Source organism: Staphylococcus taiwanensis (genome assembly GCA_020544305.1).
Taxonomy (GTDB): domain Bacteria; phylum Bacillota; class Bacilli; order Staphylococcales; family Staphylococcaceae; genus Staphylococcus; species Staphylococcus taiwanensis.
This window is the reverse complement of the sequence record CP058667.1, coordinates 173,015-230,685: the sequence shown is the minus strand read 5'-3', so window position 1 is coordinate 230,685 and position 57,671 is coordinate 173,015. Positions and strand designations below refer to the sequence as shown.

Annotated in this window: 48 protein-coding genes and 1 pseudogene (2 of these 49 running past the window's edge); 18 read left to right on the top strand and 31 right to left on the bottom strand. The window is 33.3% G+C overall.

What is annotated here, in order from left to right; translation table 11 throughout:
- The 5 genes in view from HYI43_01055 to HYI43_01035 are tightly spaced (at most 22 nt apart) and all read left to right on the top strand, a layout consistent with a single transcriptional unit that may run on beyond the window.
- Positions 1-760 carry the 3' portion of an LLM class flavin-dependent oxidoreductase gene (locus HYI43_01055; GenBank protein UDI77208.1) on the top strand. The gene continues 242 nt to the left of window position 1, outside the view, so the window shows 760 of its 1,002 coding nt (coding positions 243-1,002); the start codon falls outside the window, past its left edge; its stop codon occupies positions 758-760.
- 22 nt (positions 761-782) lie between these two features.
- On the top strand, positions 783-1,124 hold the full coding sequence (locus tag HYI43_01050; GenBank protein UDI77207.1) for a glycine cleavage system protein H: 342 nt from the start codon (positions 783-785) through the stop codon (positions 1,122-1,124).
- Positions 1,125-1,922 (top strand): protein-ADP-ribose hydrolase, encoded by a 798-nt coding sequence (locus HYI43_01045; protein ID UDI77206.1) that lies wholly within the window; start codon positions 1,125-1,127, stop codon positions 1,920-1,922.
- Complete coding sequence (locus HYI43_01040; GenBank protein ID UDI77205.1) at positions 1,906-2,808, top strand: NAD-dependent deacetylase; 903 nt, start codon at positions 1,906-1,908, stop codon at positions 2,806-2,808. The genes HYI43_01045 and HYI43_01040 overlap by 17 nt, the downstream gene beginning before the upstream one ends.
- An 11-nt stretch (positions 2,809-2,819) precedes the next feature.
- Positions 2,820-3,842, top strand: coding sequence for a lipoate--protein ligase (locus HYI43_01035; GenBank protein UDI77204.1), 1,023 nt, complete (start codon positions 2,820-2,822; stop codon positions 3,840-3,842).
- Positions 3,843-4,083: 241 nt separating this feature from the next.
- Here the strand turns inward: HYI43_01035 and arcC are convergent, their stop codons facing one another.
- Both arcC and argF read right to left on the bottom strand, forming a co-directional pair.
- Complete coding sequence (gene arcC / locus HYI43_01030) at positions 4,084-5,013, bottom strand: carbamate kinase (protein ID UDI77203.1); 930 nt, start codon at positions 5,011-5,013, stop codon at positions 4,084-4,086.
- An 18-nt stretch (positions 5,014-5,031) separates the two neighbouring features.
- Positions 5,032-6,030, bottom strand: a complete 999-nt coding sequence (gene argF, locus HYI43_01025; protein UDI77202.1) for an ornithine carbamoyltransferase — start codon at positions 6,028-6,030, stop codon at positions 5,032-5,034.
- An 864-nt stretch (positions 6,031-6,894) separates the two neighbouring features.
- On the opposite strand from argF, the gene HYI43_01020 reads away from it, so the two are divergent.
- Positions 6,895-7,716: a CPBP family intramembrane metalloprotease gene (locus tag HYI43_01020; protein ID UDI77201.1), complete on the top strand. Its 822-nt coding sequence runs from the start codon at positions 6,895-6,897 to the stop codon at positions 7,714-7,716.
- Positions 7,717-8,126: 410 nt separating this feature from the next.
- On the opposite strand, the gene HYI43_01015 is transcribed toward HYI43_01020, so the two are convergent.
- The 4 genes from HYI43_01015 to HYI43_01000 all read right to left on the bottom strand — a co-directional run bounded on the left by HYI43_01015 (position 8,127) and on the right by HYI43_01000 (position 11,125).
- The gene (locus tag HYI43_01015) at positions 8,127-8,531 is read right to left on the bottom strand and encodes an NINE protein (protein UDI77200.1); all 405 of its coding nucleotides are present in this window, start codon (positions 8,529-8,531) and stop codon (positions 8,127-8,129) included.
- 160 nt (positions 8,532-8,691) lie between these two features.
- Complete coding sequence (locus tag HYI43_01010; protein UDI77199.1) at positions 8,692-9,546, bottom strand: CPBP family intramembrane metalloprotease; 855 nt, start codon at positions 9,544-9,546, stop codon at positions 8,692-8,694.
- A 15-nt stretch (positions 9,547-9,561) separates the two neighbouring features.
- Positions 9,562-10,416, bottom strand: a complete 855-nt coding sequence (locus HYI43_01005) for a CPBP family intramembrane metalloprotease (protein UDI77198.1) — start codon at positions 10,414-10,416, stop codon at positions 9,562-9,564.
- Positions 10,417-10,513: 97 nt separating this feature from the next.
- Positions 10,514-11,125, bottom strand: a complete 612-nt coding sequence (locus HYI43_01000) for a TetR/AcrR family transcriptional regulator (protein UDI77197.1) — start codon at positions 11,123-11,125, stop codon at positions 10,514-10,516.
- A 112-nt stretch (positions 11,126-11,237) separates the two neighbouring features.
- Between HYI43_01000 and HYI43_00995 the strand changes: the two genes are divergently transcribed.
- On the top strand, positions 11,238-12,092 hold the full coding sequence (locus HYI43_00995; protein ID UDI77196.1) for a hypothetical protein: 855 nt from the start codon (positions 11,238-11,240) through the stop codon (positions 12,090-12,092).
- A 64-nt stretch (positions 12,093-12,156) separates the two neighbouring features.
- Here HYI43_00995 and HYI43_00990 read toward each other — a convergent pair whose 3' ends face one another.
- From HYI43_00990 to HYI43_00970, 5 genes are all read right to left on the bottom strand, one after another.
- Complete coding sequence (locus tag HYI43_00990; protein ID UDI77195.1) at positions 12,157-12,975, bottom strand: CPBP family intramembrane metalloprotease; 819 nt, start codon at positions 12,973-12,975, stop codon at positions 12,157-12,159.
- Between the two features lie 37 nt (positions 12,976-13,012).
- Positions 13,013-13,351 carry a helix-turn-helix transcriptional regulator gene (locus tag HYI43_00985; GenBank protein ID UDI77194.1) on the bottom strand — a complete coding sequence of 113 codons (339 nt, stop codon included), beginning with the start codon at positions 13,349-13,351 and terminating at the stop codon, positions 13,013-13,015.
- Positions 13,352-13,557: 206 nt separating this feature from the next.
- Positions 13,558-16,683, bottom strand: a complete 3,126-nt coding sequence (locus HYI43_00980) for a choice-of-anchor I family protein (protein UDI77193.1) — start codon at positions 16,681-16,683, stop codon at positions 13,558-13,560.
- A 96-nt stretch (positions 16,684-16,779) separates the two neighbouring features.
- Entirely contained in the window at positions 16,780-18,621 is a 1,842-nt protein-coding gene (locus tag HYI43_00975) for an ATP-binding protein (protein ID UDI77192.1), read from the bottom strand.
- On the bottom strand, positions 18,621-19,745 hold the full coding sequence (locus HYI43_00970; GenBank protein ID UDI77191.1) for an SIR2 family protein: 1,125 nt from the start codon (positions 19,743-19,745) through the stop codon (positions 18,621-18,623). The genes HYI43_00975 and HYI43_00970 overlap by 1 nt, the downstream gene beginning before the upstream one ends.
- A 148-nt stretch (positions 19,746-19,893) precedes the next feature.
- Here HYI43_00970 and HYI43_00965 point away from each other — a divergent pair.
- The 3 genes and pseudogenes from HYI43_00965 to HYI43_00955 all read left to right on the top strand — a co-directional run bounded on the left by HYI43_00965 (position 19,894) and on the right by HYI43_00955 (position 25,485).
- Positions 19,894-22,678: pseudogene (locus tag HYI43_00965) on the top strand (type I restriction endonuclease subunit R).
- Positions 22,679-22,793: 115 nt separating this feature from the next.
- Positions 22,794-24,350 carry a type I restriction-modification system subunit M gene (locus HYI43_00960; protein UDI77190.1) on the top strand — a complete coding sequence of 519 codons (1,557 nt, stop codon included), beginning with the start codon at positions 22,794-22,796 and terminating at the stop codon, positions 24,348-24,350.
- The gene (locus HYI43_00955) at positions 24,343-25,485 is read left to right on the top strand and encodes a restriction endonuclease subunit S (protein UDI77189.1); all 1,143 of its coding nucleotides are present in this window, start codon (positions 24,343-24,345) and stop codon (positions 25,483-25,485) included. Before HYI43_00960 ends, HYI43_00955 begins: the two co-directional genes overlap by 8 nt.
- Positions 25,486-25,569: 84 nt before the next feature.
- Here HYI43_00955 and HYI43_00950 read toward each other — a convergent pair whose 3' ends face one another.
- The 4 genes from HYI43_00950 to HYI43_00935 form a co-directional block, all read right to left on the bottom strand.
- Positions 25,570-29,316, bottom strand: coding sequence for a restriction endonuclease subunit S (locus HYI43_00950; GenBank protein UDI77188.1), 3,747 nt, complete (start codon positions 29,314-29,316; stop codon positions 25,570-25,572).
- A 171-nt stretch (positions 29,317-29,487) separates the two neighbouring features.
- Positions 29,488-30,297 (bottom strand): ATP-binding protein, encoded by an 810-nt coding sequence (locus HYI43_00945; protein UDI77187.1) that lies wholly within the window; start codon positions 30,295-30,297, stop codon positions 29,488-29,490.
- Positions 30,298-30,960: 663 nt separating this feature from the next.
- Entirely contained in the window at positions 30,961-31,566 is a 606-nt protein-coding gene (locus tag HYI43_00940) for a stage II sporulation protein M (GenBank protein ID UDI77186.1), read from the bottom strand.
- A 232-nt stretch (positions 31,567-31,798) separates the two neighbouring features.
- Positions 31,799-35,002: a CDP-glycerol glycerophosphotransferase family protein gene (locus HYI43_00935; GenBank protein UDI77185.1), complete on the bottom strand. Its 3,204-nt coding sequence runs from the start codon at positions 35,000-35,002 to the stop codon at positions 31,799-31,801.
- A gap of 245 nt (positions 35,003-35,247) precedes the next feature.
- Here HYI43_00935 and HYI43_00930 point away from each other — a divergent pair, with 245 nt between their 5' ends.
- Positions 35,248-35,436, top strand: a complete 189-nt coding sequence (locus tag HYI43_00930; protein UDI77184.1) for a hypothetical protein — start codon at positions 35,248-35,250, stop codon at positions 35,434-35,436.
- 230 nt (positions 35,437-35,666) lie between these two features.
- Here the strand turns inward: HYI43_00930 and rarD are convergent, their stop codons facing one another.
- The 4 genes from rarD to HYI43_00910 all read right to left on the bottom strand — a co-directional run bounded on the left by rarD (position 35,667) and on the right by HYI43_00910 (position 38,229).
- Complete coding sequence (rarD, locus tag HYI43_00925) at positions 35,667-36,572, bottom strand: EamA family transporter RarD (protein UDI77183.1); 906 nt, start codon at positions 36,570-36,572, stop codon at positions 35,667-35,669.
- 246 nt (positions 36,573-36,818) lie between these two features.
- Positions 36,819-37,034: a hypothetical protein gene (locus HYI43_00920; protein ID UDI77182.1), complete on the bottom strand. Its 216-nt coding sequence runs from the start codon at positions 37,032-37,034 to the stop codon at positions 36,819-36,821.
- Between the two features lie 114 nt (positions 37,035-37,148).
- Complete coding sequence (locus tag HYI43_00915; protein ID UDI77181.1) at positions 37,149-37,943, bottom strand: DUF1828 domain-containing protein; 795 nt, start codon at positions 37,941-37,943, stop codon at positions 37,149-37,151.
- Between the two features lie 4 nt (positions 37,944-37,947).
- Positions 37,948-38,229: a hypothetical protein gene (locus HYI43_00910; GenBank protein ID UDI79242.1), complete on the bottom strand. Its 282-nt coding sequence runs from the start codon at positions 38,227-38,229 to the stop codon at positions 37,948-37,950.
- Positions 38,230-38,481: 252 nt separating this feature from the next.
- Here HYI43_00910 and HYI43_00905 point away from each other — a divergent pair, with 252 nt between their 5' ends.
- From HYI43_00905 to HYI43_00890, 4 genes are all read left to right on the top strand, one after another.
- Positions 38,482-40,050 (top strand): PTS mannitol transporter subunit IICB, encoded by a 1,569-nt coding sequence (locus HYI43_00905; protein UDI77180.1) that lies wholly within the window; start codon positions 38,482-38,484, stop codon positions 40,048-40,050.
- 66 nt (positions 40,051-40,116) lie between these two features.
- The gene (locus tag HYI43_00900; GenBank protein ID UDI77179.1) at positions 40,117-42,153 is read left to right on the top strand and encodes a BglG family transcription antiterminator; all 2,037 of its coding nucleotides are present in this window, start codon (positions 40,117-40,119) and stop codon (positions 42,151-42,153) included.
- 11 nt (positions 42,154-42,164) lie between these two features.
- Complete coding sequence (locus HYI43_00895; protein UDI77178.1) at positions 42,165-42,599, top strand: PTS sugar transporter subunit IIA; 435 nt, start codon at positions 42,165-42,167, stop codon at positions 42,597-42,599.
- The gene (locus HYI43_00890) at positions 42,599-43,702 is read left to right on the top strand and encodes a mannitol-1-phosphate 5-dehydrogenase (GenBank protein ID UDI77177.1); all 1,104 of its coding nucleotides are present in this window, start codon (positions 42,599-42,601) and stop codon (positions 43,700-43,702) included. Before HYI43_00895 ends, HYI43_00890 begins: the two co-directional genes overlap by 1 nt.
- A 335-nt stretch (positions 43,703-44,037) precedes the next feature.
- On the opposite strand, the gene HYI43_00885 is transcribed toward HYI43_00890, so the two are convergent.
- The 6 genes from HYI43_00885 to lpdA form a co-directional block, all read right to left on the bottom strand.
- A complete protein-coding gene (locus tag HYI43_00885; protein UDI77176.1) occupies positions 44,038-44,811 on the bottom strand; it encodes a hypothetical protein in 774 nt (257 codons plus the stop codon).
- On the bottom strand, positions 44,801-45,139 hold the full coding sequence (locus HYI43_00880) for a PadR family transcriptional regulator (protein UDI77175.1): 339 nt from the start codon (positions 45,137-45,139) through the stop codon (positions 44,801-44,803). The genes HYI43_00885 and HYI43_00880 overlap by 11 nt, the downstream gene beginning before the upstream one ends.
- Positions 45,140-45,664: 525 nt before the next feature.
- A complete protein-coding gene (locus HYI43_00875; GenBank protein UDI77174.1) occupies positions 45,665-46,963 on the bottom strand; it encodes a 2-oxo acid dehydrogenase subunit E2 in 1,299 nt (432 codons plus the stop codon).
- Between the two features lie 18 nt (positions 46,964-46,981).
- Positions 46,982-48,022, bottom strand: a complete 1,041-nt coding sequence (locus tag HYI43_00870; GenBank protein UDI77173.1) for an alpha-ketoacid dehydrogenase subunit beta — start codon at positions 48,020-48,022, stop codon at positions 46,982-46,984.
- 14 nt (positions 48,023-48,036) lie between these two features.
- Positions 48,037-48,984: a thiamine pyrophosphate-dependent dehydrogenase E1 component subunit alpha gene (locus HYI43_00865; protein ID UDI77172.1), complete on the bottom strand. Its 948-nt coding sequence runs from the start codon at positions 48,982-48,984 to the stop codon at positions 48,037-48,039.
- 36 nt (positions 48,985-49,020) lie between these two features.
- Complete coding sequence (gene lpdA / locus HYI43_00860) at positions 49,021-50,373, bottom strand: dihydrolipoyl dehydrogenase (protein UDI77171.1); 1,353 nt, start codon at positions 50,371-50,373, stop codon at positions 49,021-49,023.
- Between the two features lie 318 nt (positions 50,374-50,691).
- On the opposite strand from lpdA, the gene HYI43_00855 reads away from it, so the two are divergent.
- On the top strand, positions 50,692-51,315 hold the full coding sequence (locus tag HYI43_00855) for an LPXTG cell wall anchor domain-containing protein (protein ID UDI77170.1): 624 nt from the start codon (positions 50,692-50,694) through the stop codon (positions 51,313-51,315).
- Positions 51,316-51,492: 177 nt separating this feature from the next.
- On the opposite strand, the gene HYI43_00850 is transcribed toward HYI43_00855, so the two are convergent.
- The 3 genes from HYI43_00850 to HYI43_00840 all read right to left on the bottom strand — a co-directional run bounded on the left by HYI43_00850 (position 51,493) and on the right by HYI43_00840 (position 53,486).
- Positions 51,493-51,759 carry a zinc ribbon domain-containing protein gene (locus HYI43_00850; protein UDI77169.1) on the bottom strand — a complete coding sequence of 89 codons (267 nt, stop codon included), beginning with the start codon at positions 51,757-51,759 and terminating at the stop codon, positions 51,493-51,495.
- Entirely contained in the window at positions 51,759-52,952 is a 1,194-nt protein-coding gene (locus HYI43_00845) for an acetamidase/formamidase family protein (GenBank protein ID UDI77168.1), read from the bottom strand. The genes HYI43_00850 and HYI43_00845 overlap by 1 nt, the downstream gene beginning before the upstream one ends.
- A gap of 117 nt (positions 52,953-53,069) precedes the next feature.
- Positions 53,070-53,486, bottom strand: a complete 417-nt coding sequence (locus tag HYI43_00840; GenBank protein UDI77167.1) for a carboxymuconolactone decarboxylase family protein — start codon at positions 53,484-53,486, stop codon at positions 53,070-53,072.
- A gap of 106 nt (positions 53,487-53,592) precedes the next feature.
- Here HYI43_00840 and HYI43_00835 point away from each other — a divergent pair, with 106 nt between their 5' ends.
- Positions 53,593-54,003, top strand: coding sequence for an Lrp/AsnC family transcriptional regulator (locus HYI43_00835; GenBank protein UDI77166.1), 411 nt, complete (start codon positions 53,593-53,595; stop codon positions 54,001-54,003).
- A gap of 15 nt (positions 54,004-54,018) precedes the next feature.
- On the opposite strand, the gene HYI43_00830 is transcribed toward HYI43_00835, so the two are convergent.
- Together HYI43_00830 and HYI43_00825 are read right to left on the bottom strand one after the other, a co-directional pair.
- Entirely contained in the window at positions 54,019-55,215 is a 1,197-nt protein-coding gene (locus tag HYI43_00830) for an aminotransferase class I/II-fold pyridoxal phosphate-dependent enzyme (protein UDI77165.1), read from the bottom strand.
- A gap of 117 nt (positions 55,216-55,332) precedes the next feature.
- Entirely contained in the window at positions 55,333-55,845 is a 513-nt protein-coding gene (locus HYI43_00825; protein ID UDI77164.1) for a DUF308 domain-containing protein, read from the bottom strand.
- 190 nt (positions 55,846-56,035) lie between these two features.
- On the opposite strand from HYI43_00825, the gene HYI43_00820 reads away from it, so the two are divergent.
- The gene (locus HYI43_00820) at positions 56,036-56,716 is read left to right on the top strand and encodes a type 1 glutamine amidotransferase domain-containing protein (protein ID UDI77163.1); all 681 of its coding nucleotides are present in this window, start codon (positions 56,036-56,038) and stop codon (positions 56,714-56,716) included.
- Between the two features lie 208 nt (positions 56,717-56,924).
- On the opposite strand, the gene HYI43_00815 is transcribed toward HYI43_00820, so the two are convergent.
- Positions 56,925-57,671 carry the 3' portion of an ABC transporter substrate-binding protein gene (locus tag HYI43_00815; GenBank protein ID UDI77162.1) on the bottom strand. It continues 111 nt past the right edge of the window, so only the last 747 of its 858 coding nucleotides appear in the window; its start codon lies beyond the right edge, outside the window; the stop codon is at positions 56,925-56,927.

The following is a 57,671-nucleotide window of genomic DNA, read 5'->3' as shown; positions in this document are numbered from 1 at the left end:
TAGTCCATTTAATGTCGCTGAGCATTTCAAAATGTTAGAGGCACTTTATCCGGGTCGCGTTGATTTAGGTATTGGTAATAACCCAGGCACAGCCATAGTGAAACGTGCGATGGATGAAGATAAACGTGATTATCTAGACTACGCGCAAAGCATTGAAGATATCCGTCATTATTTAAGTAGTCCAATAGAGGAACAACGTGTTGGTAAGGTTATTGCGCAACCGCAACTCACTCGCCATCCGGAAATGTGGCTCTTAAGTACGAGTCAACGTTCAGCCAAGCTTGCCGCATCGCAAGGTATGGGGTACACGTTGGGTACGTTTTTACTACCTAGCCAGGATAAAATAGATGCTGCCAAGACGAGCGTTGCAGTATATCGCGAACATTTTCAAAGAACGGGATTAAATATGGCACCTAAAGTCATGTTAACCACGTTTGCGATTGTCACAGATACGGAAGAAGAGGCGCATCAATTGCTAGATGCGTTGGACGTGTGGTTGTTAGGTAAGCGTCAGTTTGCAGAGTTTGATCGTTTCCCATCCGGTGAGACGGCACAAGCCTATGCATTAACTGATCGTGATAAGCGCGTGATTGAACAGCATCGTGCACGTATCTTAGCTGGCACAATCGATCAAGTGAAACCACGTTTAGATGCAATGATTCAAGCTTTCGAGGCAGATGAAGTCTTAGTCGTACCATTGTTACCGGGCATTGACCAACGATGTCGTACAATTGAACGATTAGCACACGCGTATTTATAAATAGAGAAAGGAATGATAATTAATGGCTAAATTAGCTAATTATTTATATGTTGAAAAGGAAGGAAACCAATATATTTATCGCATGACACCTGAATTACAAGATGACGTAGGTACAGTTGGTTATGTAGAATTTATGGGCGGAGACGATGTCAATGTGAATGATGAAATCGTGAGTATCGAAGCTTCTAAGACCGTATTAGATGTCCAATCACCACTTGCAGGTAAAATTGTAGAACGTAATACGAAAGCCGAAGATACGCCTTCAATTTTAAATTCTGAAAAACCAGAAGAAAACTGGCTAGTTAAATTAGAAAATGTAGATGAAGATGCATACAACGCGTTACCAGAACCGGATGATGAATAGATGACAAATACGCAAGAAGAACGCCTCACTTATTTAATTCGAGCTATGTGGAATGAAGCACATAAACACAAACCATTAGACTACCCTGACACTGCCGAGGGAGAATGGGACCTTTATCGTGGCTTAGCAAATGTGCGTCCACCTAAACCTGTGAGTGCGGCATTTTTAGAAGTACAAAATGCATATTTATCTACATTGAATAGTCAACAAGACATCACACATATTGAGGATTTATCACCTGTCTTAGGTAACCAACTTTATCTATGGCAAGGCGATATTACTACACTAGCGGTAGATGGCATTGTCAACGCAGCCAATAGTCGTTTCTTAGGCTGTATGCAAGCAAATCATGATTGTATTGATAATATCATTCATACCAAAGCTGGCGTGCAATTACGCTTAGCTTGTGCCGATATCATTGAACAACAAGGTCGTAAAGAAGGTGTGGGGAAAGCCAAAATAACATCGGGTTATAACTTGCCTGCGAAATATGTCATTCATACAGTTGGTCCGCAAATTCGTAAACAACCTGTATCACAAATGAATAAAGACTTATTAGCACGTTGTTATCGTAGTTGTTTAGCGCTTGCCGATGCGCATGATTTACAACACATCGCTTTTTGTTGTATTTCAACCGGCGTCTTTGGCTTTCCACAAGATGAAGCCAGTCGTATCGCAATTGAGACTACGCTCGATTATATTCATGAAACTGGCTCCAACATTCAAGTCATTTTTAACGTCTTTACTGACCAAGATTTAGCATTATATAAGGAGGCCTTTGATGACTACAACAGATAATTCAACTTGGACTGCCCTTGCTTTAGCACATCAAGAGCATGTTGATCAAAGCGATATATTAGCACAAGCGATGGACGAAGCCGATGCGATTGTGGTGGGTATAGGTGCAGGCATGTCTGCCTCAGATGGCTTCACATATATTGGTGACCGCTTCACACAGAATTTTCCGGACTTTATCGAGAAATATAACTTCTTTGATATGTTGCAAGCGAGTTTGCATCCGTTTGAAAGTTGGCAAGAATATTGGGCTTTCGAAAGCCGCTTTGTAAAGTTAAATTATCTCGACCAACCTGTAGGTCCTTCGTATGTTGCACTTAAAAACATATTGAAAGATAAAGACTACCATATCATTACGACCAATGCTGACAATGCTTTTGCAGTCGCGGATTATGATATGAATAAAGTATTTCATATTCAAGGTGAATACATTCTTTGGCAATGCAGCCAACACTGTCATGCTCAAACCTATCGTGACGATGACGCTATTCGTGAAATGGTAGCTCGACAAGAAGATATGAAGATTCCATATGAGTTGATTCCGCATTGTCCAAAATGTGATGCCCCAATGGAAATTAATAAACGTAAGGCACAAGTTGGTATGGTTGAAGATGCAGATTTCCAGGCCCAATTAGCACGTTATAATGATTTTCTTGAATCACATAAAGATGGCAAAGTATTGTACTTAGAAATTGGTATTGGTTACACAACACCACAATTTGTGAAACATCCTTTCCAACGTATGACTCGCCACAATAAAGAAGCAATCTTTATGACATTAAATAAGAAAGCCTATCGCATACCGAAGTCTATTCAAGATAGAACCATTCATCTAACTGACGATATTGCATCATTAATGATTCATGCACAAAGACAATTAACAACTTAGGAGACGAGAACATGTACTTAATAGAACCTATCCGTAATGGTAAATATATCGATGATGGCGCCGTTAACTTAGCAATGCAAGTCTATATCAATAATCATATCTTTTTAGACGAAGATATCTTACTCCCATACTACTGCAAGCCTAAAGTAGAAATCGGTCGTTTTCAGAACACAGCAGTCGAAATCAATCAAGATTATGTAGACGACAATAATATTAAAGTGGTGCGTCGTGATACAGGCGGTGGTGCGGTATACGTAGATGACGGTGCCGTCAATGTATGTTGTATTCTAGAACAAGATACTTCTATTTATGGTGACTTCCAACGTTTCTATCGCCCTGCCATTCATGCGTTACACAATTTGGGCGCTACTGACGTTATTCAAAGTGGTCGTAATGACCTTGCTTTAAATGACAAGAAAATTTCAGGTGCTGCGATGACATTATTAAATAATCGTATTTATGGTGGTTATTCATTATTATTAGATGTCGATTACGATGCCATGGTCAACGTATTGAAACCCAACCGTAAGAAGATTGAATCTAAAGGTATTAAATCCGTACGCGCTCGCGTCGGTCAAATCCGTGATGCATTAGATCCTAAATACCAAGATATTACAATTGATCAATTTAAAGATTTAATTATTACTCAAATTATGGGAATCGATGACATTAAAGAGGCCAAACGCTATGAATTAACCGACGAAGATTGGGCTGGCATCGATCAATTAGTCGCTGAAAAGTATAATAACTGGGAATGGAACTATGGTCGTTCACCACGATATGAATATAACCGAAATGACCGTTTTAATTGTGGCACAATTGATATTTCCCTTTCTATTGAACATAACCGTATTGCCGCTTGTCGTATTTATGGCGATTTCTTTGGCCAAGGTGACATTCACGATGTGGAAGACCATTTGATTGGTACACGCGTGGTCAAAGCTGATTTAATTGAACGTCTGAACGACATTGATTTGACATATTACTTTAGCAATCTTAGCGTAGAAGAATTTGTAGCATTTATATTGAGTTGATTATAATGATAGACATATTTGAAAATGGATTTATAAAATGATATAAAATTTATTATTTTAAGCCTATGGTTGAGCCTTTTACAATCAATCATAGGCTTTTTTATATTTCTACATTTTCAAAAATTTAAAAAGCCTGAGCTTAAGTATGTAAATCACATACATCAAACTCAGGCACTACTTAATTTATTAAAATATAATGAGTGTTATTTAATAACCATGTCAAAAGTAAACCACATTAAAACTATTTTTTAATCAATGTACCAATCTTACCATCTAAAGCATCACCTAAATCTGCTAAAGATGTAATTAATACACTGCCTTCTGGATTTTTCTCGATGAATTGTAATGCTGCTTCAACTTTAGGTAACATACTACCTTTCGCAAATTGACCATCAGCAATATGTTTTTCCATGTCAGCAACTGTTACTTCTCCAAGACCTTCTTGATTATCTTTGCCATAATTAATATAGACATAGTCTACGGCCGTTAAAATAATCAATTGATCTGATTTTAAGTGAGCGGCTAATAATGCGCTTGTTTTATCTTTATCGATAACGGCATCGACGCCTTTATAGTTACCTTGTTCTTTAACAACTGGGATACCGCCACCACCAGCTGCGATAACTAATGTTTGATGTTTAATCAATGTTTCAATACTTTCTAATTCAACAATATTAATTGGCATTGGAGATGGAACTACACGACGATATCCACGTCCTGAATCCTCTACAAATTGATAACCTTTTTCTTGGATTGTTTTATCCGCTTGTTCTTTCGTGTAGAATAAGCCAATTGGTTTTGTTGGATTTTTGAATGCTGGGTCATCCCCAGCTACTTCTACTTGTGTTACGACTGTTACAACTTGTTTATCAATGCCTAATGAATGAAGTTCATTCAATAGACTTTCTTGTAGTTGATAACCAATATAAGCTTGGCTCATTGCACCACATTCAGGGAATGGGAATGCTGGGCCTTGACCATTTTCAGCAGCATAATTTAAACCTAAATTAATACTACCTACTTGTGGTCCGTTACCATGACTGATTACGACTTCGTAACCTTTATTGATTAAGCTAACTAATGATTTAGCTGTCCCTTTAACTAATTCTAATTGCTCTTCAGGTGATTGTCCTAAAGCGTTACCACCTAAAGCCACTACGATTTTAGACATAGGTTGGTCCCCCTTCGATTATTCTCCTAAAGTTGCAACCATCACAGCTTTAATAGTGTGTGCTCTGTTTTCTGCTTCTTGGAAGACAACAGATTGTTCACTTTCAAAGACTTCGTCAGCAACTTCCATTTCAGTTAAGCCATATTTTTCTTGAATTTCTTTACCAATTTTAGTTTCTGTATCATGGAATGATGGTAAGCAATGTTCGAAGATAGTACGTGGGTTACCAGTTTTTTCCATCATTTCTTTAGTTACACGATATGGTTCTAATAATTTAATACGTTTTTCCCAAACTTCATCAGGTTCACCCATTGATACCCATACGTCTGTGTAGATAACGTCTGAACCTTTAACACCTTCATCGATATCGTCAGTTACTAAGATTTCGCCACCGTTTTTAGCTGCGATGTCTTTGCAACGTTTTAATAAGTCGTCAGTTGGATTTAATTCTTTAGGACATACTAAGTGGAATGTCATTCCCATAATTGCAGCACCTTGCATTAATGCGTTTGCTACGTTGTTACGACCGTCGCCAACATATGTGAAATTGATTTCGTGGTAAGGTTTTTTCAAGACTTCTTTAGCTGTTAAAAAGTCAGCAAGTACTTGAGTAGGATGATCTTCATCTGTTAAGCCGTTCCACACAGGCACGCCTGAATATTTAGCTAATTCTTCAACAGTACGTTGTGAGAAGCCACGGTATTCGATTCCATCATACATACCACCTAATACGCGAGCTGTATCTTTAGCAGATTCTTTTTTACCCATTTGACTTCCAGTTGGTCCAAGATATGTCACGTGAGCGCCTTGATCGTATGCTGCTGTTTCAAATGCGCAACGTGTACGTGTAGAGTCTTTTTCAAAAATTAAAGCGATGTTTTTACCTTTAAGTTTTTGTTGTTCTATGCCAGCATATTTCGCTCGTTTTAAGTCCTCAGATAGATTTAGTAAAAACTCAACTTCTTTTTGTGAAAAGTCCAATAATGTTAAAAAACTTCTGTTTCTTAAATTTTGCATCTTGTACAACTCCTTTGTGATTTATTTCACATTTATTGTAAGCGATTGCAAAATATAATACAACACTTTTCAAATATCTTTATAAATTATTTATGTGTAATTGACAAAATATTTACAATTACACGATATTTGAATCTTTATATTTATTTTAGCGTTACAATAAAAATGACACCTTAGATTTCTATGGTTTTATTATTACACAAAAGATGAATTAACATAAACAATAAAGTAACTATTCTTTAAAATTATTTTTTAACCTTTATTTGTACTTTTTAGTCTTTTAACATGTAGTAATTATTTATTAGATACTGATTGATCGAATTATTTCGCATAAGCTACTTTGCGCTCCTGGGGTACTGTTTCTATAGTAGTTCTAAGATAGATAATCACTCACTTAAGTTGAGATGCTTGCCTAGGGGGCTGGGTCGAGCCTCGGTCTCGACACTCATCCTGTTCCCTCAGGCGTCACTCAACTACGTTTCGTTATCTATCTTAGAACTACTTACTTAAGTGTGTGAACACTTAAGTTCCTCAACCCCAGCTTGCTTTGCTTGTAGATTTTCATGTTGAAAATCTCTTTGCTGGGGCCCCACGCGCAACGTCATTTATTATCCATCTTTAGAGCTACTTACCTGAGTGTGTGAACGCTTAGTTTCATTAATCAATAAATTGTTTTAATTATAATGTCCACTTTTTATCCTCTATGTATTTATACTTCTACAAATTTTCATATATTTAAACTATCTAATTATCTATATAATGTTATATTTAAAACTTTTGTATTACCTTGGTATTAATATATCTGTGATATGATAAACGTTATGAATATGATTTGAGTTCATAGTTAACGTTATACATAGAAAGTTGGTTAATATTTTGGAACACACTGCTTCACATAATATGGAACAATCTCATGATGTAGCTCATGATGAAACTTTAAATGATCAAAACGACAAGGCGATTGATCCAAAAGGCAATCGCATTTTAAATGTTTTAATTTTTATATTTTTTATGATTTTTGTACAAACACCTGCCATTTTAGCTATGTCAACTTTAGGCATTGCGGTTACGCAAGAGAATTTAGGTTTAGTCATTGGTCTCGCTATTGGTTTTATCATATTGTCTGCGTTTGTCATTTGGGCTGTTAGAACTTATTATCGTCGTCATACCTATGAGGACTTTCATCAGAAATTGAAACCAAAAGATGTGGGAATAGATATTATTTGGTTTATTGTATTAAGAATAATTGCCATCGGATTATCTGTTTTAATGGGTGTGATATATGGTCAATCACAATCTGCGAATGACCAGGCAATCATGAAGAATTTGGAACGCATCCATACATTAACCCCTTCTATCATTATTGGTTTGATTGTGTTCTTTGTCGCAATTACTTTTGTGGCACCTTATGTGGAAGAACATACTTTTCGTGGTATTTTCAAAGAAACTATCTTTAAAAAGGGTTCTTTCATACTTCCGCTTATATTATCATCTGTTATCTTCTCAGCTAATCATAGTGCCGGAAACCTTATTGCGTTCTTAATGTATGTCTTGATGGGGGCAGGCATGTATATGGCCTACAAACGTCGTGGCAGTCTGAAAGATAGTATTCTCGTTCATACGCTTAATAATGCTTCTGCGAGTATCACAATGATTATGGGATTGATTTACATTATATTAAATTAAATATTATTTTTGAACTATCTTTAAAAAAGATAAATTTTTTAATTTTTCTGTCCGCGAAAAAGAGTTTTAATTAAATTTAAATGGGTAAAAAATAAATGGATACATTAATAGCGTATCCATTTTAGTATTAGGCATTAGAAAATCTAATGTAAAATATGCTCTTTTCTTTTCAAACAGATTTGTACGAATCACACTCCTTTAAATGATGAGTACACGTATCAATCACTAAATAACCCTAACAATACAATGTATTCGAACATTGTATCAACACTCATTATTAGTATTTCCCATGATACTAATATGGTCGTGAATACACTTATAGTCCTCCCAATACTATAAGTGTATTTTTTCATTAAAAAGAGGGCGATTGATATCAAAGTACATACTTCAATATCAATCGCCTATGTTTCTTAAATATTCCCTTGAGCATCTGCAGTTTTTATAAATGCAACGATACCTTCTACCATTCCTATTACACCAGGGATACCTGTCCAACAAAATAATAAATATAAGAGTGCCTTCCCATATTGTTTTCTATAAAATCGATGTGCACCTAGTCCACCTAGAAAAAATGCTAACGCTGCGTAGACATATTTATTCACTATCAACTCGTCTCCTTTAACCAAATGATTTAAAGAAACGCCAAAAAGTTCTGTCATCTCCAATAATGAATGCATATCTGGAGAACTCACTTCTCTTTCCCAATTTGAAATAGAATGTCGAGAAACATTGAGCTTTTCTGCTAACTTCTCTTGAGACATCTTTTTAGACTTCCTTAAGTTTCGTATACGTTCCCCAACATGGTTAGATTTCAAATTGATCCGCTCCTTTACGTTGCCATCTTATGGTTAAAATCTTGTTTATTCTAGCGAAAATTATGAACAAATACGTTATTTTTGCAGAAATTTTGCAACTTGACCCATATTTTCTAAATTTAAGACTATCCTCCCTATAGGGAAGTCTAAAAATTAATAACTATATTTCCCTTTCATGAATTCTCATTTTTTTAATACAAAATATAGCAATGATACTTAGAATGATTATTCCAATAATTCCAGTTGATCCGTAGATAAGTGGATTAAACTGTGATTCTTTTATAGAGAAAGTAGTAATCGTACTCGAAAATTGATTTAAAATGCCGTGCATTATCGCTGGGACAAAGATATTTCCAGATTTGATATATGAATAATAAAGAATAATACCAAGTGGAATGCACATTAATATCATCATTATATTTCCTAGAATTGGATGGTTAGGATAATTATGACCCATCAAAATAAGAGGTAAGTGCCATAATCCCCATATAGTACCACCTATGATTAAACCTTTTGTTAATCCTATTTTAATTAATTGAGGATACATAAATGCACGCCAACCTAATTCTTCACCAAGATAAGCGATGATACTAAAAACGATTCCTACTGTTAAATTAAGTGCTAATGGTATTAATAAACTAATGAATGCAGGTACGCCAGGTATTAAAATAAAAGTATCTTTCATTCTGTGTTGTAATTCTGAGCTATTTAAAAATTGATTAGGATATATGATATAAGAGATAAAATATATGATGATTAAAATCACTAACATCATCATCGGATATATAAACCAATATTTTATTTTGCCTAATCTAAGTCCGAAGAATTTCCAAAACTTATTATCACGATAATAAATCGCCCATACGATGATTGCTGAAATGGCGGGAAGTAGCATCGCTAAATTCGCAATTATTGAAAAAGCTTGAAGTCCACCTAATAAATATACAAACCCTTCAATGCTATATGTTAAGACGAAAACTAAAAGAATATATGTAAGTAATGAGCGGCGCATCATTGATATGGTACCTCCTTATTGTTGATTTAGTTTTTGGTACTTTCTTTTTCGTAGCCAAAGTAGAATAGCTAAAATAATCGCACTTCCTATGTATAATCCAAGCAGTAATCCTAATGTGCCAAAAACGCCTTGTTGTGTTTCATGGAATTTAATGATAGATTGGCTTGAACTCATAAAGATAAATCTACTCGTTTCTAAACAAACTAAATGAAACAACATATTTGCCCATAAGGAACCTGCAAATTCTCTATATAGTTGTAACGTGATACCAAATATATAAAACTGAATCATTAAACCTACAACTGACAATAATTCTGGATTACCTAAATGTATGAAATTTGTAATAATATGTACTGAACCGCCAATGATCGCAAATAATAATGGTTGGATAAATAGTGATGGCATAAATTTGAATTTTTTTTGTAACTCATTCAATATCAATCCACGTATTAACACTTCTTCTGGAAAAGCTTCATATAGTACTGCGAAAAGACAATTAAATAAAAACATTCCCCAAATATGTATATCTTTACTTACGCTCACATTTTGCATTAACCCTGTACTAATACCGATTACAAGTACGACACATGTAATTAAAAATGGTAACGCCAATGCTATGGTTAAATCTCGCTTATTACTATACCCTTTTAATTTAATTTCTTTTAAAATAACTGGATTCTTTGAATGAATGTACTTTAATGTTATCAATGTGCCAATAGTAAATATTATGCCACTGATTAGCTGGCCAATAGGTTTCGCTAGACCATGATTCATAACAAAGCCACCTATTTCTCCTGCAGCTTCTAATATAATAATTGCAAGAATCATATAAGTTAAAATCTTATAGATACTAAACTGCCTTAGCTTCATAAATCGTTATCTCCTTCAAGTTAAATTATGATACGTGCAATTTAAGGCTAACATAATAAAGCACAAAGCTTAATAACTGCTTTGCGCTTTAAATAAATTAGAATTTGTGTGATTGATGTCTATGATTTGGCACAACTATATCCTCTTTAAAAGTAATAAACATCGCACTTAGAAATTTCATTAAAGTTTTTGCAAAATTTTCTTTTGGTTCTGGATTAGCTTTGGTAACCCATATTGTTAATAATTCTACTAATAATGCACTCGTACCGGATGATAAATAATTTTTGGAATTTTCATCAATTTGAATTATTTGGTTTTGGTACCAAATTTGCTCAAATGTTTCTTTAAACTTTTGTTGGAATCCGGAGCGTAATTCTGGCGCTAAAAACAAACTAAATTTTCGACGCTTCTTTTCAATATAATTTAAAATTTCAAGAAGATAATTTTTCATTGTTTCTTCTTGAAAACCTCGTTGAAAAACGATACCTCTTACTTTTAAGCTATGCTCTTTAATGTCATCTAACAATCTATCTTGTAATTGCTCTAATAAATCATATTTATCAAGATAATAGTCGTAAAAAGTTGAACGATTGATTTGGCTTTTTCTAACAATTTCAGAAACTTTAATATGATAAAACCCTTGATCTTCAAGTAATTCTAAAAAAACTTTATCAATCTTGGCTTGAGCTTGATTTCTATGTTTTTCCAATAGTTATCCTCTCTCTTCATACTATCCTACAGTTTTGAAATTTTGCGGGGTGATTCATTATTCATAGCTTATTATACTAAACCTAACATAAAAAATATAAGGAGGAGCAAACATGATGAATTACAAAATTACGTTTAAAGTTAATGGTAAAGAAGTTTCTCAGGAAGAGATTCGTCATATGGAACTTAATCGCTATCAATTAGTCTTTGATGAGTTATTTTCAAAAGGTATTGTACCAACTTTTAAAGGCAAAGAAATTACAAAAGATCAAGTTTCTACTATGTCTCTACAAGATTTAACCCAAAGCCTAGCTGAAACACGTGAAAATTTAGGAAGAGAGAAAACACTAGAGCTTTACCGTGAAGAATTAGCACTAGGTGATGCTATGTGGCATGATTTCGCTAAGTATTCTCGTTCTCGAGAAAACTTAAAGCCTGGTGTAGTTGAAGTTGAAACAGAAGGTATTAGTTTAGAACAGTTTATGCTTCTTAACCAATCTATTGCAAAACAAAATAATCTTTTCTTACCTTCAACAATACATCCTGAACATTACTACTTCGAAGCAACTGATAATGGCGGACAAGTTATTGTTGAACGTTTTGGTCAATATAAATATCCTGTGCATCTTAACTTAATGCAACCTGCAAAAGATGATAAGTATACTCCTGTTCCAGTAGATAAAGATACTGATTTTGCCATGACGGGTTATACTCATTTAGCGTCTGATGATTCTGACACTAAAATTATCGGTATGCACCAATTTAAAAATAAGAAAAAAGGATTGGTCGTCAAACTAGGTGTTTATTTGCCAGAAGCTGTACCTGAAGAGCTTGTGACAGGACACCAATGGCATCTTATGGTTGAATTTAACAACTGTCTGCATAAAGCAGCTCAAATTAAACCTAATTTCTTCCAAAAAATCATTTTCAAATTAGCACTTAAACGTTTGAAAAATAAATATAATTAAATCTTTTAAGGTATGAAGAGCAAAGTTACATTATCGCTTTGCTCTTAAATTATATTGATTTAGTTTATATATGCTTTTTCATTGCTATTAAAATAATTGCTATTAAAAATAATACAATTGCTACGAGTGAAGAGGTATTACCGTATGCGCCACCTGTTAGGAGTACGTTATTCACTTTAATAATATATTGAATTACGCCGTATTCATCATTATGCGTTGTAATATGAATAAGGTCTGATAAATTCCAACACATATGCATAAAGATACTTGGCCAAATAGAATTAAATTTATACGTTGTTAGACCATATAATATACCAGCGATCGTGCCACTTATGACTAGTAATATTAGACTGACCCCAGACATACTGCCGTTAAACAAATGGACTAAAGCGAATAGTACTGATGTCACAATGATGGCGAAGGTCATATTTGTTTTCTTTTCAATGTAGCCCATTAATAAGCCTCGCACTGTTAATTCTTCAGCTATTGGCGCACACATACCACCTAAAACGACAATTTCAAATAACATGTCGAGATATTTTGTTACAGTATCAACTTTCGTTATTTCAAAGTGTCCAGGAATAAAGACGCAATAAATGATGATATTTATAATCGGAATGAGAAAGCCAATTAATAGATAACTGAGTTTAAATTTGTGTGAGTTAATCCGATAGTCACTTAATTTCGCTTTAAATCCTTTATTGATTAAAAGTTTGACGAATAAAAAGGTAAGTACCACATAAGTAATACCATGTAAGATTGTTTCAAAAGATTTCAGATCTAATAAATGCCATAATATCGCAATATTTTGCGCAATGACTGTTAGTATAAATGTTAAAATAATGACACCAATCATCTTTAAATACTTAATTATTAAGCTCATCATGTACCTCCTAAATTGAGTTAGGAGACCCACACTACTAACTTGTGAAGATTTGTGTTATTGTTCCACACACGATAACAACTATTATTAATACGAACCACCATTTTTGAGATAAGAAATCCCAAAAATTCAAATGTTCAGGATATGATTGTGTTTCTTCTCTTCTAGATGAATAAGACGGTTTGCCTGTTAATAATTCGTCCGTTGTAATATCAAAACGTTGCGCTAATTGCACAATCATTTGTGCATTCGGTTCAATCGTACCCTGTTCCCATTTGGAAACGGTTTGTCGCGTGGTATGTAATTCAGTAGCTAATTGATCCTGAGTAAGATTATTCTCTTTACGATGTTGCTTAATCTGTTCAGCAAGTTTCATAGTTATGGTCACCTCTCTTCTAACTTAGCAAGTTCACATGTCACTTTCCGCATACAAAATGGCGCATTCCCTTGAATTCCGCTAACATTTTGTTTCCAAAACTTAGCATATCATGTTAACTCAATGATTTGATGTTAAATTGACGTCTTAAACAAAAATAGCTCGCCAAATGTTATTTAACATCTAACGAGCCACTCTCTAAATCATTATTTCTTAGATTTTGATGTTTTGCGTTTTCTAATTAATGTAAGGCCTAGACCACCAAGTAATACTGACCATATGGTTGTATTTGATTCTTGCTGACCTGATTTTGGTAATGCTTTTGTTACGTTGTCACTCGAAGTATTTAAATGGTTTACCTTATCAGATACTTCACTTGCATGATGATTTATCACTTCATGATGACTTGAAGATTGAGTACTTATCACACTCAAGTTATGATTGTTAGATTTTGTTGTTTGTTGATCACGACTTTCTTCTTGATGATTGTTATGGACACTATGATTCATATTATGAGAGGTACCTTTATTCTCTACTTCTTTATGTGACTGTGCATTGTTATCATTGTTATCTTCTTGGCCTGAGATAACCTTGTCGCTATCATTTTTAAAAATGTCACCGTCCACTTCATAAGGTGGTTCTAAACCCTCATCATTTCCATTATTATCATCAGAAGCATGATTGTCTTCTTCATTACTTGAAGTATCGTTTCCATTATCAGATTGTTCACCATTATCTACGCCATGGTTTGTATTTGGTTCTTCATTGTCAGAGATGGGGTTATCTGAATCATCTTTAGACGCCCCGTTAGTATTTCCCGGGTTATCATTATCTTCTCCATCATCACTTTCTTGGTCACCTGTTAAATCTTCTAATTCCCAAGCGGATGTTGTACCAGATAACTCGAATGACGCAATCAACATTGGTTTACCATTTGGACTTTCTTCAGCACTTTCAAAAGTGATTCCTTCTGGTGAAATATCTTTATTATCTGGGTCGAATAAATATTTCACAAAATACGGTTCATTAGGGTTTGTAATATCATAAATCATAATGCCACCCACACGTTCTAAGCCAACAAAGGCATATGAATGGCTACCTACTTTACCAACAACCACATTCTCAGCTTCTGGACCTTTATCATCACTTCGGTCATCTACTTTAATGTCATCAGCTGCTTCATAATTGGCATTAAATCGTTCAGTCAATAAATCTAAAACGCGTTGCTCAATATCATTGCCACTGTCATAAATCATTTCCAAATCAGAGGCTCTTATGATAGAGAATGAACGACCGCCGTATGATACAAGTGCATTGTATTTACCATTCGCATCTTTAAATGCATGTGACGTCGTAACTTTCAAACGGCCCAATTGTTCGTCATCAAACAAGCCATTTTTCACCATATCATCTAGTTCTGCTTGTGTGTAACCTTGGTAATAGCGTGCATCCAATTGAATATCATCTTTCAATTTCTTCACACGCTTTTCCTCAGAATAACCCTCATAATCTTGAGAGTCTCCTTCATTTGCGATCAATAAATAGGTTTCACCATTATATTCATACGTATCGATACCATCTGGCTGCAATAATCCTAAAACCGGTACGCGTCGCAACTCTGATTTACCATCTTCATCAGACGTATCCATCGCATTTTGGGCAAGTGAATGGTCCTTATACGGTAACCTTTTCACTTGGACAATGTCTCCTTTTGCGATATCAATCTTCGCGATGGCACTCACTTCTTGTAACGTGACATAGGCATATTTACTTTGGCTATCTACCGCAATATATTCTGGTTCAATATTCAAATAGGCATCTTCCGCGTTTGGTCCTAAAGCTCGAATACCTTCTTGATGTTCTTTCGTAAACATTGCTGTACGTACATTCTTGGCAGTTACATTTTCAGGACCATTCGTCACATCAATCACTGACACAGAACCTGGTGGGTTAACGGTATAATCGTCACTTGGTTCTCCTTCATTGGCTACTAATAAATACTTACCATCTTTAGAGAAAGTGACCATGTCAGGTAGACTACCGACCGTCACGTTATTGATATATTCACCATTTGAACCATAGAATGCCACATGTCCAGGTTGTGTCTTGTCCTCTGCAGGTGCTGAAACTGCCACGTAATCTCCACTTGGATGCACCGTCACACTGGTCACATCACCCGCTTCAATACCATTATCTTGTAAATAAATACGTTTTACTAAATGAATTGTGCCATCCTTTCCAGGGTGTTTCACATCAATAATATCTAACGCTTCTTTATCACCATTTACTGAATATGCATAGCCATTCTTCGGATTGTACTTCACAATTTCTGTACCACCCTTACCAAAGTACGCACCACTTGTGTAACGGCCTGCATGTGTGATGTTCAATTGATTTTGACCAGTGCGAGACGCATTCTTTGTACGTTGTGCTGACGTCCATTCAGGCGTTGTAGAAAGGATTGCTTTCGGTTGTTGATCTTGCGTGTTCGCATCACGTTGTAACGCATTAAAGAGCACTTGCTTTTGTTGTGGAGACATATGCGTCAGTTGTGTTTGAGATACATCTGAAACTGCGACATCATTCTCTTCTGTAGCCGTTACTTTATTCATTTCTCTTTCTTTTGAAAAAGGTTGTGCGTTCATACGTGCTGCATTTAAGTTTCGTACTTTTTCAGCTGACGATACGGCATTTTGAGATACATCAGAATGTGAATTTTGGTTAGATTGTTGTGTCGTATTACGTTTTTCTGTTTGTCTGTTTTTAGTAGTTGGTTGTGTTGATTTTTTCGTTTCTTGTGTAGGTGCTTCTTGCGTGTTGTTTTGTGATGATGCTTTTTTAGTTTCGCGTTGCGGTTGTTCTTGGGTTTGTGATTGTTCTGTTTTAGGTTGTTCTTGTGTAGTTGGTGTTTGAGATGTTGTTACATCATTAGATGGTTTACTTTGTTGTGTCGTTTCTTTAGTTATTTGTTCTGTTTGATTACTATTTTGATTATTATTATGTATCGCTTTATCTTCCTCTGTATCCGCTTCTTGAGACGGTACTTGTTCAGTAGATGCTTCTTCCTTAGTTTGAATTTCTTGTGTTGCTATCGTCTTGTTTTGTGGTTGTTCCACACGTTGTGTTGAGGCTTCATGACTCGGTTGTTCTTCAGTTGATTGCGTTTGTTCCATTGAAACCTTTTCAGAAGTGTTAGACTCATTACTTTCGGCAGCAGACGCTTGACCCCCACCTAAGAATAATAAACTCCCAACAAGAATAGATGCTGTCCCAATTGAATATTTACGAATTGAATACGACTCTCGCTTATTCCCTAGCTGCTTCTTATCCATAAAAAATCCCCCTGTAAGATAAAAGTGTATACACCACTATCTTACAAGAGGAATATTTATGGATTATTAAAGAAAAGTAAATAAATTATTGCTATTTTAATTTATCCATATTTTTGATAACAAAGCACTTTTACTTTTAGGAGCTACCTCGTTAGGAAGTTCATCTACTTGAACTATTAATGGTAATTTAAAAGATGTTCCTGTACATACTAGTTGTCCTGGAGCTAAATTTGGAATACTTTCTTTTGAAATTAAGTCTAAAGTTGACATTGTATTATCTAACATTTTTAAATCATTTTCATTTACTAATCGATGAATGAAATAATTATGCACTTGAGAAATTATTGTAGGAGAAATGTCAGCTGGTCTTTGACTAGAAATTGTAAGATAAAAATTAAATTTTCTTCCTTCTTTTACAATTTCCTCAAAAACTTCTAATCTATAATCTTTCCATTTTTCTGATTCACGATTAGATTTATTAGATAAAATATTATGTGCTTCATCTATTATTAAATTAACTATATGATCTTTTTTTAAATTATATTCTTTATTGTAATCATATGTTATTTTAGTAATCATTAAAGGTATTAACATTTTTAGATCTTGGTTGACATTCTTAAGAGAAATAATATTCAAACTTTTATTATTAAAAATAATTTCTTCCTCTGAGAGTACTATAATGCTCTCTATATCTTCCTTTCGAGATTGAATTCTCTGTAGTAGTGGTGCTATGTGATCATATTGAATTTGATTATATTTTATTTCAAATATCATTTGAAAACATGAAACAATTTGTAAAAACTTAATAGGACCTATATCTGAAAGTTTATCATTTTGTACATTAATTTTATCGATCTCGTTTTGCATTTCTTTTTCAGAAGGGTTCCAGAATTTCCCTTGATCCCACTCAAATATAAAGTGATTACTATAAAAACCTTTACTAGTAGAATTATAAATAGTTAAATCTATCCATTCTGATATATCATCATTTTGTAAATCTAACAATTGAATTACATATTTTAATAAATTCAATCCTTCTCTACTTGGCGACATGTAAACATTGCGAAAAGCTTCTTTCAAATGATAATTAATAGTTTCTAATAACGAAAATTCGTTGTTTTTTATATAGAAATTTACAACCCTTTTTAAGAAAGGTTTTTGAGTTTGTTCGGTAGCGCCAAAAATTATGGATAGCATCTCAACATCCCAAAAATATTTTTTTGGAATATAAATTTTATTAAAGTCGCCATCATTTTTTAAATTACCTAAATTAAAAACTTGTTTATCAGTACTTATTACTTTTCTGCCAATGTATTCTCCATTAAAATCAATCAATATAAATTTGGATTTGCTAATATTTACTTTTTCACTTTTATTCAAATTAAATAATTCATGATACATTTTAGTTAATGTATTAGACTTACCGCTACCTGTATTACCAAATATAGCTATATGAGTATTAAACAGAGCGTCCCATTGCAATCTAAATTGATAGTTATCTGGCCATGTATTTCCAAAAGGTAAAAGTGATAGTTCTTCTCTTTTTTCTTCTTCATATATTTTTTCATGTAAATTTTCAGGAAGGAGAATTGCATTATTAAATATCTGTGGAAATGCAACCATACCTTGAAAAAATTTTTCACCCAAAAAACTTCCTACTATCTTTACTTCAACTTCTCTGATGAATCGTTCTCTAGAAAATTCTTGATTTTCTATATCTTGAAATCGATCATAAGCATATTCTTTTTCTACTTTTCCAACTATAGTATACCTACCTGGTTGTATGCCTATAAAAGTACCAATCATTACGCCTGAATACTTTTCTCCTTTATAAAAGTGAAATAATTGTGTTGTAGTATTAGTAATTCTAATAATCACTGAAGTTCCTCTAATTTCTTTAACAACTCCAACTACTAAATTATCATTATAATTTTTCATTATTTCCAACCTTTCATTAAGTTATTAAGAAATTTAAAATCACCTTTCAATCTTGAATTATCATTAAAATTAGGCCAATAAGTTATATTATTTAAACCTTTTAAATATTCTTTTATATCTTTTTCCCCTTTTTGGCTATAGCAGATAATATAAACTTTCAAATAAGGGTTAGTAATAGATCTTTTAACAATTTCACGAATATGTTCATCTGCGAATGAAAAACCAAAAACTACTAATACTGAATCTTTTCTTTCAAGTTCAAAACTTAAAATTCTTAACATTTGATAATAATGTTGTTGAAAAACAGTTTCTTTAAACTTTTCTTTAGTTGGTGAAACAATATTTAGTTTTTCATATGAATTTTGGAATTCAGTTAATTCAATACTGTCATCATTAAATATATTTTCTAAATCATTCTTTAAATCTACGAAATTATAACTATCCTTGTCCAAGTTTTCTATTATATTAACTACTTGAGCATTTTCTATATATTTATCTGCTTCCACCTTTAATTTATTAAAGTTATTATTGTTTAATGAAACCTCAATATTGTCACTTTCATCATCTTTTCTCCAAGTTACAGAACCATGTATTTTTAATAAGTTTATTATGGGTATGTTTCTACTGAAACTTTCACTGACACCAGTGTGAGAGGCATTAATATAAAAATTTTCTGAAGATATGTATTTTTGTAAAAAACCCCTACTCCCATCATTAAAAAAAGTTATAGCGCCCCTTTTGCTATGATGGTCAAAAGCTAGTTCAAATAAAGTGTCATAATTCGTAGTAAATATATTAACTTTTTTAGGTCTATCAAAACCTTCATTGTTGAGTAATATAATTAGATTATTTACAAAATCTATGTAGTTTTTGTAAACATCTTCTTCTCTTGGAATAGTAGGTTTATTTAAAATTCTAGTTTTAGCCACCCAATAATTAAACCAAATAAAATAAAGTTCATTTCTATATTTTTCTAAGTCTTCATCTACTAACAAATCTTCGAAACTTTTTTCAATTCCTTTTAACCATAAATTCGGAATAATACCCGTTGAAGCTCCTGAACCAATTAAAAAGTTAATATTTTTACCATTTATTTCATCTAAAAATTTTTTATATTCTTCCATATTTTTCCCCATTTAATTTTTTATTAATTAAATAGTACCATTTTATTTAACATATTTCATATTTCGTTTTATAAAACCTAAATTTTACTTCTTATTGATTAATTTCTTATGCTATATTTAAACCAAATACTATTTTCTGGGTGATGTTATGAGTTATCAAGGTGAATTGGCGTTAGAGAATGAAGTTATTAAGCAACTAGAATCTCAGGGTTATGAAAGAGTAATCTTAAGAAATCATGACCAATTGGTTAATAATTTCCGTCAAATTTTAAATGAACGAAATATGGACAAACTTAATAATAAACCACTCTCTTACGGAATTTGCACGTTTGATGACTGACATTAGTGACAAGAGTGTCTTTGAAAGTGCGATGCAACTGCGCGATAGTTACACGCTTGAAAGAGATGACGAATCAAAGGTGTACTTATATTTCTTAGATACGGAACATTGGTGTCAAAATAAATTCCAAGTTACGAATCAAGTATCAGTAGATGATAAATATAAAGGTCGCTATGACGTGACGATTCTCATTAATGGTCTACCACTTGTTCAAATTGAACTTAAACGTAGCGGTATTGCGATTACACAAGCGTTTAATCAAATTGAACGTTACCGTAAACACAATTACAGAGGATTGTTCCGTTTTATTCAGCTTTTCGTTGTAAGTAATAAGAAGGAAACACGTTATTACGCAAATAGTGACAAAGAAATATTCAAAAGCTTTATGTTCTATTGGAGCGATAAAGACAATCGTCGAATTAACAATTTAAAAGAATTTATCCAAGACTTCCTCGACCGTTGTCGCGTGGCCAAAATGATTAGCCGCTATATGATTACAAACGAAACTGATAAACTTTTAATGGCGCTTCGTCCCTATCAAGTATACGCAGTGGAAGCACTCATTAATCGTGCAACCGAAACGAATAATAATGGCTACATTTGGCATACAACTGGTAGTGGTAAAACACTGACATCATTTAAAACGAGTCAAATTCTATCTAGAGACCCTGGCATTAAGAAGGTCATCTTTCTTGTAGACCGTAAAGACTTAGACAGTCAAACACTCGCAGAATTCAATAAATTCCAAATGGATTCAGTTGATTTAACAGTTAATACACATAAACTTTTAAAGCAGCTTGATGATCCTTATCAGAAACTTATTGTTACTACGATTCAGAAGATGTCCAATGCGGTTAAGACTGGTGCTAAAGTAATGGATAAATATAAAGAGGATAAAGTCGTCTTCATCATAGACGAATGTCATCGTACGCAATTTGGCGAAATGCATCGTCTTATTAGACAACATTTCCTTAACGCTCAATATTTCGGTTTCACTGGTACGCCTCGCTTTGAAGAGAATTCAAGTCAAGATGGTCGTGCGACTGCAGATATTTTTGAAAAGTGTTTACACACCTACCTCATCAAAGATGCGATTCGTGACGGCAACGTACTTGGTTTCTCAGTGGAATATATCAGTACATTTGCGAAGGAATTACACGAGATGGACGACACATATGTCGCTAATATCGATGAAAATGAACTATGGATGGCTGACGACCGTCTTAAATTAGTAGCACAACATATGCTTGATAACCATTATAAGAAGACGCGTAATCAAATGTATACTTCCATCTTCACTGTACAAAGTATACCTATGGCAATTAAATACTACAAAATCTTCAAACAACTCAAAGAAGAAGGGAAACATGATTTAAATGTTTCTACCATTTTCACTTACGGAGCGAATGAAGATAGTAAACAACAGACGGATAATAAGCATACAAAAGATGAACTTGCCGAAATAATGAAAGACTATAACGCGACCTTCGACAAGAATTATTCACTCGATTCATTCGATGGGTTCTTCAATGACATTTCTAAACGTGTGAAACAAGGTAACCCAGCCGAACGTCTTGATATCCTTATTGTCGTCGATATGTTCTTAACTGGTTTCGATAGCAAGAAGCTAAACACGCTATATGTCGATCGTAACTTGAAATATCATGGTTTAATCCAGGCCTACTCACGTACAAATCGTGTTGAGAAAGAAACGAAGCCTTACGGTAATATCGTTTGTTATCGAAATTTGAAAGACAATACAGATAGAGCCATTGAACTCTTTTCACAAACAAATGATACTGATACCGTATTGAGTCCATCATTTGATGTCATCTTGGCTCAATTCAAGTCAGAGTTAGAAGAACTATTCAAACTTGCCCCTACACCAGACAGTGTAGATGATCTTGAGCGTGAAGAAGACAAGTATCAATTTGTAATGATTTATCGTGCCCTAGCGAGTATTATGCAACGACTTAAAACATTCGACGAATTCTATTTCACAACAGATGTGGTAGGTATTGATGAACAAACGTACGAAGATTATAAGAGTAAATATCTCAATATTTATGATCAAGTCAAAGCAACCAATAATACTGAAAAGACATCTGTTTTAGAAGATATCGACTTTAAAATCGAAGTCCTTAGAAATGATTTAATTAATGTTCAATACATCCTAGACCTACTTAATAACCTTGACTTAACAGATAAAAAACAAACTGAGCGCGTGCGTAATCAAATTAAACAATTATTGGATAAAGCTGACGATGATAAACTTCGCCTAAAAGCCGAATTAATTAGAGAATTCTTAGATAAAGTTATTTCACAACTAGATGAAGATGCTGTTGTTGAAGATGCTTACTTTAATTTCGAGGAAAAGGTCAAAGAAAAAGAAATTCAAGACTTCGCAGATTCAAAAGAATATCCAGTAGAACTACTTAAAGAAGTCATTAATGAATATGAATTTAGCGGACAATTGGATAACACCGTTGTTGAACAAGGTATTACAGGGGGCTTACTGGTACGTACCCAGAAGATTGAAAACGTTAAATCCTTCGTTCAAGAAACAACAGAAAAGTATGGTGCAGCTAACTGATAAGTTAGGCGGTTTCCCGCTTAACTTATTTTAGTTTGTGATTTAAAATAAGATATAAAATATAAAAACTTAAATATCAAACAATATAATTACATTTATTAAGGGGGAAACATCAGTGTCAACGACAGAAAAACAACGTCAACAACAAGCTGATCTACAAAGAAAATTATGGTCCATCGCCAATGACTTACGTGGGAACATGGACGCAAATGAATTCAAAAACTATATCTTAGGCTTAATCTTCTATCGTTACTTAAGTGAGAAGAATGAAGAAATCGCTTCAGACCTACTTAAAGAAGACGGTATCTCATATGAAGAAGCCATGAACAATGATACATATAAACCTATCGTTGAGAAAGAATTAATCGCACGTATCGGTTTCGTTATCGAACCTCAATACTTATTCAGTAACCTAATTAAAGAAATAGAAAAACAAACATTCCAAATTGAAGATTTAAGCAATGCCGTTAAAAATGTTGAAAACTCTACGCGCGGTCATGAAAGTGAAGACGATTTTATCCACCTCTTCGATGACATGGACTTAACATCAAGCCGTCTTGGTAATACAAACGCTAAACGTACACAGCTTATCTCAAAAGTAATGGTTCAAATTTCAACACTACCATTCGTACATAGTGACCTTGAAATCGACATGCTTGGTGATGCCTACGAATACTTAATCGGTCAATTCGCGGCAAGTGCAGGTAAAAAAGCTGGTGAATTCTACACACCTCAACAAGTATCTACAATCTTAGCTAAGATTGTTACAACAGGAAAGCAAGACTTAAAAAGCGTTTACGACCCTACGTGCGGATCTGGTTCCCTACTCCTTCGTGTTGGTGCAGAAGCTAAAGTGCGTCAATACTATGGGCAAGAATACAATAGTACGACATACAACTTAGCTCGAATGAACATGTTATTACATGACGTAAACTACAAACGTTTCCAAATCGAAAATGACGACACGCTTGAAAGCCCTGCAGTACATGAAGAACGCTTTGATGCCGTTGTGGCTAACCCACCATATAGCGCTAATTGGAGTGCTGACCCTTCATTCTTAGACGATGAACGTTTCAGTAACTACGGTAAACTTGCGCCTAAATCTAAAGCCGACTTTGCCTTTATTCAACATATGATTTACCACTTAGATGACAATGGCACTATGGCCGTAGTCTTACCACATGGTGTTTTATTCCGTGGCGCAGCAGAAGGTACCATTCGTAAATACTTAATTGAAGAGAAGAATTATTTAGATGCCGTTATCGGCTTACCTGCTAACCTATTCTTCGGTACAAGTATCCCAACAAGTATTCTAGTATTTAAGAAATGTCGTGAAGCGAATGACGACGTAGTGTTTATTGACGCTTCTCAATCTTTTGAAAAAGGTAAAAACCAAAACCATCTTACCGACGAAGACGTCAACAAAATCGTTGAAACCTACCGCAATAGAGAAACCATTGATAAATACAGTTATATAGCAACCTTAGATGAAATCAAAGAAAACGACTATAACCTTAATATCCCAAGATACGTCGACACATTTGAAGAAGAAGAACCAATTGATCTAGACCAAGTTCAGCAACAACTCGCAGACATCGACAAAGAAATCGCCGATGTAGAATCAGAAATCAACGAATACCTCAAAGAGCTAGGAGTGTTGAAAAATGACTGAACAACATAATACTCCAAAACTCAGATTCCCTGAATTCACTGAGAGTTGGCAACATTTAACATTAGGTGATATAGGAAAAGTCGCAATGAATAAGCGTATTTATAAAAATCAAACATCAGAACAAGGAGAAATTCCATTTTATAAAATTAGTACATTTGGTAAAAAACCAACTTCATTCATTTCAAGAGAAATTTTTGAAGAGTATAAGCAGAAATTTCCTTATCCTAACAAAGGAGATGTCTTAATTTCCGCATCAGGTAGTATAGGAAAAACTATTGAATTTGATGGTGAAGAAGCATATTTTCAAGACTCTAATATAATCTGGTTAGATCATCAAAATAAAATTAGCAATAAATTTTTAAAGCAATTTTACGATACAGTAAAGTGGGATAAAATCGAAGGAAGCACAATTAAAAGATTGTATAATAAAAACTTTTTAAACACTTCAATATTTCTTCCTACTCGTCAAGAACAAGATAAAATAGGTGACTTATTTGAAAAGATAGATAAACATATTCTCCTACAAGAAAAACAGATACATCTATTAAAATATAAATTGAATTTTTATATCAAAAACTTATATTCACAAAATATAGTTTTTAAAAATAAAGACAAGCCTTACTCTAATTGGAAAAAAACAAATATTGATAATATAACTAATTATTTAAGTTCAAAGAGAGATGCTAGGAATTCCATTGAAAATAATGTGGTTAGTGGTTATCCAATATATGATGCTACTAAAGAAATTGCGCAAAGTAATGTATATGATATAGAAACTCAATACATTTCTATTATTAAAGATGGTTCTGGAGTAGGAAGATTAAATTTAAGAGAAGGTAAATCATCAGTTATAAGTACAATGGGATATATAATACCTGATAATATAAATATTTATTTTTTATTTTACTTTTTAAAAACCATAAATTTTAATAAATATATAATTGGCAGTACTATACCACATTTGTACTATAAAGATTTCTCTAAAGAAAAAATAACTGTTCCTCTAGATGAAAATGAGCAAAATAAAATAGGTGAATTTCTCTTTTCTTTAGATAAAGTTTTATTAAAAAAGAGATATAAATTAGAGAAATTAAAATTACGCAAAACCTCACTTTTAAAGAAAATGCTTATATAATTAAACTTATGTAACTTTAATAGAATAAAGCCTTTAAGCAAAAGATAGCTTAAAGGCTTTAATTCTAATTAGTAATATATATTTTTATTTCAATTTATTTAATTTTAAATATAAATTCTCAATATCCTTATTTATAGTATAAATTTTTTCTACAAATTCTTTTTGTTTACTTAATTCAATAATTGGTACTTTAACATTTTTTAATGAATCAATTGATAATTTAGGAGTACCAACTCCCACAGTTTCTTCAATCAATCTTTTTTGTACTATATCACTAGATAAAATATACATTAAATAATCTTGATTAATTATAGACTCATCTATAACTCTTATTCTATGCGCATTCTCTGTTAAAGAGATTGTTTGGTTTTCTTCTAATTCTGGAATTTTCCCAACCTTCCCGATAGTACCTGCTGCTGAAATGTAAATATCATTTGACAATAATTGGTAGTTTTTTATTTTGCTAAAAGTCATTTCATCAATATAATTAGAAGTTTCTAAATTTATACTTTCATATTCAAAATCACCTGTACCAGGATAATAATGATTTGTTTTAAATGGAGCATAATCCAGTTCTTTTGGTATTCTTTTACCACCTTTAATCATTAATATATTTTTATTATGAAATTTATTTAAGGTTTCATTTTTTTCTTTAAAAAATTCCATAGCATTACTATTAATTACATTGCTTTTATAATTTTGTATTTCTTCTATTTTATTTTCAATGGTAAGAACTTCTTTTGCTTTATCAGATATTTGATTTATATAATGTTTTAATTCTTTTTCATCAGAGGGCATAGGAAGCCTGAAATTCTCAAGATCCTCTGAATAAACATGCTTTTGTATTGAACCAGAAGCAAATTTATAAATTTCATTTTGTTTTTCTTTTAGTAAAATATAAATTTGTTCAGTTGTATAAGGTGAATCTTTTTTCGCCTCTATAGTAAAACTATCTGAAGCAAATATAGGTGTTGAATGATATGCAATATACCCAGCATATGCTCCGCTTTGGGATACAGTTATAATATCACCTTTTCTATTAAAATCAGTTGAATAATAAGCTGGAGTTCTGCCCCCTGCAATAACAGGAATTTCTCCTATCTCAATATCTTTTTCAGATATAGAGGTACCATTCTTTAAATTAGCAATTTTCGATAATGAAATAGTTTCTTCACTTTCATAACCAATAAGTTTTTTCCCTTCATAGGCTATTCTTATTTTAAAAGAAGTATCATTTGCATTAAAATGAATATTTTGATTGAGTTTAGATTTACTATAAAATGGTTCAACATTTGATTCAGGTATAATTGATTTATTTAAAAATGCATTTTTAATAATTTTATTAATAAAATTGCCATTATTACCATAAAGCATAGATAGTTCTTCTATAAAGTAATTTTTCACTCTAGGTTGAATACCTTCTTGACCTCTTCTATCAGAAAATTTATACCCTAATAATAATTCTTCTTCAGCCTTTTTCTTAGGAGACTGTACTAATATAACCTCATTATTTGTTAAAGCATAATACATCATTTTTTCTTTTTCACTTTCCCAAGCAAACTCTTTAAAATCCTTATACTCTTTTTTACTTCTTTGATATTTATCATAATAATCCTCAAAATAAATATTATCCCCAACATAATAACCATTTACAAAATCAATATATTCATTTAATTCTGCTTGATATAAATTATTCGCGTAATTTTCTAAAAAGTTAGGGTCCTCATTGATCGTTTTTTTAGTTAGATTTTCAACTGAATCATTAATTTGTTTTTCAATGTTTGAAGATTGTGCTACACTTCGCTTTTCTGCAAATATAATCACAGTCTCGGTACCAGTAGCCATAAAAGTAGTATTAGGATTTTTAACAATTGCAATCACTTTAAAATTTCTTAAAAGTAATTTTCTAGCTTCTGTATAAATTTTATTTCCTGTATTTAATATAGAAGAAGGTAATATAATCCCCATTACTCCGCCTGTTTTTAAAAGTTGAGAAGCTCTTTCAATAAATAAGGCTTCAATTTCCGAACTATTATCGGTAACATATTTAGCTAGTAAAAAATCATCATCCATATTAGGTAATAATTGTCTAAATTCGTCTATGTGATAAGGGGGGTTCGCAAGTAAAACGTCGAAAATTTCATTTTTTGTACTATGTATATTTAGATGTAAATCTCCTTTGAAATCTTCAGAAGTAAAGCTATCTAAACCATTGGCTCTATAAATATTAGCATTACCGTCTCCGTTTAAAAATGTACTAACTTTCGATGTTTTAACCAATCTATAATCTATATCCACACCATAAACATAATTATTAGCCCAATCAAAAGGAGAAGCTTTAAAACTGTTTATTTTATTTTTTGAACTTTGTGAAATATTAGATATATCCAATTCATTAATTATTTTTTGAATTTCATCCATGTATTCTGTTAAAAAGTGTCCACTCCCTGAAGCAAAATCAATTATTTTTGGCAACAAATTATTAGGACTAGCATTCTCTAATTTTTCTTTAATCATATTTTCTAGAGGTAATGAATTAACCATAAACCTTGCTATAGGAACTGGAGTGAAAAATTGTCCTGCTTCTTGTTTAAAACCATTTGAAAGTATCATTTCAAAAAAGTCTCCTAAAAACTGCTGTTTTTTTGGATATTTTAATTTATAAGGAGCTATTAAGTTAACTAATTCTTTTACTAAACTTATATTTTCTCCAAATGTTACATCATCATAAACATCTTTGAAATGAAAATTAGAACTTGTTTTACTTTTAGTATGCCCAATTATTTTTAATAACTCATTTTTAATATAATCATTTGTTATATTTTCTGAAATAATTTGATTTATTCTTGATTGTTCTTTATCGCTATCAATATTGATTTCTATAAAATCTCTCATACCTTTTGAGTATAAATTTTCTAGTTTTGCTATAAAGTGCTCATCAGTTTCATTATTTAATATTTGAAATTTTAATTTTTGATTATTTAGGGTATCAAATTCATCAACTATTTTTGCTATAAATAAATTTAAAACTCTATTGAAAGCATTTGTTTTATCTGAAATTCCGTGTTTTCTTAAAATAGTTAAAAACTTGTGAAACATTTTTGAAGAAGATTGTTCAGTTAATTCAATTAAATCACCTGGATATAAATCAATTGATTCAGCCTCATAAGGAGAAACATTAGGTGATATTCTAAAAGAATTTTCAAGTATTTCATTTGTGTCTAAAGTATCACTTAAGTTATCGGTACTTCCTAATCCATTCCAATTTTCTGATGAAACAATATATGTCTCATCATTTACAAAATTATTTATAATTCCAGCAGTTGCAACACCAATGTATTTCACGCGATGATCATAACGGTAATAACTTATAACCTGTCCTTTAGCTTTCTTCAATTTACGTAATTCATTTTCATATTCTTTTCCATACGATTTTATATCTAAAATTAAAAATGGAATATTCTGTTCATCTAATATTATTAAGTCTATATATCCTGATTTTCTACCTAATTGTACTTCTTGTTCGATAATAACTTTATTAGGGGAATAGCCAGATTCAATTATTTTTATAACCCAATAAAGTTGAGCTAAAAATTCAGGTTTTGATAAATTTGAACTCCTTCTATTCTTAACATTCTTTTCAATTTCTCCCCAATATATTTCACCATAAGATTTCTTTGAAAAGTCAACTGTAAATGTATTGATTAAATAATCATTATATTTTGCTTTATAAATAAGTTTTTGATTATCATTTTCTTGAAAAATAAAACCCATTTTTAGAAGATTTTCAACCCTTTTATTATCTATCATATGTTCCTCTCTTTCTTTCATGATAATGTAAATATTTTACTAGTACGATTGATCTTTTAATAATTTAAAATAAATAAGAAACCAACTATATATAAATAATCGTATTAACTCAATATAGTTTATTTATTCAAGTATACATATAAATATTTTTTTGTATAATTATCAGTGCTTATATGATGATTTAATGTACATTCAAATATCTAATTCATTCTCTATTCTTTTTTGCTTTTTATATATACATCGACTTATAAATTCTTCAAAATCTAGCTCAGGATAATTAGGATTTCTATATTTTTCTTCATATCCCATCACATGGCCTAAAGAATTCTTAAGAGTATGATTTATTTGATTAGCTATTCCTCCAACTAATCGAGTTTTACTTTTATTTACATTTTCATATAACAATTTCAATTGAGATATATGTACATCTAAATCCATTTTTTTAGTCTCACTATATATAGCATTCATCTTTTTATTCAAAATTTGTGTTATTTCATAATTATTCGCTTCTTCAACACTCGTATGTCTTCTTATATAAATTCTATTTTTACTAATATAGTTTCCGTCTTTAGTACTTAAATAAGGTAAGTCATTGTTATTAGATTTAATAGTAATGCATTGAAATTTTTTTCCATTCAAACTTTTATAAATTTCATCATCGAATTCAAAATTTTCAACTTCTATACTAGAAATTAGACTATCTGGTAAAAATTTAGATAATTGAGTATTAACTTCCGCTTTATCTTTTAACATTTGAAGCCCTATTGGAATATATTTATCGTCATCTTCTTCAACACCTATAATTACATTGCCCCCACCAAAATTTGCCATTGATAGAATTAACTTAGCTAATTTTTCATTATCTATCCAATCTTTTTTAAAATCCAAATCATCTTTTTCTCTTTCGTTAGTCCATTCAGTCAATTGTTTGTGAAACTCTGATACGGAAGTCCCTTCGTCATTTAAAAGTTTTAATATTTCAAATAAGTTGTCTTTTTTCAAAATAATCCTTCTTTCTCAAACTATATTAATAGTGATTGTAGTACTCAGTAAAACTTTATTTTAAAATTTTGTTACTTTTTATCTGAAAAAATTTGTAAAAAACATATATATTACTCTACATTTTAAGTCTTTCGTAATTAAATATTCAATTAAAGTACTTAATAAAATATTAAATATAAAGATTGCTACATCTGTGTTAACAATATTTATATTTAAGCATCTATCCCACTGTGTTCACACACTCAGCACATTTGTCTTACTTATCTTATGTGCCATGATAAGCACGACGATGACGGTAAATACGAGTGTAATACGATTAATATGCTGAAGTTGATATAGTAGAGTGTCATGTCTGCCATGGCTTTGTTTGGTGATAGTGTGCTCATGATGAATTGGTGTAGTTAATAACCTCCTATGAAGCCGACTAGTATATCTGAAATGGTTAATAATATTGTTTCACAATAAACGCTCATGAAGTTTTCATTTTATAGAAATCTACGACTCTCAAGATTGCAAGTTATCATGAATGTTCTATGACATTAATGTTAGTCATAATAAATACTTTAACAACGAACTCCTTAACATCCAATCAGAAATTGAATAAGTGTACAAAACAAGCCAAATGAACGCAAGATAGGGTTCATTTGGCTTTATGTATGAGAATCAACTCAAAATATTAAATATTAAATTTGATACATAGGTTTCTAAAAATGCGGCAATGATGATTAATGGTAATGCGATTAATACATAGGATTTGATTACATTGATTAAGTTATCTTTTATCGCATAGTTTTCTTTTTTACTTGTCCTAAAGAGATTGGTAAAGCGGCGTGTGATGGCTTTGTTCAACATATACAATGCGCTTGTTAAAATGCAAAAGCCCATAATTTCAAATGTATAGTGTGGAATAGTTGCAATACATCCTATCAAACCTTTGTGTACATCTAAACTTAGAAAGAAACCTAACGCAATGCCAGGCATAATGATGGTTACTACTAAATTGATGAGATAAAGATAAGGTATTGGTAGTAAGGCTAGAATAAACATTTGTAGTGGGACTCTGAAACCGTTATTAACGATATACTTCCAGACTTTTTCGAGTCCTTTCGTGTTGCCAATCTTTTCGCTCGCATTTCCCATATGTTTCAATTCATTGAAAGATGGATGAACAAAGTAACAGAATATCGTAGTAATGACTAAACAAATGGTAGCAACTACAAAGATTTTTAAGGCGCGTTTAATAATGTCCAAATCAAATGATTTAAGCATAAGCAACCTCTCTTTCATCTCTTATACTAACAAACATGACATGAGCCTGGGACATAAATAATATGATGATGCTATTTTGCAAATTCGCAGTAGCTGACTGAACTGAAAAGGCGCTTAAATCAGGCTTTTTTCAGTTCTAGTCATCCTTGCGAGGGTGGGACGACGAATTTAAAAAGAATTCTGTCCCACTCCCCCTTTAACTATTTCTAGCAAAGGAGTCAAGATATATTGATCAGTCTTGTTTGAAGAATTTTTCCACTATTGTTTTAGAAGCTGTGCCTTTTTCAAAGGTACAGAAACGATTGTAAAAGGCTTGATATTTGTCACTATATGTTTCTTGTACGTTATCAATATTTTTGATTGCTTCGATTAAGCCATCATTTGTTTTAATTAAAGGTCCTGGTGCTTCTTTTTCAAAATCGAAATAAAAGCCTCGTAATTTGTTCTTATAAAAATCTAAATCATAGGTGAAGAATAATAATGGTTTCTTCGTATTTGCAAAATCAAACATGACTGAAGAATAGTCTGTGATGCATATATCTGTAATTAAATACAAATCACTGATTTCTGGGTATTTTGTTCCATCAACGACAAATTCTTTTAGCGATTCACTTAATTTCAACGCATTACTAATAATAATATGCGGACGTAAAATTAAAATATATTCATCTCCAATACTTTCCTTCAATTTTTGTAAGTCAAGTTTCAGATTGATGATATGTTTTTTAGCTTTATTAATTTCGTCATCTCTAAAAGTAGGCGCGTATAAAATAATTTTTTTATTACCTTCAATACCTAGTTTTTGTTTGATTAATTTTTTCTTCTCATCTATGGCTTTGTTTTCCGTATTATAAAAAACATCATTTCTTGGATATCCCACCTCAAGAATTTCTTTGTGGAAATCGAATGCTGATTTAAAACACTTGCTCGCATAAGGACTTGGCGAAATTAAATAGTCCCAGTGTTTAATGGCCTGATTCACTCTATTTTTATAATTTTCATCTCGTCCTTGGAAGGTTTCAACATCATTCAACATTTTCTTCAATGGTGTGCCATGCCAAGTTTGTATATAAATCGTATCTTTATGTTTATTAACATAATGCGGGAAGTTTTGATTGTTTACCCAATATTTTGCTCTAGATAAGTAATAGAAATATTCAGGAGACAAGCGCTTAACTGTTTTCACATTCGGATCATTGAATGGATAGAGTGTATTAGTAGCCCAAACGATTTGATATTTTTTATTATATTTTTTTAATTCATCATATATAAATTTCGGATTATCACTCACTAATTTTCCTACATTACTTTCAAACACAATTAAATCTTCTTTTACAGGTAATAAGCGTGTTAATCCAGTATTAAATGCATCCATTACTTTAAAATATTTTTTATTCTTTCTAAAACGTTTAAGTGCATGTTGTGAAAGAATGTCATACTTCATTTTACTTTTCACTTTACTAGTCTCTTTAAAGCTAGTAATTGCATCAAATATGCGCTCACAATTGTTTTGATCTTTATATTCAATAAATTGATCAATACGTTTCTTTAATGAGTCATCAATAACAAAGTGTTTCTCCTGTAAATAATCGAGTTCTCTTTCTAATTTATCTTGAGAATTGACAATGATGCCTGGTAATTCTTTTTCGATATCAATGTGAGACGCTTCTTTTCCTAAAAATTCATTTCTATCAAATTGATAATAGATGACTGGTTTATTTAAGAAACTAAAATCAAAACCAACACTTGAATAATCCGTAATCATTAATTTGCTTTCTTTTATTAATTTCTGAACATCTGTGTCTCCTTGCTTAATACGCGTAACGTAGTCTGGAACATCAAAATAATCAATAAAAGGTTGCATATTAGGATGTAAACAAAAAATAATGTTAGTCCCTTTGTTAGCTAATTCTTTTAATTTCTGACTGTGAAGTAAATCGTTCATTCGTTTTAAATATTCCGATGTTTGTAATCTATCAATACTTGTTAGCCAGTCTCTCCATGTTGGAATAATTAAGATTTGATTTTTCACTTCTACATTAGGATTAAACAATTCATCAAATCTTGCTAGTCCTGTAACAGCAACTTGATTACTGAAGAAATTCAAATCTCTTACAACGATTTCTTTCTCTCTGTCAGAACTCGTGATAAATAAATCAACATTAAAATCTTTTAATTGATTACCGTTAATGTTGCTTAAATTCTTTGTACCTAGAACCCCATGCTGTAAAAATACTTTAATGGCTTTTATTTTACGCGTATAAATGTCACTTGTTGTAGGATAGATTAATTCTGGATGATGCGTAGTACAGATGTAATCTGCTTTAAGCATGATTTTAAAATGTTCTGCTGAATTATAGAATATGACATTTCCAAAAGGCAAAACATTTTTAGCTTCATTAGAGTCTTTCTCGATAATATAATACACAGGTTTATCTGGATGGTGCGTTCTCATATATTTAAAGAAGTGATATCCATTGTCCTGTGCTTTATAAGATTTTTCACCAATAACCCACACTTTTTGTTTTTCTTTTTTCAAAAAGTTAGGACGCTTTGGTCTTTTTAATTCATCCACATAGGTTAAATAACTATTGATATCATATGTATTAATTCTAAAAGATAAATTACGGCCTTTCATAGTGAAATAAGGCGTAAGTGACACTATGTTACCGTTGAACTCAGTGATGATTTCCCCTTTTAATAGCTTTTCCGCCAATATTCTAGGATTTCCAATTTTTGTTCTTAGATGCTCCGATGATTCTTTTACTTTTATACTTAAGTAAATATCTATGATGTCCTCACTTTTATATTCATACTTCATGAAGTCTATCAAATCTTTGTAGATATCTACCGAAAAATTATAAGTAGATGTATTATTCGTTTGATTAATTTTTTCAAGATGAATGTTTGCGAATTTTTCTCTATCAGTCAGTCTCGTTTTTATTAATAGTTGCACATTTTCAAGTGTCGAATTAAGTATTGCAAACTGGCCTTTTATGAACGCTTCATTATTGTTTATTTTCATATTATCAATGTGTCTTCTTGAAAAATATGTTTTATTTAAATCCAACGCTTCTAACGATAAATGTAAATAGCCATTTCGAGTGATATAGGGTTGTATTTTAATATCCTCAATAGCATCAACTAACACTTCATTTAAGCCTAAAACTTCAGACTGGTTATTCGTAACTTTCAAGTTACGTTGCGTTGTTAAAATCGGCGTTGATTCTTCTACGATGATGTATATTTTTTTATTTTCATATTGAATAAACTTCTCTGCAACTTCATTTAAATCTATTTCAAAATGTAAATCTTCATTAGCACTTTCTAAAGTGAGTGAATCAAATTCGTTTTTTATGTATAGTTTTTCAATCTTATTTGTAGGATTCTCAAAATAGATATGCAATATTGATCCATCTTGCTTAATAGTTTGCAATTAAACCCCTTCTTTCAGCCAAAATTAAATCAGCATAATATCATTATATTTTTCTATTATTTTTTTCATTATTGTAAAATATATCTACTTTTAAACCGATATATGCGTTACAATACAAATGTAATATGAAATAGTAATTATAATATATAAATCATTTGTTATTATAGCATAATATATTTAATAGATTTTATAGTTTTTACAAAAATAAATTTTAATGTTTACCACAATCAAAAGGGGTTATTAGAGTGAAAAAATTAATTTTAATTTTTAACAGTGTCTTATGTTTAATGCTTTTCTTTAAGAATAGACAACTTAAGAAGGATCAACATTATTACTTAACAAACATTGAATCTGAAGATGATAAATTAGATGAGATGGGTATGTATAAAGATAAAGATGGGAATATTTATCCAGTAGAAGAGGCGTTTGAATGAGTCAATTCGTTTAGTTAAACTCACTTATACATAACTAAGTTTTTTCAACCTCAAAATGATACAAAAAACGGGAGTGGGACAGAATTCTTTTTAAATTCGTCGTCCCACCCCCGCAATGATGACTAGAACTGAGAAAAGCTTGATTTAAGCGATTTCTCAGTTCAGTCAGCTACTGCGAATTTGCAAAATAACATTATTATATTATTTATGTTCTAGGCTCGTTTAAATCATTATTCAGGTCTTGGATTGCGTTTCATTTTCACGTATTGAGAAATGCTATACAGAACAATACCAATCCAAATTAAGATAAATGTAATTAATTGATGCGCATCAAATGCTTCTTTAAATACAAAGATACCTAGGAAGAACATAATCGTTGGCCCAACGTATTGAATAAATCCTGTTAGAGATAATGGAATACGTTTGGCACCGGCTGAGAATAGAATTAACGGAATGGCTGTTACTGCCCCTGAGAATAGTAACCAGAAGGTATCCATATTCATCCCTACTGAAGATGTTCCCGTCTTCCATAAATAAATCATATAAATTAAACCGGCTGGCGCTGTAACAATACATTCAATCGCAATACTACTAATAGCCTCGATTTTAACAATTTTCTTCAGCAATCCATAGATGCCGAATGAGAAAGCAAGCATTAATGAGATAACTGGAAATTCTCCAACACGAATTGTCATATACAGTACCCCAATAGCTGCAAACACAATTGCTAGAGATTCAAACTTATTGAATCTTTCTTTTAGGAAAATGAACGCCAATAATATACTGACTAATGGATTGATATAATAGCCAAGACTAGACTGTAGCACGTGACCGTTTGATACAGCCCAGATGAATGTACCCCAGTTAATCGTGATGACATAGCCAGCAATAATAATGACGACAAGTTCAATTGGATGTGAGAATAGATGCTGTAAATCACGTTTAAACGTTTGGGATTTCTTCAATACTACAATCATTAAAATCATAAAGATCATAGACAAAACAATACGATACGCTAAGATTTCAAAGGCACTAACCCCACCAATTAATTTCCAATAAATTGGTAAGATTCCCCATAGTACATACGCCCCTAACGCATAAAGAATCCCTTTTTTAAATTCAGTATTCGAATTCATCCTACCCCTCCTTACGGTATAACCCTGGAAATATGTATTCAGTAATATACATATGGTATCAAGAGATACGTAAATTGCGTATACAAATTGCTCAAAAATTTAAAATTCCTAGTAAATCAGGATGACTTAAGTATATTTTAGACATCTCACCCTCTAACATCACACAACCCGAAGTCTACCCTTAGTCATTAAAAAAGAGCCAGTGCTTTTATTAACACTGGCTCTATCATAAGTATTTATATCTAGTTATCCACCAAAGAATAAATCAATAATATCACTTGTTCTATTTTTATCAGTTTTATAAAACTCTGTATAACCACAATTCTTACAAGTTATTGTTTTAAAGTTGTTATGTTGTACATCGAACATTTTAGAAAGCCCAGAACCTGTTGCTGATAATGTGCCTTCTTCCACTTCCGTGTGTCCACATTTCACACAACCGTCTCCTGTATTTCCAGTCATTAACAACACTCCTCAAAAAACAGTTTACTTTTCAATACCCTCATATAAGCAAATAATTTATGCTCATTATAAATTTTTAACCTTTAGACTTTTATAACGTATAAGTTAAAGGTGTTATGTTGCTATGCCAAATTGTTTTTCAAGAGAATGTTTATCATCAAATGATAATACATTTACACCATAGCTATTTAATATTTCATAAGCTTGAGAGCTAATATCTTTTTTATTTTCGGTTATTAAATTAAGCTTAGCATTAGTGTCATAGTGCTTACTTCTATACTCTGAGACATCTTCCCAATCAAACAGGATATTTTTTGCACTATTAGTATTAATATTTTTTAATGTCTGAACGTATTGTGTTGTCTCACCCGGAAACACGGCCACAAAGCTGTGTACTAATTTTGATTTACCCTCTACTTTAAATTCTGGGAATATATTAGGAAATAGTCTTTTATTTGCTAAGAAATAGTCAATTACTTCTTCTTTAAATAGTGATTTAACAGTATCTTTTTTTAAAATTGCTAAATTACTTATATCTGAAATTGCTTGGATGAAATCATGTAATGACTGAGACAATTGCTTTTTGTTAGTTTTTACATATATTTTTTTATCTTCAATTAATAAATCGTAATCATTCAAAATGTTAGATAAAATATGATATCTTTTTGATTGTTTATTTTGTAATAAATCTATGCCAAATTCTTTTAAATTCCAAAGCGTTTCGCCATAATCTGTAACATAATATTCTTCCCCTTGCTTCTGAATATTTACTGAGATAGAGTCACCAAAATAATCAATTACTGGAGAATAAAATTCAATGCTTTTATTTTGCAATGGGATAAAGTTATTTTCATTTTTTAAGTATTCATAATAGTCATTACTAATTGTCTTAATATCTTCATTGAGCATGTTTTCATCCCTCCTTATCAAATATGTATTCATCAATGATGATTTTATCATCGTACCTTGTATTTGTATATTTCAACATTGCATATAATTGTTGAACAAAATCTGATGTATCTTCGAATAACTTATATGGCAGTGGATGAGCTATCATATAAGTATATCCGTCACCTTTTTTCTCAAATTCTTTTTCTGAATATATGTTTATTCGGTTACCAAACACCCGTTTATTATTAGCATTCTTATGAAAATTATTATTTAAATTCAATCTAATTAAAGATAAATTATGTATTGTTTCTCTATAGTTAATTGTTATTTTATCCCATTAAATAATTTTGTACTAACTATCATTAATACTACGAAGAAATAATTAAATAACTAATTATAGTTGATTTGTAATTAGAAACTTTAACAATATATCCACGACCTTGTCACACTGTTGTCACATTTACTGTGACAAAGTCGTATTTTCTTTATGTTGTAGCCGCTTTCGTGGGCCATTACAATTAAGTCATCAAATCATAATAAAAAAAGAGGTGTACTTATGGCTCAAACAGAGACACAAGAGAAAAAAGGTCTCGGCCGTAAAGTTCAAGCGTTTGGTTCATTCCTTAGTAGTATGATTATGCCAAACATCGGTGCGTTCATCGCATGGGGCTTTATTGCTGCGATTTTCATAGATAACGGTTGGTTCCCTAATAAAGAATTATCTCAATTAGCTGGACCAATGATCACATACTTAATCCCATTACTTATCGCATTCAGTGGTGGACGCTTAGTTCACGACCTACGTGGTGGTATCGTAGCCGCTACAGCAACAATGGGTGTTATCGTTGCATTACCTGAAACACCAATGTTACTTGGTGCAATGATTATGGGACCACTTGTTGGTTGGTTAATGAAGAAAATTGACCAATACTTACAACCTAGAACACCACAAGGCTTTGAAATGTTATTCAACAACTTCTCAGCAGGTATTCTAGCATTCATCATGACAATTCTTGGCTTCAAAATCTTGGCGCCAATCATGCAATTCATCATGCACATCTTATCCGTTGCAGTTGAATTCTTAGTTCACTTACACTTACTTCCACTAGTAAGTATCATCGTAGAACCAGCGAAAATCGTATTCTTAAACAACGCAATCAACCATGGTGTATTCACACCACTTGGTACAGATCAAGCAGCACATGCAGGTCAATCAATCTTATTCGCAATTGAATCTAACCCTGGACCAGGTTTAGGTATCTTATTGGCTTACATGATCTTCGGAAAAGGCACAGCCAAAGCAACTTCATATGGTGCTGGTATCATCCACTTCTTAGGTGGTATTCACGAAATTTACTTCCCATATGTATTAATGCGTCCATTATTATTCTTAGCAGTAATCTTAGGTGGTATGACTGGCGTAGCTACATACCAAGCAACTGGATTCGGATTCAAGAGTCCAGCATCACCAGGTTCATTCATTGTGTACTGTTTAAATGCGCCTAAAGGCGAATTCTTACACATGTTATTAGGTGTATTCTTAGCAACAGTTGTTTCATTCGTTGTTGCTGCATTAATCATGAAATTCACTAAAGAACCTAAACAAGACTTAGAAGCAGCAACTGCTCAAATGGAAACAAATAAAGGTAAAAAATCTAGCGTGTCATCTAAATTAACTGGTGCCACTACTGGTACTGGCGCAGCTGGTGTAGCAGCTAATGAATCTAATAAAGCTGACGGTGAGGATCACAAAGATGCTTCATCTGAAGATGACAAAGAAGATTTACTAGATAACTACAACACTGAAGACGTAGATGCTCACGATTATAGCAACGTAGACCATGTTATTTTCGCATGTGATGCGGGTATGGGTTCTAGTGCTATGGGTGCAAGTATGTTACGTAATAAATTCAAAAAAGCTGGTATTTCAGACGTCAATGTTACAAATACAGCAATCAACCAATTACCTAGCAATGCACAATTAGTTATTACTCAAAAAACATTAACTGACCGTGCAATTAAACAAGTACCAAATGCGATTCATATCTCAGTGGATAACTTCTTAAATTCACCACGTTATGAAGAGTTATTAAACAACTTGAAGAAAGATCAAGACAAAGCATAATTAAATAATTCCGAGGTTAAGTGACAACAACGTTCCACTTAGCCTCTTCCAAAGGGGGGATACGTCATGTTTATGAGTACACGTGAAAAGGAGATTATTGAACTGTTAATTAAATATTACGGTCAATATGTCACGATTTATGAAATTGCTCAACAGCTTGGTGTGTCCTCTCGTACTATTCATCGTGAGTTAAAAGATATCGAAACTTACCTTAAAGTCTTTGATATTAAACTGGAGCGTGCGAATAAAAAAGGCATTAAATTGTCCGGTGATGATGGTCATTTTCAAGAATTAAAAAGTGAAATGGCACAACATGAAACAATTGATTTATCTGTTGAGGAACAAAAAGCAATTATCTTGTATGCACTGATTCAATCGAAACATGCCGTAAAGCAATATAGCCTGGCACAAGAGATTGGGGTATCCGTGCAAACTTTAACGAAGTTGCTTGATGACTTGGAAAGTGACTTAGCAAGCTATCAACTTATCCTTTATCGCAAGCGTGGTGAAGGGGTGTATCTTGATGGCCCTGAGTCGAAGAAACGTGAGTTCTTAAGCCAATTGATGGTCAATAACTTAAATAGTACCAGTGTTTACTCGGTCATCGAGAATCACTTTGTGTATCAATCGATTAACCAATCACAACAAGCCTTGGTTGACCTCGATAGTATCTTTAAGATTGAACGTATCTTAATGGACTATTTAGGTGAATTACCTTACACCTTAACAGAATCTAGTTATTTGACGTTAACCGTACACATTGTGTTAAGTATTGCACGTATCCAAAACGGTGAATATGTATCAATTAATGAGGAAATTTATGATTCAGTAAAAGACACATTTGAACATCGCATTGCGACAGAAATCGCAAAATGCATAGAGTCGATTTATGATATTGACTTTAACCAAGCGGAAGTCACCTTTATCACAATTCATTTACGCGGTGCAAACCGCCGAACAACCTCCAAGATGTTTGAGAATAATGAATTTGATGACCGTAAAATTCAATCATTTGTGAATCGCGTGGAACGTCTATCAGGACAGACATTTGAAGACTACGCAACACTTGTACAAGGATTATCTCTTCATATTAACCCGGCAATCAATCGCTTAGAGGCCAACATTGAAACGTACAATCCGCTAACCGAAATGATTAAGTATAAGTACCCTCGCCTCTTCGATATCGTGCATAAAGCAATCGATCAGACGTGGCCGGAGTTAGTCTTCCCGGATAGTGAAATTGCATTTATCGTGCTGCATTTTGGTGGCTCTTTGAAAAGTCAGTCGAGCCAACTACTACATGTTTTAGTTGTTTGCAGTAGTGGTATTGGAACGAGTCGGTTGTTAGCAACACGTTTACAACAATCGTTTAATGAAATTGAGAAAATTACACAAGCGTCGGTCAGCGATTTGAAGATGTTAAACCTTGAGGACTATGATGGAATTATTTCTACTGTAAAGTTGGATATTCAAACGCCATTTATAACTGTCAATCCGTTGCTACCAGAATCCGACGTGACGTATGTGGCCTCATTTTTAAAAACAAAGGAACATAAAGCAAAACAACATAGCGTGAGTGAAGTAAAGCATACGATTCAAGACCCTGACAAAGTGGTCATGAACATCGAGCAAGGCTTAGACTTATTGAACTCAATGCAAATAGAATACAAAGATGTAAATAATTGGAATCAATACTTAGCAGACTATCTAGAATCATATGGTGCGATTGCACCTGATAGTCAAACGTCATTCGCTGAGCTGTTGCAAGATAAATTGAATCGAAATCCTGGTTGGATATTGCAACCCTATCCCGTAGCAATTCCTCATATGAAGGATGATTTGATTCTTCGTCCTTTGATTCTCATCACGATATTGAATCAAGACATGGACATGCAAAGTACTCAAAATGACCTTTTCAAAATTAAGTATATGGTCAGCCTATTCATCCCAAATAATGATGAAATGGCGCAACTGGTTGGGGAATTATCTGCTGAACTTGGTCATCATCTCGAGCAAATTGATGACTTTATGCAAGACCCTGACGCAATTAAACACATATTGAGAGATAGCTTTTTAAAACGAATTCAAAATCAATTAACGTAGGAGTGTATGAAATGACTGAATTATTTAGTAATGACAATATCTTTTTAAACGTATCTGTAGGAAGCCAAGACGAAGCCATCGAAAAAGCGGGTCGTGCTTTAGTAGACAACGGTTCTGTAAACGAAGCGTATATCCAAGCAATGAAAGAACGTGAACAACTTGTATCAACATTCATGGGTAATGGTTTAGCAATTCCTCATGGTACTGACGAAGCAAAAGGCGACGTATTAGCTTCTGGTTTAACATTACTTCAAATTCCTGAAGGTGTAGATTGGAATGGCGAAACAGTTAAAGTTGTTGTTGGTATCGCTGGTAAAGATGGCGAACATTTAGACTTATTATCTAAAATTGCGATTACTTTCAGTGAAGAAGAAAATGTTGATCGTATCGTCAACGCAAAATCTGCTGAAGAAATTAAACAAGTCTTCGAGGAGGCTGACGCATAATGAAAGCTGTACACTTCGGAGCTGGGAATATTGGCCGTGGATTCATCGGTTATATTCTTTCAGATAACAATGTCGATGTCACATTTGCAGACGTTAATGAAGAAATTATTACTGCATTGGATAAAGAAGGTGCGTATAACGTAATTCTTGCTAATGAAGAGAAAACAACAACACGTGTCACTGGCGTAAGTGCGATTAACAGTGGTCAACCTTCAGATGAGTTGAAACAAGCGATTCTTGAAGCTGATATTATTACAACTGCGGTTGGTGTGAACATTCTTCCTATTATTGCGAAATCATTCGCACCAGTGTTAAAAGAGAAAGAAAATCACGTTAATATCGTAGCATGCGAAAATGCGATTATGGCGACTGATACGCTTAAAGAAGCAATCTTAGACATCACTGGTCCATTAGGTGATAATATTCACTTTGCAAACTCTGCAGTTGACCGTATTGTTCCACTTCAAAAGAATGACAATATTTTAGACGTTATGGTTGAACCTTTCTTTGAATGGGTTGTTGAAAAAGATGCTTGGTACGGTGAAGAGTTAGAACATATTAAATATGTTGATGATTTAACACCTTATATCGAACGTAAATTATTAACAGTGAACACTGGTCATGCATTATTAGCGTATGCTGGACGTTTCTATGGTCGAGATACTGTATTAGATGCTGTTAAAGATGAAGCTATTGTAGCTGATTTACGTAAAGTGCTAGTTGAAACAAGTGAGTATATCGTAGATAACTTCAGTTTCACTAAAGAGGAACAAGCGGCTTATGTTGAGAAGATTATTGGTCGTTTCGAAAATCCATACCTTTCTGATGAAGTGACACGTGTGGGTCGTGGCACAATCCGTAAGATTGGTCCTAAAGATCGTATTATTAAACCTTTATCTTATTTATATGAAAACAATTTACGTCGCAAGGGCTTATTAAAAGCAGCAGCGTTATTATTAAAATATGATGATATGAATGATAAAGAAACAGTTGAAATGCGTGAGTACATTGATGCACATGGCGTGAAAGCATTCTTACAAGAATATGCGAAAATCAATGATCGTTTAGCAGATGAAATTGTAGCTGTTTATGAAGAACTATAAATAGTTAAATACTTTAACAAGATGATTAAGTTACTTTAATACTTGATAGTAATTTAATATGAGTAATTTATACAATACTACGTATTGTTGCTGCTCGCTTGCTCTAGGCATTGCTTGAGCCAAGCTATTTATAATTGAAAAGAGTTAAATCACTTTATAAGCCTTTTTCAAAGTCTTGTAGGTTGTGATTTAACTCTTTTTTATTTAAGTTTGGTCTCAATGCTTATGCTATTCCTAGTAGCGTCTCGCAGCCAATACTTCGTATTTTTAACAAGGTTTATTTATAACTTTGATGTATTCAAATGTATTAACTCAAACAATTTTCTCAACTCTAATTACTTGTCTTTCTCTTTTCGGTTCGTATAATAAGCGTGACCAAAGAATGCGATGTTCATTCCGATAATTAATACGATATAAAGGACAAGTGATATTGTTAAAAATTGCTCGTTAGAATGGCTATGTGCTTTAAAGATTTGTCCTATTATATTAGGTAAGCAAACGATAAATAATACGAGTGCAAATAGTTTTTGTTTAACAATGAAACAAAGTAACATGACAATTACTAATAATATGAGACCTGTAATGATGCTTTGTGTTTGATTTAGTGTCACAAGTGTATAAATTGGATATTTTTTAGCAATATACGTACTTAATATCATTAATGCGAAAAGAACCATTGCTCCTATAAATGCATAGACATACACACGTTTAGCATCGCCATATTTCATAATAGCTTTTTTTATCAAGAATAATGGCACGATGATACTTATTACGAAGATAAAGATTGTATTTAATATATAGCTAAACGTGAGCGTAAATTCTGTTTCAAAGAAATCTGGTATCGTGAATATCGCAAACATAAAAAGAACGAAGTACGTTAAATATTTAGGTAATCCTTTAGTGAAGCTCATTTCTTTAGAGAAGTTATCAGCATACGCTTTCACAGGTGTGTTTAGTATATTACTGACGTCATCACCATTCTCTTCCGCCATTTCAAAATGATCTTGTAATTCATCTCCAATGGCATGTACGTCCGCTTCTTCCTTACCTCTAAATAACAGTTCAGCCTTTAATTTAAATATATAATCTTCTTGTTCTTTAGTCATCATGTTCATCACTCCCGAATAAGTTATTCATTCCTGAGTTGAGATAACTCCATTTCTCTTTAAATCGTTTTAATTCTTCTTGGCCACTTTCAGAAATTGTATAGTACTTGCGTTTAGGTCCACCGTTGTCTGATTTGCGAGTTGTTGTATTTACATAGCCCTTTTTGCTCAATCGGAGTAGCACTGGATAAATACTGCCATCGCTAATTTCAGGAAATTGATTTTCTTTTAATTTCTCTAAAATTTCATAACCATACGTCTCGCCCTTAGCTATAAGTCCAAGTATTGCACCATCTAAAAGTCCCTTCATCATTTGATTAGATACTGACATGTCATCACCTTTTATTAACTATCTTACAATATAAGATAGTATAAGATAAAAAAGAAGTCAACTATCTTACGTTAAAAGATAGTGACACTTTAATGGTTGTTAAATTGCAGTTTATTAAGTTACTTTGATATGTGTAGTATACACAATACTACGTATTGTTACTGCTCGCTTGCTCTAGGCATCGCCAGAGCTAAGTCGTTTATAATTGAAAAGAGTGAAATCACTTTATAAGCCTTTTTCAAAGTCTTGTAGGTTGTGATTTAACTCTTTTTTTATTTAGGTTTTGTCTCAATGCTTATGCTATTCCTAGTAGCGTCTCGCAGCCAATACTTCGTATTTTTAACAAATGGTGTTTATAACTTTAAGAATTTAATTTACTTTAATCGCTACGTTAATCAACAAGTTACATAAGTGACACGATAAAAAACCCCCAGTACTTTTAGCCAAGGCTGGGGGCTTTTTCATGCTAGTAATGCTAGTTATGTGTATAGTATAATTTGTTTTGTGTAATTTGTAAACAAAGTACTAAAGTATTAAAAGATATGGATTTTCGATGTATCTTGCTAGGACTTTTAAGAAGTCGGCTGCACTAGCGCCATCTAATATTTGATGATCGAATGTTAGACTCAATGGAATACGTGATACTTGTTTAAGGTTATCTCCTTCTAATACAACCTCTTTAGAGAGTGCGCCTACGCCTAAAATACCTGTTTCTCCAAGGTTTAGTATTGGTGTGAAGTATTCAATGCCACTTGTGCCCATATTAGTAATTGTAAATGTTGCGCCTTGCAGTTGAACATCATTCGTATTACCTTCTCGAACTGCTTCTGCAGACGCTTTTATTTCTTTAGCTAAGGCACCAATACTTTTTGTATCTGCATGATTAATAACTGGTACCATAAGTCCATCTTCAAGTGAAGTAGCTACGCCTAAGTGAACATCATCATATTCTGTAAGTTGACCATTTTCATAACGTGCATTCATTGCACCATAGTCTTTAAGTGCTAGGACAATTGCTTTCGCTAATAACGCTGTGACTGTAAGTTTTACATCTTGATTAGCATTTTCAAGTTCAGTTGAAAGTCTATCTTTAAAGTCTAATAATCGATCAGCATCCACTTTGCGGTGTAATGTGAGTTGTGCTGTTTCGGCCAAGCTTTGACGCATATTCTGTGCAATACGTTTACGCATCGGATCAAGTCCTTCTCCCACGTTCGCACTGTTAAAGCTAACATTTTGTGCCTCTTTAGGTTGTGTGTCCTCGTCTTTAGCTTCAATATCATATCCTTGATTGTCAACACGCTGAATGTCTAGTTTCGTAATACGATGATTACCACCTGTACCTTGAATTCGTGTAATATCAAAGTTTTTATCTTTTGCCATCTTACGTGCAAGTGGTGAAATAAAGATACGTTTACCTTTTGTAGGTGCATCATTATTAGACTTGTTTGTATCTTCATCATGTTTACTATCATCTTCATTTGCAGGAGTTGTATCGTTTGTTTGTTGATCTTCATTGTCTGATTGTGCGTTGTTTGGCTCTGCATTTTCAGAATGAGAAGTATCGCTATCGTCAGTACTTTCGCCTTCGTCTCCGATAATACCTAGGATAGATTTAACTTCTGTTTCTTCGCCGGCTTGAACTTTAATTTGAAGTAGCGTACCACTGGCTGGCGCCTCAATGTCTTGCGTTAGTTTCTCAGAACTGATTGTACAGACGCTTTCGCCTTGTTCGACAGTGTCTCCTTCTGCTTTAAACCATTCTTCGACTGTGCCTTCTTTCATCGTCATACCGAGTTTTGGCATAATAATATTTTCACTCATCGTTCGACACCCCCTTACCTATGATTTAGCTTTTTTCAAGTCTTCAATTAATTCTGATGCGACGTCTAATACTTTGTCGACACTAGGAATATAAGCTTCTTCTAAGTTTGCTGCGAATGGAACAGGTGTATCAGGTGCAGTGACTTTCTTAATTGGTCCGTCTAAGTAATCAAATCCGATGTCTCCGATAACTGATGCGACATCTCCTGCCACGTTACATTGTGGGTTAGATTCATCAATCACAATAAGGCGTCCTGTCTTTTTCACTGATTCAAGCACAGTGTCTTCGTCCCATGGTGAAACAGAACGTAAATCAATTACTTCAACTGACACATTATCTTCTGCTAGTTGATCAGCTGTTTCTTCAGCGACAGCAACCATTTTACCGATTGCTACAATTGTTAAATCCTCGCCTTCACGTGTGACATTTGCTTTACCAATTTCCACTGTGTAAGGTTCTTCTGGTACATTACCTTTTTGGCCTAATAACGTTTTATCTTCTGAAAAGACTACCAAATTATCATCTTGTACTGCGGCCATTAACAATCCTTTGGCATCATATGGATTAGATGGCACAACCACTTTCACGCCTGGAATAGCTGCGAACATGTTATACAGAGATTGAGAGTGTTGCGCTGCCGCTCCTGCACCAGCACCATGAACTGTACGTACGACAAGTGGGATTTTAGCTTTACCACCAAACATATAACGCATTTTGGCACCTTGGTTTAAAATTGGATCTAGGCCAAAACCTATAAAATCATTGAACATTAATTCAGCAATGGGACGCATGCCAGTAGCTGCTGCACCTACGGCAGAACTTAATGTAATATGTTCGGCAATGGGTGTATCGATCACACGGTCACGACTATATTTCTTCGCGAGACCTTTTGTGACACCGAAGACGCCACCAAATGTATCGTCATCTTTAATATGTTCAACGCCAGCACCACCTGAAACGTCGGTACCAATGAGAATAACGTTATCATCTTGTTCCATTGATTGATCGATTGCTTCGTTAATTGCGCCCATAAATGTTAACTTGCGTTCTTCACTCATAGCGATAACCTCCTTTAGGCAAATACATCTTTGTGTAATGATTCGACATCTGGCAATTCACTTTCATCAGCATATTTCACAGCATCTTCAACAGCTTGCTCAGCTGCTTTTTCGATTTCATCTGCTTCTTCTTCAGTTAACCAACCTTCTTCAAGGGCTTGGCGTTTAAAGTCTTCTGTCGCATTTTTATCTGCGTTACGGTCATTTGGTGATTTTACTTTTTGTTCATCACCTTCAAAATGACCATATTTACGGTATGTGTCACATTCGATTAATGTTGGTCCTTCACCATTTTTCGCTCGTTCAACGGCTTCTTGAGCTGCTTTGTATACTTCGACTACATCCATGCCATCTACTCTGACACCTGGCATATTATAGGCTGCAGCACGTTCGGCAATTGTTTCTGAGGCACTGGCATAATCATGCGTTGTACCTTCACCGAATTGGTTATTTTCACAAACGAAGATAACTGGAAGATTTAAAATTGATGCGAAGTTTAATCCTTCATGGAAGTTGCCTTCATTCGCAGCACCGTCTCCGAAGAAACAAACCGCGACATTCTTTTTACCTTGATTTCGTATAGAGATACCAGCACCTGTCGCAAGACCAAAGCCACCACTTACGATACCGTTGGCCCCTAACATGCCTTTATCAATTTCCGCAACATGCATTGAGCCACCTTTACCATGGCCAAGACCGTCACGTTTACCCATAATTTCAGCCATCATACCATTTAAGTCGCAACCTTTCGCAATCGCATGTCCATGACCACGGTGGGTACTAGTGATATAGTCATCATCTTCAAGCTGTGACATAACCCCTGTTGCTACAGCTTCTTCACCAACATATAAGTGAACGAATCCAGGAATCTTGCCATCGCTAAAGATTTTATGCACTTTCTCTTCAAAGTATCGAATTTCATTCATTGTTTTATAGATCCAACGTGCTTGTTCTTTTTCCATCGTTAGTTCCTCCTATCGTTCATAGGTATTCTCTTCTTACATATGAATGGCTTGTCCAAAGTAGGCTTCTGCACTTTCGCCCATTGCCTCTGACAATGATGGATGTGGTTGAATGATGTGTGCTAACTCATTCATAGTACCTTCTGAAGCTTTGACGCCTAATATCTCAGTAATTAAATCTGTCGCATGTGGTCCAACAATAAAGGCACCTAAGACTTCCCCGTATTGTGCATCAGCCACTATCTTGATAAATCCTTCCGCTTCACCTTTTACAATTGCTTTCGCATTCCCTTGAAAAGTGGATTGCGTTACGCGTACCTCATAGCCAGCTTCTTGTGCTTGCGTTTCTGATAACCCTACCGATGCGGCTTCAAGTCGTGTATAAATACAGCGTGTAATATCTTCAGGGCGAACGGGTTGAGGGTTTAATTTATTAATCGTTTCTACGACATGAATGCCATGTGCACTTGCGGTATGTGCGAGTTGATAACCCCTTACTAAATCGCCAATCGCATACACATGTGGACGACTCGTTTGATAGTGGTCATCTACTTGTATAAATTTACCGTCCATATCTAGATGAAGTGCTTGTGCGATTGATACGTTTGGCTGTCTACCGGTAGCAAAGAGCAACGTATCAAATGGTACGTCATTGTGATTGTCTAATCGTACTTTCGTTTCAGTAACTTTACTAATTTTGCAATTTGTTAAGATTTTAATGTTTTGATTCTCTAAATGTGCTTTTAACAATTCACGTACTTCTTTAATTTCGGTTAATAAAATATCTTCACTTGCCTCGATAATAGTTACTTCGACACCTAAATCAGCCATGGATGATGCTAACTCGGTAGCAATAACACCACCGCCAATAACTGCGAGTTGTTTCGGTACATCTTTTAAGTCGAAGAACGTATCCGTCGTTTCATAATGAACTTGATCCAAACCGTCAATGGGAGGGACAAAAGGCTTACTGCCTGTTGCTAAAATAATGTCCTTTGCTTTATAAGTATCGTCATTGACTTTGACTTCTAACTCCTCTGTTACAGTAGCTTCTCCCTCAATATACGTTACTTTGTTCTTCTTTAATAATTGCTTTACGCCACCAGTTAGCGTATCTACAACGTGTTGCTTACGTTCAACTAACTTTGGATAATCAATGTCAACGTCGCTAGTACGTATTCCCCAATCATTAGCGACGCGAATATCATGTGCTTTCGTGCCATGTTCGAGTAGTGTTTTAGAAGGTATGCAACCAACATTTAAACATGTACCCCCGGCATTAACCATCTCAATAATTGCTACTTTTTGACCTAATTGTGCGGCACGGATAGCAGCTACATAACCACCTGGACCTGCACCAATGACAATCAAATCATATGATTCACTCATGCATGTTATCCTCCTTTCGTTAGAGCATATCGCTGTGCATCCCAATCATTCTGTAGAAAAACATAGAAATAAGATATGCTTAATTACAAATGTAAGCGTTTTCTTATTTCTTTAATTACATTCTATACTCATAATTTTGAATTTTCAATTAATTATAAGCGTTTAGACTTTTATTTTTGAAAAGGTTTATTAAATTAGTCATTTGTCTAATAATAAATTTATTTATTTGGAAAATCCGCTTCAAAATGACGCATAGTGTCTAACCTAGTTTTCTATAATAAATGCGTATTCATAATAACTATAAAGGAGTTTTTAAAGATGAAAAAAGCAAGTATCTTAGCAACTACTACTTTAGCGGGAACATTATTATTCGTAGGAGCAGGACATGCACAAGCAGCTAGTCAAATTTCTTCACAACAAGCTGAAAATGAAGTAGCAAGTTATATTCAAAGTTCTAATAATTATCACAAAATGCCAGAATCTGGTGTTAGCGCTATCTCATCACAAGAATCTTTCTCACCTATTAAAAATGCGTATGCTATTGCTTTTGGACAAGTCGGTGATAACGGTCCAACTTACTTATACGTAAATAAATCTACTGGAACAATTTATGATGGTCACGGTAATGTTTTACAACAAGGCACATTAGGTCAGACTCCTTCTAATGCTAATAATCAACAAAATGGAGAAAATACGCAAACGACTGCAAATAACCAAAATTCACAAAATACTTCACAACAATCAAATGCTAATGCAACTACTAATTCACAGTCATCTCAAGATAACGTAACTACTAAAAGTACTACTAACCAAGCAACAAGTGCTAAAGCTTTACCTGAAACAGGCGAAACATCAAATAGTGGATTAGTAACTACTATTGCAGCTGTATTATTGGCGGCAGGATCATTCTTAGTATTACGTAGAACATCTACAACAAAATAATAATCATAGTAAAACGGGAGTGGGACAGAATTCTTTTTAAATTCGTCGTCCCACCCCCGCAAGGATGACTAGAACTGAGAAAAGCTTGATTTAAGCGCCTTCTCAGTTCAGTCAGCTACTGCGAATTTGCAAAATAACTTTAATATATTATTTATATCCCAGGCTCGTCTCATACTATTAATGACCAGCCATCCAGGGACGAGCTGCTCTACTAGGCTTTGATTTCATTGGTGAAAGTTTATCTTTACTTACTAATCGAGGTTCTTGTCCCCGTTCAATACGTTTTTTTAACTTTCCATCCATTTTATAAGTTTGAAAACTATTAAACACACGTGTTGCTTCGTTTTCACATGAAGGACAAGTCGCTGTATCATGTTGAGTGTTCATTGATTGGCGAAGCGTAAATTCTCCGCAATTTGCACAATTGTATGTGTAATTAGGCATTACTTATCAGGCTCCAAATTAGGAATAATATCTTCTTTAAAAATTTCTCGAGGAATTGCGATTGTACAACATGCATTTGGAACATCCACAATGCCAGCTACAGTGCCTTGTACAGGAGCTGTACCTAGCAACATGTACGCTTGTTCGCCAGTAAAGCCACGTGTTTTTAAGAATTCAATTGCGTTTAATACTGCATTTCTATATGCCGTATTAGCATCTAAATAAGTTTGTTTACCACTAAATTCATTAACAGAAATACCTTCAAATACGATGTAATCCGTATAATTAGGCATTACTGGACCTGGTTTAAATGCTGGATTCTTCTTAATATGATATTTTTCCATGCCATTTTTAATAACATTAACTCTAAGTTCAATCCAACCAGGCATTTCAATACCACCACAGAATGTGATTTCGCCATCACCTTGAGAGAAATGTAAATCTCCTACTGATAATTTTGCGCCATCAACGAAGACTGGGAAGTAAATACGTGAACCTTTAGATAAGTTTTTGATGTCACAGTTACCACCATTTTCACGAGGAGGAACGGTACGTGCACCTTCTTTAGCAACTTTATCAAAGTCTTTGCCAGTTAACGTACCAGCAACTACAGCGTCTGTGTCAGGTAAATTAGCTAATACAGGTTGACGATTGGGATCCGTATCTACTAATTCTTTTTCACGGCGATTCCATTCATCTAACATCTCTTGAGATGGTGCCACACCTATTAATCCCGGATGAATTAATCCTACGAATTCTACTCCTGGCACATGACGACTTGTCGCATAAATACCATTAAAATCCCAAATCGATTTTTGGGCGTCTGGATAATGATCAACTAAAAAACTTCCGCCATTCGTCTTATCGAAGATACCATTGAATCCCCATTGATGGTCGTCAAATACACCTATGTCTAGAATATCCACTACAAGTAAATCGCCAGGTTCTACTCCATTAACATGTACAGGCCCACTTAATACATGAACACGATTTAAATTAACATGCTTAATATCACTCGGATCGTCATTATTACTAATCTGACCATCTGTCCAGTCCAAACATTCCATTCTGAAAGATTCTCCCGGATTCACTGAAAATGCTGCCGGAATGTCCGGATGCCAACGATTATGTCCTGGATGATCTTGTTGGTCCATTGTCTTATTCAAATCAATACTAAATAACTTTTTAGGCATAAGCCTAACCCCCTTGTTTAATAAAGTTATAAAAATTGATTATGACTGAATATTCTGTTTCTTGTATCATAGCATATAAAATTATAAATAGAGAGTAATAATATACTTAAATAAAGCCTATTCAATATTAGGCTCTAATTGCATCAAAGCTCCGAAATGTTGTTGTGCGTTAGTGAATGTAATAAAAGTAATGAGTTCTACTAGTTCTTTTTCAGTTAGTTGTTCTTTAAGCACTTGCATAATATTATTTGGAATTTGGTCTCCCATTTTGAGAAACACTTCGGTAAAGCCTATACAAACAGATGATTTTTCATCTTTTAGACTGCCGGTAGGTTGACCTTTTGCTTTACAGTACTGACATCCATTTTTCTGTGCTAACATTCTTCTTATTTCTTCTTTCAACGCTTTGCTAAGTGTTCCTTCATTTTCAAGCATGTCACTAAGTTGTGTCCATGCAGTCATTATTTCAGGTTGATGACCTAATAATTTCTGAAAAGGTGTATTTCCGACTTTCGCATAATTGATAGTCGACATGTTTTCACCTCCTTTGAATATATTTTATTGCTTATATTAAAATTTGAACTTAATATTTATATGGAATTACTTCATAATACTTTCACTATTTTAGGAGGTTATGCTCATGGACCATACAAATCTAAATTTATTAGATATACTAAAAGAAAATAGTAAATTATCGCTTAGTGAATTAAGTCAAAAAGTGAATTTATCTGTTCCTTCAACGAGAGAGCGTATTCACAAATTAATTGATACTGGCATTATCAAAAATTATACAATCAACATTGATTACAGTTTATTGGGCTATGATATTGAAGCCATTATTGAACTTACTATTAAAAATAATTTATACAAAGACTTTAAGAACTATATTTCCGAACAAAAGAATGTCGCGTTTTGTTATAGAATTTCAGGTGACAGTTGTTTTATGTTTAAAGCACGTTTTAAAGACATGAAAAAAGCAGAGAACTTTATAGATTCTCTGCAAACATATGGTCATAGTAAGACACATTTTATTTTTTCAAAGGTAGTGTGATTCATTAATTCAAAACTAAACCAATGCTTCTTTAATTTTTTGTAATCCTTTTTTCATGATTTCACGTGGAACAGCGATATTAATTCTGACATGACCTTCTGCGTTATGGACAAATTGTTCTTGTCCTTCAATAATAACGCCTGCATGTTTAATAAAGTATTTTGCGATTGGTTCGTTGATTTCTTTTTCTTTGATGTAATAACTTAAATCTACCCATGCGAGGTAAGTGGCTTCTGGAATTTTAAATTCTGCATGTGGAAGTTCATTTTCCAAGAATTCTGCCAGATATTTAAAGTTGTCATCTAAATAATCATTCATTGATGACAACCAGTCTTCACCCTTTTCATAAGCAGCTTGGGTCGCAGCAATACTCAATGGGTTCTCAGAACTAAAGTGATGTAACTTCCATGTCTTCAATAATCTTCTATTCGGAATGATGATGTTTGAGAACATTAAGCCTGCAATATTAAACGCCTTACTTTGAGACATTGCTGTGATGATCTTATCGTAATTTGGTACAGCTTTAGCAAATGGGATATGCGTTTGACCAGCACGTTTAATATCACAATGTATTTCATCTGAAATTAACCATACATCATTAACTGCCATGATTTGACCAAATTGTTTCAATTCATCTTCTGACCAAACACGACCTGTTGGGTTATGAGGATTCGCAAAGATACACAATTTTATATTTTCTGTTTCCACTTTTTTGCGTACATCTTCGAAGTCAATTTCATAATAACCATTATGATTAATCATTGGAGAATAAACCGTTTCAATGTGATTTTTATCGCATGCCATTTTGAATGGTCCGTAACTTGGCGTTAAGATTAATGCTTTGTCACCTTTATCACAAATATAACCTACAAGTTCAATCAATCCTGCAACGATACCATGTGAGAAGACAAGTTGTTCTTGTGGAAATGTAAATCCGAATCGTCTTTCTGTCCAGGATACAAATGCATCATAATAGTCTGAACCAAAGATGTTTGTGTAACCTAGAATCTTCTTATCAAGTCTGTCTTTTACGGCATCTAAAACAACATCTGGTGTCGCAAAATCCATATCTGCTACCCACATGCGGATTAATTCTTCATTATCTCCAATATCTGACACGTCAGCGTCTCCGAATAAATAACCTTTGTAGCCTTCTACATTCATTGCATTTGTATAGCGACGATCTATAATTTCATCAAAATTGTATGCCACTGGAATTCCTCCTATCATCCATTTTCTATTTTAATATTTCCTAGGTCATGTTTCATTTTTATCGTTGCTTTCATTTTCCAAAAAATAAAATTACCAACTCATATTTAAAATACTAAGTTATGCTAAGCCATCTATAATATATGTTATGCCTAAAATTGCGAATGTTACTGCAATCATCGTTGATACTAAAATCATTCCCATCATCGGGTTGAAAAGTAAGATGATACCTAGTATCAAGCCTAATATATTAACGATAATTGATAGCAATTTAAGACGACCTTGTTGAGATACGGTAAGTAATCCGATTACTGAACTGACTATAAACCATGCGGCGAACATAAAGACGAAGAACTGAGAACTTGCGCCTACGTTGAACATGACGAGTAGCCCAAAAATAATGTCAATTATACCGATGACTAAAATTAAACCCGTTCCTTTGCCGGCTAATGCTCTAGCCGCACGTCGAAATAACAGTTGAATGATTCCATTAATGAATATAAATAAGCCGATGAGCCAAGTTAGTGTATAGAAATTTTTTACAGGATAGCTAAAAATAATTACCGCAACAATCAGTAATAAGGTTACCATAATTAAACTCGGCCATTTAAGTCCTCCATTTTGATGTGCCATTGATATGCCTCCTCTCTCTTTTTTATTTACATGAATATATTAAGTATAGTGAAGTTACGACAGAGTAACAAAAGATACAACTTCTATATGTTTTACGTGAAACGATTGCTTTCAAATGATGACATCCCTCAGTTTTTGATTTTCCGGAAAAGGGTATACAAATAGATAATGAATCATTAGGAGGTTAATAATGGGTAAAGCATTAGTAGTTGTTACAAGTGTATCGAAATATCCTGATATGAATCGACCAACAGGATTATGGTTTGGCGAAGCAGTTCACTTTGCAGACGTATTATATAAGAATGGTTACAAAGTGGATTATGCAAGTCCAGAAGGTGGTTATACTGCCATTGATCCTCAAAGTCTACAAGAAGATATGATGACGGATTTAGACTGGAAATATTATCAAGATAAAGACTTTATGACACGTCTTGGTCATACTTTACCGGCACAAGCTGTTAAAGCTGAAAATTACGATATTATTTACTTCGCAGGTGGACATGGTACGATTTGGGACTTTAAAGATAACGAAGATTTACAAGAAGTTGCTCGCAAAATTTATGAAAATAATGGTACTGTATCATCCGTTTGTCATGGCGCGATTGGTTTACTAAATGTTACTGACAGTAAAGGTCATAACATTATCGATGGCAAGACAGTTACAGGTTTCTCAAATAGTGAGGAACAAGCAGTTGGTTTAGCTGACGTTGTACCTTATCTTACTGAAGATGAACTTAAAAATCGTGGTGCAAACTACAAACAAGGTGACAACTGGACTGAGTTTGCTGTAGCTGATGGCCGTATTATTACTGGACAAAATCCACAATCTGGTAAAGCTGTAGCAGAAAAATTCTTAGAATCACAAAAGTAAATTTTTAGACTACGCGCATAGTTGAATTTAAAGAAATTGCCTACTTGGAATTGATAACACATTGTTATCGATCACTCAAGTAGGCATTTTTAATTGATGCAGACTGCGCATTAGATTGTATCACTCAAAAAAAGGTAGCTAAAGCTTCACGATTGCGAAACTCCGCTACCTCTCTTTTCATTCTTCCGTTTTTACAAAGTCGAACTTATTATTCTTCAACGTTAGTAATATCTTCTAAGATTAATTCTGATGCGATTAAGCCACGATATTTAGCCCAACGTTCACGATTAACTTCGTGTACACGATTGTGTTGAACCGCTTCAACTTGTTTCCAAGCATCAGATTCTTTTAAGTTGTCGTAGTCTTTTTGATTATCGTTATCCACCATAATAAATACACGTTCTGGGTTAAAGCTTGAAAGTTTATCAGCATCTACTTTCAAGTAGTCAGCACCCATATATTCAGGTAAGTTGCTTTCTTCATTTTCAGAGAGTGAACTATTAAAGCCTACTTTACTTAAAAATTGGCCTACATATGAATTTGATGCGTGTACATATAAACCTTCACTTGTTGGTACAGCAGCAATTGTCGTTTTATCTTTATCAATTGTTACATCTTTGCTTAAATCGTTAATTTTTTGATTGTGTTGTTCTACAACTTCGTTACCTTTTCCTGCCTCTGAAGCAAGGTCTGCAATTTGTTTGAACACATCTACACTTTCTTCATAATTAGCGTCAAAACTTTCTAATAATACAGTCGGTGCAATTTGATTTAATTGATCAAAGATGTTCTCGTGTCTATTTTTATCTGCTAGGATTAATTGAGGTTCTGCTTTCTTAATTGCTTCAGTATCTGGCTCTAAGCGTGTACCCACTGAAATATAATTACTAATTGAATCTTTAATTGATGCATCTAAATTCTTTTCATCATTGTCGTCTGCGATACCAGTTACATT

Coding starts and splice junctions, on each gene's coding strand:
- HYI43_00840 (UDI77167.1), bottom strand. CDS start 53,486: ATGTCGACTATCAATTATGCGAAAGTCGGAAATACACCTTTTCAGAAA.
- lpdA (UDI77171.1), bottom strand. CDS start 50,373: ATGAGTGAATCATATGATTTGATTGTCATTGGTGCAGGTCCAGGTGGT.
- rarD (UDI77183.1), bottom strand. CDS start 36,572: ATGAATTCGAATACTGAATTTAAAAAAGGGATTCTTTATGCGTTAGGG.
- HYI43_00980 (UDI77193.1), bottom strand. CDS start 16,683: ATGGATAAGAAGCAGCTAGGGAATAAGCGAGAGTCGTATTCAATTCGT.
- HYI43_00990 (UDI77195.1), bottom strand. CDS start 12,975: ATGAGCTTAATAATTAAGTATTTAAAGATGATTGGTGTCATTATTTTA.
- HYI43_00900 (UDI77179.1), top strand. CDS start 40,117: ATGTTTATGAGTACACGTGAAAAGGAGATTATTGAACTGTTAATTAAA.
- HYI43_01010 (UDI77199.1), bottom strand. CDS start 9,546: ATGATGCGCCGCTCATTACTTACATATATTCTTTTAGTTTTCGTCTTA.
- HYI43_00915 (UDI77181.1), bottom strand. CDS start 37,943: ATGCTCAATGAAGATATTAAGACAATTAGTAATGACTATTATGAATAC.
- HYI43_00885 (UDI77176.1), bottom strand. CDS start 44,811: ATGATGACTAAAGAACAAGAAGATTATATATTTAAATTAAAGGCTGAA.
- HYI43_00895 (UDI77178.1), top strand. CDS start 42,165: ATGACTGAATTATTTAGTAATGACAATATCTTTTTAAACGTATCTGTA.
- HYI43_00835 (UDI77166.1), top strand. CDS start 53,593: ATGGACCATACAAATCTAAATTTATTAGATATACTAAAAGAAAATAGT.
- HYI43_00920 (UDI77182.1), bottom strand. CDS start 37,034: ATGACTGGAAATACAGGAGACGGTTGTGTGAAATGTGGACACACGGAA.
- arcC (UDI77203.1), bottom strand. CDS start 5,013: ATGTCTAAAATCGTAGTGGCTTTAGGTGGTAACGCTTTAGGACAATCA.
- HYI43_00905 (UDI77180.1), top strand. CDS start 38,482: ATGGCTCAAACAGAGACACAAGAGAAAAAAGGTCTCGGCCGTAAAGTT.
- HYI43_00850 (UDI77169.1), bottom strand. CDS start 51,759: ATGCCTAATTACACATACAATTGTGCAAATTGCGGAGAATTTACGCTT.
- HYI43_00870 (UDI77173.1), bottom strand. CDS start 48,022: ATGAGTGAAGAACGCAAGTTAACATTTATGGGCGCAATTAACGAAGCA.
- HYI43_00880 (UDI77175.1), bottom strand. CDS start 45,139: ATGTCAGTATCTAATCAAATGATGAAGGGACTTTTAGATGGTGCAATA.
- HYI43_00875 (UDI77174.1), bottom strand. CDS start 46,963: ATGAGTGAAAATATTATTATGCCAAAACTCGGTATGACGATGAAAGAA.
- HYI43_00890 (UDI77177.1), top strand. CDS start 42,599: ATGAAAGCTGTACACTTCGGAGCTGGGAATATTGGCCGTGGATTCATC.
- HYI43_01045 (UDI77206.1), top strand. CDS start 1,125: ATGACAAATACGCAAGAAGAACGCCTCACTTATTTAATTCGAGCTATG.
- HYI43_00865 (UDI77172.1), bottom strand. CDS start 48,984: ATGGAAAAAGAACAAGCACGTTGGATCTATAAAACAATGAATGAAATT.
- HYI43_01005 (UDI77198.1), bottom strand. CDS start 10,416: ATGAAGCTAAGGCAGTTTAGTATCTATAAGATTTTAACTTATATGATT.
- HYI43_00985 (UDI77194.1), bottom strand. CDS start 13,351: ATGAAACTTGCTGAACAGATTAAGCAACATCGTAAAGAGAATAATCTT.
- HYI43_01035 (UDI77204.1), top strand. CDS start 2,820: ATGTACTTAATAGAACCTATCCGTAATGGTAAATATATCGATGATGGC.
- HYI43_00855 (UDI77170.1), top strand. CDS start 50,692: ATGAAAAAAGCAAGTATCTTAGCAACTACTACTTTAGCGGGAACATTA.
- HYI43_00820 (UDI77163.1), top strand. CDS start 56,036: ATGGGTAAAGCATTAGTAGTTGTTACAAGTGTATCGAAATATCCTGAT.
- HYI43_01050 (UDI77207.1), top strand. CDS start 783: ATGGCTAAATTAGCTAATTATTTATATGTTGAAAAGGAAGGAAACCAA.
- HYI43_00995 (UDI77196.1), top strand. CDS start 11,238: ATGATGAATTACAAAATTACGTTTAAAGTTAATGGTAAAGAAGTTTCT.
- HYI43_00845 (UDI77168.1), bottom strand. CDS start 52,952: ATGCCTAAAAAGTTATTTAGTATTGATTTGAATAAGACAATGGACCAA.
- HYI43_01040 (UDI77205.1), top strand. CDS start 1,906: ATGACTACAACAGATAATTCAACTTGGACTGCCCTTGCTTTAGCACAT.
- HYI43_00940 (UDI77186.1), bottom strand. CDS start 31,566: ATGCTTAAATCATTTGATTTGGACATTATTAAACGCGCCTTAAAAATC.
- HYI43_00955 (UDI77189.1), top strand. CDS start 24,343: ATGACTGAACAACATAATACTCCAAAACTCAGATTCCCTGAATTCACT.
- HYI43_00975 (UDI77192.1), bottom strand. CDS start 18,621: ATGAAAAATTATAATGATAATTTAGTAGTTGGAGTTGTTAAAGAAATT.
- HYI43_00970 (UDI77191.1), bottom strand. CDS start 19,745: ATGGAAGAATATAAAAAATTTTTAGATGAAATAAATGGTAAAAATATT.
- argF (UDI77202.1), bottom strand. CDS start 6,030: ATGCAAAATTTAAGAAACAGAAGTTTTTTAACATTATTGGACTTTTCA.
- HYI43_00950 (UDI77188.1), bottom strand. CDS start 29,316: ATGAAAGAAAGAGAGGAACATATGATAGATAATAAAAGGGTTGAAAAT.
- HYI43_00825 (UDI77164.1), bottom strand. CDS start 55,845: ATGGCACATCAAAATGGAGGACTTAAATGGCCGAGTTTAATTATGGTA.